The 55,469-nt window shown below is 74.6% G+C and carries 53 protein-coding genes (2 of these 53 only partly in view); 24 read left to right on the top strand and 29 right to left on the bottom strand.

Annotation, left to right across the window (positions count from 1 at the left end; translation table 11 throughout):
• Positions 1-95, top strand: partial view of a suppressor of fused domain protein gene (locus F593_RS0106295; RefSeq protein ID WP_022927910.1) — the end only. The gene continues 478 nt to the left of window position 1, outside the view; 95 of the gene's 573 nt are visible here — the last part of the coding sequence; its start codon lies beyond the left edge, outside the window; it ends in the stop codon at positions 93-95.
• A gap of 6 nt (positions 96-101) precedes the next feature.
• Here F593_RS0106295 and F593_RS0106290 read toward each other — a convergent pair whose 3' ends face one another.
• Both F593_RS0106290 and F593_RS0106285 read right to left on the bottom strand, forming a co-directional pair.
• Complete coding sequence (locus F593_RS0106290; RefSeq protein WP_022927909.1) at positions 102-848, bottom strand: GNAT family N-acetyltransferase; 747 nt, start codon at positions 846-848, stop codon at positions 102-104.
• An 8-nt stretch (positions 849-856) separates the two neighbouring features.
• On the bottom strand, positions 857-1,858 hold the full coding sequence (locus F593_RS0106285) for an SDR family NAD(P)-dependent oxidoreductase (RefSeq protein WP_022927908.1): 1,002 nt from the start codon (positions 1,856-1,858) through the stop codon (positions 857-859).
• A gap of 123 nt (positions 1,859-1,981) precedes the next feature.
• Here F593_RS0106285 and F593_RS0106280 point away from each other — a divergent pair, with 123 nt between their 5' ends.
• Positions 1,982-2,638, top strand: a complete 657-nt coding sequence (locus tag F593_RS0106280; protein ID WP_022927907.1) for an NADPH-dependent F420 reductase — start codon at positions 1,982-1,984, stop codon at positions 2,636-2,638.
• Positions 2,639-2,708: 70 nt separating this feature from the next.
• Here the strand turns inward: F593_RS0106280 and F593_RS0106275 are convergent, their stop codons facing one another.
• Together F593_RS0106275 and F593_RS0106270 are read right to left on the bottom strand one after the other, a co-directional pair.
• Positions 2,709-3,497 carry a cyclase family protein gene (locus tag F593_RS0106275; RefSeq protein ID WP_022927906.1) on the bottom strand — a complete coding sequence of 263 codons (789 nt, stop codon included), beginning with the start codon at positions 3,495-3,497 and terminating at the stop codon, positions 2,709-2,711.
• Positions 3,498-3,602: 105 nt separating this feature from the next.
• Complete coding sequence (locus tag F593_RS0106270; protein ID WP_022927905.1) at positions 3,603-5,309, bottom strand: thiamine pyrophosphate-binding protein; 1,707 nt, start codon at positions 5,307-5,309, stop codon at positions 3,603-3,605.
• A 125-nt stretch (positions 5,310-5,434) separates the two neighbouring features.
• Between F593_RS0106270 and F593_RS0106265 the strand changes: the two genes are divergently transcribed.
• Together F593_RS0106265 and F593_RS0106260 are read left to right on the top strand one after the other, a co-directional pair.
• Positions 5,435-6,061 carry a hypothetical protein gene (locus F593_RS0106265; protein ID WP_022927904.1) on the top strand — a complete coding sequence of 209 codons (627 nt, stop codon included), beginning with the start codon at positions 5,435-5,437 and terminating at the stop codon, positions 6,059-6,061.
• 90 nt (positions 6,062-6,151) lie between these two features.
• Entirely contained in the window at positions 6,152-7,198 is a 1,047-nt protein-coding gene (locus F593_RS0106260; protein ID WP_022927903.1) for an iron-siderophore ABC transporter substrate-binding protein, read from the top strand.
• Positions 7,199-7,311: 113 nt separating this feature from the next.
• Here the strand turns inward: F593_RS0106260 and F593_RS0106255 are convergent, their stop codons facing one another.
• On the bottom strand, positions 7,312-8,154 hold the full coding sequence (locus F593_RS0106255; protein WP_022927902.1) for an alpha/beta fold hydrolase: 843 nt from the start codon (positions 8,152-8,154) through the stop codon (positions 7,312-7,314).
• Positions 8,155-8,382: 228 nt separating this feature from the next.
• Between F593_RS0106255 and F593_RS0106250 the strand changes: the two genes are divergently transcribed.
• From F593_RS0106250 to F593_RS0106240, 3 genes are all read left to right on the top strand, one after another.
• Positions 8,383-9,231: an SDR family oxidoreductase gene (locus F593_RS0106250; RefSeq protein ID WP_028721483.1), complete on the top strand. Its 849-nt coding sequence runs from the start codon at positions 8,383-8,385 to the stop codon at positions 9,229-9,231.
• 52 nt (positions 9,232-9,283) lie between these two features.
• Positions 9,284-10,432, top strand: coding sequence for a TolB-like translocation protein (locus F593_RS0106245; RefSeq protein WP_022927900.1), 1,149 nt, complete (start codon positions 9,284-9,286; stop codon positions 10,430-10,432).
• 84 nt (positions 10,433-10,516) lie between these two features.
• On the top strand, positions 10,517-11,755 hold the full coding sequence (locus tag F593_RS0106240; RefSeq protein ID WP_022927899.1) for a TolB family protein: 1,239 nt from the start codon (positions 10,517-10,519) through the stop codon (positions 11,753-11,755).
• A gap of 105 nt (positions 11,756-11,860) precedes the next feature.
• Here F593_RS0106240 and F593_RS22900 read toward each other — a convergent pair whose 3' ends face one another.
• The 3 genes from F593_RS22900 to F593_RS22890 all read right to left on the bottom strand — a co-directional run bounded on the left by F593_RS22900 (position 11,861) and on the right by F593_RS22890 (position 17,534).
• Complete coding sequence (locus F593_RS22900) at positions 11,861-12,712, bottom strand: phytoene/squalene synthase family protein (protein WP_022927898.1); 852 nt, start codon at positions 12,710-12,712, stop codon at positions 11,861-11,863.
• Between the two features lie 131 nt (positions 12,713-12,843).
• Positions 12,844-16,431, bottom strand: coding sequence for an indolepyruvate ferredoxin oxidoreductase family protein (locus F593_RS22895; protein WP_022927897.1), 3,588 nt, complete (start codon positions 16,429-16,431; stop codon positions 12,844-12,846).
• On the bottom strand, positions 16,428-17,534 hold the full coding sequence (locus F593_RS22890) for a Leu/Phe/Val dehydrogenase (protein ID WP_022927896.1): 1,107 nt from the start codon (positions 17,532-17,534) through the stop codon (positions 16,428-16,430). Before F593_RS22890 ends, F593_RS22895 begins: the two co-directional genes overlap by 4 nt.
• Before the next feature lie 128 nt (positions 17,535-17,662).
• Between F593_RS22890 and F593_RS0106220 the strand changes: the two genes are divergently transcribed.
• On the top strand, positions 17,663-18,106 hold the full coding sequence (locus tag F593_RS0106220) for an Lrp/AsnC family transcriptional regulator (RefSeq protein ID WP_022927895.1): 444 nt from the start codon (positions 17,663-17,665) through the stop codon (positions 18,104-18,106).
• 128 nt (positions 18,107-18,234) lie between these two features.
• Here the strand turns inward: F593_RS0106220 and mgrA are convergent, their stop codons facing one another.
• From mgrA to F593_RS22880, 3 genes are all read right to left on the bottom strand, one after another.
• Positions 18,235-19,260, bottom strand: coding sequence for an L-glyceraldehyde 3-phosphate reductase (gene mgrA / locus F593_RS0106215; protein ID WP_022927894.1), 1,026 nt, complete (start codon positions 19,258-19,260; stop codon positions 18,235-18,237).
• Positions 19,257-19,622, bottom strand: a complete 366-nt coding sequence (locus tag F593_RS22885; protein ID WP_022927893.1) for a cupin domain-containing protein — start codon at positions 19,620-19,622, stop codon at positions 19,257-19,259. The genes mgrA and F593_RS22885 overlap by 4 nt, the downstream gene beginning before the upstream one ends.
• A gap of 143 nt (positions 19,623-19,765) precedes the next feature.
• Positions 19,766-21,166, bottom strand: a complete 1,401-nt coding sequence (locus F593_RS22880; RefSeq protein ID WP_022927892.1) for an NAD(P)/FAD-dependent oxidoreductase — start codon at positions 21,164-21,166, stop codon at positions 19,766-19,768.
• A 279-nt stretch (positions 21,167-21,445) separates the two neighbouring features.
• Between F593_RS22880 and F593_RS0106195 the strand changes: the two genes are divergently transcribed.
• From F593_RS0106195 to F593_RS0106165, 7 genes are all read left to right on the top strand, one after another.
• Positions 21,446-22,129, top strand: coding sequence for a hypothetical protein (locus tag F593_RS0106195; RefSeq protein WP_157251612.1), 684 nt, complete (start codon positions 21,446-21,448; stop codon positions 22,127-22,129).
• 56 nt (positions 22,130-22,185) lie between these two features.
• Positions 22,186-23,214 carry a LacI family DNA-binding transcriptional regulator gene (locus F593_RS22875; protein WP_022927889.1) on the top strand — a complete coding sequence of 343 codons (1,029 nt, stop codon included), beginning with the start codon at positions 22,186-22,188 and terminating at the stop codon, positions 23,212-23,214.
• A 185-nt stretch (positions 23,215-23,399) separates the two neighbouring features.
• Complete coding sequence (locus tag F593_RS22870; protein WP_022927888.1) at positions 23,400-24,488, top strand: ABC transporter ATP-binding protein; 1,089 nt, start codon at positions 23,400-23,402, stop codon at positions 24,486-24,488.
• A gap of 28 nt (positions 24,489-24,516) precedes the next feature.
• Positions 24,517-25,740: a polyamine ABC transporter substrate-binding protein gene (locus F593_RS0106180; protein ID WP_084629530.1), complete on the top strand. Its 1,224-nt coding sequence runs from the start codon at positions 24,517-24,519 to the stop codon at positions 25,738-25,740.
• Between the two features lie 29 nt (positions 25,741-25,769).
• Positions 25,770-26,693, top strand: coding sequence for an ABC transporter permease (locus F593_RS0106175; RefSeq protein WP_157251610.1), 924 nt, complete (start codon positions 25,770-25,772; stop codon positions 26,691-26,693).
• Positions 26,686-27,510 (top strand): ABC transporter permease, encoded by an 825-nt coding sequence (locus F593_RS0106170; protein WP_022927885.1) that lies wholly within the window; start codon positions 26,686-26,688, stop codon positions 27,508-27,510. The genes F593_RS0106175 and F593_RS0106170 overlap by 8 nt, the downstream gene beginning before the upstream one ends.
• A gap of 10 nt (positions 27,511-27,520) precedes the next feature.
• Entirely contained in the window at positions 27,521-28,567 is a 1,047-nt protein-coding gene (locus F593_RS0106165) for a LacI family DNA-binding transcriptional regulator (protein ID WP_169449155.1), read from the top strand.
• Positions 28,568-28,641: 74 nt separating this feature from the next.
• Here the strand turns inward: F593_RS0106165 and F593_RS0106160 are convergent, their stop codons facing one another.
• Entirely contained in the window at positions 28,642-29,751 is a 1,110-nt protein-coding gene (locus F593_RS0106160; RefSeq protein WP_157251608.1) for a hypothetical protein, read from the bottom strand.
• A gap of 265 nt (positions 29,752-30,016) precedes the next feature.
• Positions 30,017-30,931, bottom strand: coding sequence for an NAD-dependent epimerase/dehydratase family protein (locus F593_RS0106155; protein ID WP_022927884.1), 915 nt, complete (start codon positions 30,929-30,931; stop codon positions 30,017-30,019).
• A gap of 143 nt (positions 30,932-31,074) precedes the next feature.
• On the opposite strand from F593_RS0106155, the gene F593_RS0106150 reads away from it, so the two are divergent.
• The gene (locus tag F593_RS0106150) at positions 31,075-31,674 is read left to right on the top strand and encodes a TetR/AcrR family transcriptional regulator (protein ID WP_022927883.1); all 600 of its coding nucleotides are present in this window, start codon (positions 31,075-31,077) and stop codon (positions 31,672-31,674) included.
• Between the two features lie 28 nt (positions 31,675-31,702).
• On the opposite strand, the gene F593_RS0106145 is transcribed toward F593_RS0106150, so the two are convergent.
• Both F593_RS0106145 and F593_RS22865 read right to left on the bottom strand, forming a co-directional pair.
• Positions 31,703-32,539, bottom strand: coding sequence for a sugar phosphate isomerase/epimerase family protein (locus tag F593_RS0106145; protein ID WP_022927882.1), 837 nt, complete (start codon positions 32,537-32,539; stop codon positions 31,703-31,705).
• A 68-nt stretch (positions 32,540-32,607) separates the two neighbouring features.
• The gene (locus tag F593_RS22865; protein WP_022927881.1) at positions 32,608-33,771 is read right to left on the bottom strand and encodes an MFS transporter; all 1,164 of its coding nucleotides are present in this window, start codon (positions 33,769-33,771) and stop codon (positions 32,608-32,610) included.
• 62 nt (positions 33,772-33,833) lie between these two features.
• Here F593_RS22865 and F593_RS0106135 point away from each other — a divergent pair, with 62 nt between their 5' ends.
• Positions 33,834-34,766: a carbohydrate kinase family protein gene (locus F593_RS0106135; protein WP_022927880.1), complete on the top strand. Its 933-nt coding sequence runs from the start codon at positions 33,834-33,836 to the stop codon at positions 34,764-34,766.
• Positions 34,767-34,837: 71 nt separating this feature from the next.
• Here F593_RS0106135 and F593_RS0106130 read toward each other — a convergent pair whose 3' ends face one another.
• Genes F593_RS0106130 through F593_RS22860 form a run of 3 tightly spaced genes read right to left on the bottom strand, consistent with a single transcriptional unit; the run spans position 34,838 to position 37,933 of the window.
• Complete coding sequence (locus F593_RS0106130; protein WP_022927879.1) at positions 34,838-35,806, bottom strand: 1-phosphofructokinase family hexose kinase; 969 nt, start codon at positions 35,804-35,806, stop codon at positions 34,838-34,840.
• Positions 35,803-36,591 (bottom strand): DeoR/GlpR family DNA-binding transcription regulator, encoded by a 789-nt coding sequence (locus F593_RS0106125; RefSeq protein WP_028721478.1) that lies wholly within the window; start codon positions 36,589-36,591, stop codon positions 35,803-35,805. Before F593_RS0106125 ends, F593_RS0106130 begins: the two co-directional genes overlap by 4 nt.
• A complete protein-coding gene (locus F593_RS22860; protein ID WP_022927877.1) occupies positions 36,581-37,933 on the bottom strand; it encodes an FGGY-family carbohydrate kinase in 1,353 nt (450 codons plus the stop codon). Before F593_RS22860 ends, F593_RS0106125 begins: the two co-directional genes overlap by 11 nt.
• Before the next feature lie 89 nt (positions 37,934-38,022).
• On the opposite strand from F593_RS22860, the gene F593_RS0106115 reads away from it, so the two are divergent.
• On the top strand, positions 38,023-38,868 hold the full coding sequence (locus F593_RS0106115; protein WP_022927876.1) for a class II fructose-bisphosphate aldolase: 846 nt from the start codon (positions 38,023-38,025) through the stop codon (positions 38,866-38,868).
• Between the two features lie 135 nt (positions 38,869-39,003).
• On the opposite strand, the gene F593_RS0106110 is transcribed toward F593_RS0106115, so the two are convergent.
• The 5 genes from F593_RS0106110 to uvrB form a co-directional block, all read right to left on the bottom strand.
• On the bottom strand, positions 39,004-39,984 hold the full coding sequence (locus F593_RS0106110) for a DivIVA domain-containing protein (protein ID WP_022927875.1): 981 nt from the start codon (positions 39,982-39,984) through the stop codon (positions 39,004-39,006).
• Between the two features lie 97 nt (positions 39,985-40,081).
• Positions 40,082-40,960 carry an HhH-GPD family protein gene (locus tag F593_RS0106105; protein WP_022927874.1) on the bottom strand — a complete coding sequence of 293 codons (879 nt, stop codon included), beginning with the start codon at positions 40,958-40,960 and terminating at the stop codon, positions 40,082-40,084.
• Between the two features lie 26 nt (positions 40,961-40,986).
• Complete coding sequence (locus F593_RS0106100) at positions 40,987-42,153, bottom strand: aminotransferase class I/II-fold pyridoxal phosphate-dependent enzyme (protein WP_022927873.1); 1,167 nt, start codon at positions 42,151-42,153, stop codon at positions 40,987-40,989.
• Between the two features lie 73 nt (positions 42,154-42,226).
• Positions 42,227-42,412, bottom strand: coding sequence for a hypothetical protein (locus tag F593_RS0106095; RefSeq protein ID WP_022927872.1), 186 nt, complete (start codon positions 42,410-42,412; stop codon positions 42,227-42,229).
• Between the two features lie 261 nt (positions 42,413-42,673).
• Positions 42,674-44,719 carry an excinuclease ABC subunit UvrB gene (gene uvrB, locus F593_RS22855; RefSeq protein ID WP_022927871.1) on the bottom strand — a complete coding sequence of 682 codons (2,046 nt, stop codon included), beginning with the start codon at positions 44,717-44,719 and terminating at the stop codon, positions 42,674-42,676.
• Between the two features lie 97 nt (positions 44,720-44,816).
• On the opposite strand from uvrB, the gene F593_RS22850 reads away from it, so the two are divergent.
• Positions 44,817-45,299, top strand: a complete 483-nt coding sequence (locus F593_RS22850; protein ID WP_022927870.1) for a VOC family protein — start codon at positions 44,817-44,819, stop codon at positions 45,297-45,299.
• Between the two features lie 53 nt (positions 45,300-45,352).
• Entirely contained in the window at positions 45,353-46,102 is a 750-nt protein-coding gene (locus tag F593_RS22845) for a class I SAM-dependent methyltransferase (protein ID WP_022927869.1), read from the top strand.
• 28 nt (positions 46,103-46,130) lie between these two features.
• On the opposite strand, the gene F593_RS22840 is transcribed toward F593_RS22845, so the two are convergent.
• The 4 genes from F593_RS22840 to rpsA all read right to left on the bottom strand — a co-directional run bounded on the left by F593_RS22840 (position 46,131) and on the right by rpsA (position 49,835).
• Positions 46,131-46,781: a GNAT family N-acetyltransferase gene (locus F593_RS22840; protein WP_022927868.1), complete on the bottom strand. Its 651-nt coding sequence runs from the start codon at positions 46,779-46,781 to the stop codon at positions 46,131-46,133.
• A gap of 25 nt (positions 46,782-46,806) precedes the next feature.
• Positions 46,807-47,370: a lytic transglycosylase domain-containing protein gene (locus F593_RS0106070; RefSeq protein ID WP_022927867.1), complete on the bottom strand. Its 564-nt coding sequence runs from the start codon at positions 47,368-47,370 to the stop codon at positions 46,807-46,809.
• Positions 47,371-47,525: 155 nt separating this feature from the next.
• Positions 47,526-48,125, bottom strand: coding sequence for a dephospho-CoA kinase (gene coaE, locus F593_RS22835; protein ID WP_022927866.1), 600 nt, complete (start codon positions 48,123-48,125; stop codon positions 47,526-47,528).
• A 225-nt stretch (positions 48,126-48,350) separates the two neighbouring features.
• Positions 48,351-49,835 (bottom strand): 30S ribosomal protein S1, encoded by a 1,485-nt coding sequence (gene rpsA, locus F593_RS0106060; RefSeq protein ID WP_022927865.1) that lies wholly within the window; start codon positions 49,833-49,835, stop codon positions 48,351-48,353.
• Positions 49,836-49,975: 140 nt separating this feature from the next.
• On the opposite strand from rpsA, the gene F593_RS22830 reads away from it, so the two are divergent.
• The 3 genes from F593_RS22830 to F593_RS22825 all read left to right on the top strand — a co-directional run bounded on the left by F593_RS22830 (position 49,976) and on the right by F593_RS22825 (position 51,950).
• Positions 49,976-51,175, top strand: coding sequence for an NAD(P)/FAD-dependent oxidoreductase (locus F593_RS22830; RefSeq protein WP_022927864.1), 1,200 nt, complete (start codon positions 49,976-49,978; stop codon positions 51,173-51,175).
• Between the two features lie 125 nt (positions 51,176-51,300).
• Positions 51,301-51,603, top strand: a complete 303-nt coding sequence (locus F593_RS0106050; RefSeq protein WP_028721475.1) for a GNAT family N-acetyltransferase — start codon at positions 51,301-51,303, stop codon at positions 51,601-51,603.
• On the top strand, positions 51,600-51,950 hold the full coding sequence (locus tag F593_RS22825; RefSeq protein WP_022927862.1) for a (4Fe-4S)-binding protein: 351 nt from the start codon (positions 51,600-51,602) through the stop codon (positions 51,948-51,950). The genes F593_RS0106050 and F593_RS22825 overlap by 4 nt, the downstream gene beginning before the upstream one ends.
• Before the next feature lie 21 nt (positions 51,951-51,971).
• Here F593_RS22825 and purT read toward each other — a convergent pair whose 3' ends face one another.
• Positions 51,972-53,237, bottom strand: a complete 1,266-nt coding sequence (gene purT / locus F593_RS0106040) for a formate-dependent phosphoribosylglycinamide formyltransferase (protein WP_028721474.1) — start codon at positions 53,235-53,237, stop codon at positions 51,972-51,974.
• A 203-nt stretch (positions 53,238-53,440) separates the two neighbouring features.
• Between purT and F593_RS27880 the strand changes: the two genes are divergently transcribed.
• Complete coding sequence (locus F593_RS27880) at positions 53,441-54,667, top strand: coiled-coil domain-containing protein (RefSeq protein WP_022927860.1); 1,227 nt, start codon at positions 53,441-53,443, stop codon at positions 54,665-54,667.
• A 99-nt stretch (positions 54,668-54,766) separates the two neighbouring features.
• Here the strand turns inward: F593_RS27880 and F593_RS22815 are convergent, their stop codons facing one another.
• Positions 54,767-55,469: the 3' portion of an iron-siderophore ABC transporter substrate-binding protein gene (locus tag F593_RS22815; protein ID WP_084629521.1), read on the bottom strand. 350 nt of this gene lie beyond the right edge of the window; only the last 703 of its 1,053 coding nucleotides appear in the window; its start codon lies off the right edge, out of view; it ends in the stop codon at positions 54,767-54,769.

Genomic DNA, 55,469 nt, shown 5'->3' with positions numbered 1-55,469 from the left:
AGTTCCTCCTCATGCAGCGCGTCGGCACCCTCGTCGTGCTCGAGCGCCTCGCCGCGCGGGACCCGCTGCTGCGCACGGACCCGTCGCGCGCCTGAGGACGCTCAGGCGGCCCGCAGGTGCAGCATCTCGCCGCGGACGGAGAAGCCGCAGCGGGCGTAGATGCGGCCCGTCGCCTCGTCGCCCGGCGTGAGTACGGCGATCTCGGCGCCCGCCGCGAACGCGCGCTGCACGAGACGGGCGGTGACCGCCGCCGCCACGCCGCGCCCGCGGAACGCGGGGAGCGTGCCGATCCCGACGACCTCGGTCGTGCCGCCCCGGATCTCGAGGCACGCGCCACCCCCGGCCGGCTGCCCGTCCACCCGGGCGAGCACCGCGGGGGTCGACATCCGGGCGACGGACGCCCCCACCTCCGACGGCGTCGGCCGCTCGCCGAACGCCTCGTGCTGCACGCGGACGAGATCCTCGGCGGCCGCCGGGTCCGCGGCCGGGTCGACGTCGTGCAGCGTCACGCCCTCCCCCGCCGGCACGGGCCGGGCGTCCGCCGGGCGGCAGGCCATGAGGTCGAGCCGGCCCTCGACGGCGAACCCGTGGTCCGTCACCGCCTCCTCGACGGCGGGCGCCAACGCGGGCAGGTACTCCAGCCGGGGCGTCCGGTGGGCGCGCCGGAACGCCGCGAGCAGCAGCGCGACGTCCGCCGCGGTCGGCTCGGCCCCGGCGTGCGGGATCGCGTAGCTCGCGTGGGGCATCGCCGTGCCCGGGTGCAGCAGCACCGCGAACGGGCCCGCCATCTCGACCGTCCGGCCCGAGCCCGCCGCGGCCCGCAGGTACGCCTGGACCGCGGCCAGCATCGGTCCGCTCAGCGGCGCAGCGCGTCGAGGCCGGTCAGCTCGGCCGACAGCGTCCAGAGCCGGGCGGCCTGCTCGGGGTCGATCGCGTGGGCGTCGACGCCGGACGTCCGCTCGGTCGGCCCGCCGACGTCCGTCGGCTCCGCGATGTCGCAGTCCTCGCAGTAGACGCCGCCCATCCCGTCGAGCTGCGGCGAGGTCGCCGCCCAGGTCGACGTCGACGCGCCCTGCTCCGGGGTCTTGAAGCGCTCGTCCACGTTGCCCTCCTCGTCCATCCAGCCGTTGGCGATCATCTCCTCGCGCGGGAGGTGGCGCTGCAGCGGGGTCATGATGCCGCCCGGGTGCGCGGCGAAGGCGCGCACGCCCTCGTCCTGGCCGCGCGCATCGAGGTGCACGGCGAAGAGGCTGTTTGCGGTCTTGGCCTGCCCGTAGGCCTGCCACTTGTCGTAGCCGTGCTCCCACATGACGTCGTCCCAGCGGATCGGCGAGAGCTTGTGGCCCGTCGACGAGAGCGCGACGACCCGGGCGCCGTCGCCCGTCGCCAGCGCGGGCCAGAGCAGGTTCGTGAGCGCGTAGTGGCCCAGGTGGTTCGTGGCGAACTGCGACTCCCACCCGGGACCGACCCGCGTCTCGGGGTTCGCCATGACGGCGGCGTTGTTGATGAGCAGGTCGATGGACCGGCGCGAGACCGCGAAGCGGTCGGCGAACGCGCGGACGCTCCCCAGGTCGCCCAGGTCCATGCCGTCGACCTCGACCGCACCGAAGCCGTCGACGCCCTCCCCCTCGCGCGCGACCTCGGCGAGGGTCTGCTCCGCGTGCTCCCGCCGGCGGGCGGGGACGACGACGTGCGCCCCGGCGTGCGCCAGCGCGCGGACGGTCTCGAGCCCCAGCCCGGAGTAGCCCCCGGTGACGACGGCGAGCCTGCCGGAGAGGTCGATGCCCTCGAGGACCTCGCGGGCCGTGGTGCGGGCGCCGAAGCCCGAGGGGAGGGGGTGCTGCGGAGTGCTGGCCATCCCCCGACCCTGCCAGACGACCGCGCCGGACCCGGCAGGCACGGCGGATCCCCCTGGTCATCGGGTCTCGGTGCGCGCCCCGTAGGGTCCGTCGGACTCGAACCCTCGACCCCCGGAGCACCCATGAAGATCGGCATCATCGGCGCGGGCCACATCGGCGGCACGCTCACCCGCAGGTTCGCGGAGCTCGGCCACGACGTCGTCGTCGCCAACTCGCGCGGCCCGGAGACGCTGCAGGACCTCGCGCGCACCACCGGCGCGACCGCCGTCGACGTCTCGCAGGCCGCGCAGGACCGCGACCTCGTCGTCGTCACGATCCCGCTGAAGAACGTGCCCGACCTGCCGCAGGGGCTGCTCGGCGGCGCCGCGCCGAACGTCGCCGTCGTCGACACGTGCAACTACTACGTGCAGCGCGACGGTCGGATCGCCGAGATCGACGGCGGCGAGACGTCGAGCGCGTGGGTCGCCCGTCAGATCGGCCACCCCGTCGTCAAGGCGTTCAACAACATCGGCGCGCAGCACCTGGCCGAGCACGGCCGCGAGGCCGAGGATCCGGCGCGCTTCGCCCTGCCCGTCGCGGGCGACGACCTGACGGCGAAGAGCACGGTCGTCCAGCTCATCGAGGACCTGGGGTTCGACGCGGTCGACGCGGGCCCGCTCTCGGAGTCGTGGCGCCAGGAGCCCGACACCGCGGCCTACGGGACCGACCTCAAGCGCGAAGACCTCGAGCGGGCGATCCGCGAGCAGCAGCCGGTCCGCCCGGCCCAGTTCCAGGACTAGCCGGAGCCGCCCGCCGGCCCGGTGTCCGACCGGACGGAGGGCTTGGCGGACGGCGATCCCGGCGCCCCGGTCAGCCCGCCACGAGGGCGAGCACGCGCGCCGGGCTGCCGGTCCCGCCGACCAGGCGCAGCGGCGCCACGACGACGAGCGCCCCGGTCGGCGGCAGCTCGGCGAGGTTCGCGAGCTGCGTGAGGCCGTAGCGACCCGCGCCGAGCACGTAGTGGTGGACGGGGAAGCCGGGGTCGAACCCGCCCGCGGCGCCCGCGTCGATGCCGACGGTCTCGACGCCGAACCCGACGATCCCCCGCTCGCTCGCGAGGAACCGGGCCGCCTCGACGTCCGGCCCCGGCGTGACCGGTCCGTCGGGCCCGGCGTTCAGGAACGCCTCCTCGTCGTCGGCGCGGGCGTCCCACCCCGAGCGGAACAGGACCCACGCGCCGTCCGGGATCCGGCCGTGGTCGGCCTCCCACGCCTCGATGTCCCCCACGGTCAGCAGGTAGCCCGGGTCCGCGGCGCACTCCGCGCTGCGGTCGATCACGACGGCCGGCCCGACGAGGCGCCCGGGCGGAACGGACGCGACGTCCGCGCCGTCGCGGCCCGTGATCCAGTGGATCGGCGCGTCGAGGTGGGTGCCCACGTGCTCGCCGATCTCGAGGACGTCCCACGCCCACGCGGGCCCGGCGTCGTCGTAGCGGCTGAGCCGCCGGCGGGTCAGGCCGGGCGTGTTGACGAACGGCTCCGGCAGCCGCAGCACGGGCGTCGACTCGCTCAGGGGCTGCGTCAGGTCGACGACGCGCACGGCGCCGCTGGCGAGCGCCTGCAGGACGGCGGGGAGGGGATCGGACGGGGTGGCGGACATGCGGCTCCGGGCTGGGTGATCGGGCGGACGGGTCGGGCGGACGGCGATGCGGACGGACGGGAAGGACGACGGAGGCGCGCCGGTGGTCGGGCGCGGTGCGGCGGCTCAGCCACCGCGGAACGCCTCGGCGAGCCAGTCGGCGCAGACGGTGGGGTCGACCTTGGCGTCGAGCAGCAGCGGTCCGGCCGCGCCGTCGGCGAGCCAGTCCGTGAGCGCGTCGAGGTCGGAGGGCCGGCGGACCGTGGCGGCCGCCATCCCGGCGGCGCGCGCGATCGCGGCGAGGTCGGCGTCGGGGAACCGGGCCAGCGCGACGTCGTGCCCGCCCGGGGCGAAGTGGTGCACCTCGGCGCCGTAGGCCGCGTCGTCGTAGACCACGATCAGCAGCCGCAGGCCCAGCCGCGCGGCGGTGTCGAGCTCGGGCAGGGCGAGGAACAGCCCGCCGTCCCCCACCGCCGCGACCGTCAGCCGCTCCGGCGCGCCGACCGCCGCGCCGATGGCGGCACCCAGGCCCAGCCCGACGGCCTGGAACGCGTTGACGAACACGAACGAGCGCGCATCCGGCACGCCGAGGTACATCGACGGCCAGCCCGTGAGGTGCCCGGAGTCGACCACGACGGTCCGCTCCGCGGGCAGCGCGTCGTCGAGCGCGACGGTCAGGGTGCGCGGGTCGATCGACCCCTCCGCGTCGCGGTCCTCCCAGCCCTCGTCCCGCCAGCGCCGCGCCGCGATCTCGCTCGCCCGCTCGGGGGTGCGCCATCCCGTCACCGCCGGGGCGCGCTCCCGCAGCGCGGCCAGGAGCGCGCGGGCCGTCGCGGCGGCGTCCCCGAGGACCGCTACGGCCGGGTCGACGTGGGCGTCCAGCGCTCCCGCCTCGACGTCGACGCGGATCACCCGGACGTCGTCGGCGAGCAGGGCGCCGTGGCGGGTGGTCCAGCCGTTGAGCCCGGCGCCGACGGCCAGGACGACGTCGGCCTGCGGCAGCAGCTCGGCGGCCAGCGGCGTGGCGAACCCGCCCGCGATCCCCAGCGCGCAGGGCCGCCCGGCGAACAGGCCGTGTGCCATGGCGGAGGTCGCCAGGAGCGCGCCGGCGTGCTCGCCCAGCGCCTCGAGCGGGTCCCCGGCGTCGGAGAGCACGGCCCCGCGACCCGCGAGGATCACGGGCCGCTCGGCCCGGGCGAGCAGGTCCGCCGCTGCAGCGACCGCCGCCGGCGCGGGGTGCGGCAGGGGCACGGCCGGCGCAACGAGGCGCGACGCCGCGGGGACCGACGAGGCGGGGGAACCCGGGGCGGGCTGGCCGTGCCGCGCGGGCTGCGCCTGAAGGTCGACGGCCAGGTTCAGCACGACCGGACGCCGTTCCACGAGCGCCCGCCGCAGGGCGCGCTCCGCGTCGGCGGCCGCGGACCCGGCGTCGTACACCCGCTCCGCGATCGCCCCGACGGAGGTCACGAGGTCGTGCTGGTCGATGCGGAAGTTCGAGCGCAGCGCCGCGGCGGGCGTGTCGCCGGCGAGCACGAGCAGCGGGGTGCGGGCCTTCGCGGCCTCGCCGAGGGCGGTGATCGCGTTGGTCAGGCCCGGGCCCTGGTGCACGCTGGCGACGGCGAGGCGGCCCGTCGTGCGGCCGTAGCCGTCGGCCATCGCGACGGCGCCGCCCTCGTGCCGGGCGGTCACGGCGCGGGCCCCGCCCGCCACGAGTGCGTTCGTCGCGACGAGGTTGCCGCTGCCCATCAGCCCGAAGACGACCTCGACCCCGAGGGCCGCCAGCGTGGTGCCGACCACGTCGGCGACGGTGGGCTGGCGGGCGGCGGCGCTCACGGGTGGCGCGATCATAGGCGGCATCGCCCGCCACCCGGGGGATCTCGTCGGCCCGGCCGCGCGGGGTCCGTGGCCGGGGCGGGCAAGATGGGGACGTCCCCCACCCGACCGACGGAGGTCCCCGCATGCCGACCGATTCGACGACCCAGCCCCTCCCCGCCGGGCTGCGCCACTGGACGGCGCGCCACCCCGGCATCGGCATGGCCGTCTCGTCCTACGCCCTCGTCGAGAGCGGCGTGCTGCTCAATCCGCTGCTGCCGCAGGACGACGCCGTGCTCTCAGACGTGGAGCCGACCGCCATCGTGCTGACCAACCGCCACCACCTGCGCAGCGCGGGCGACATCGGCGGCGGCCGGCTGCCCGTGCACGTGCCGCAGGCGGGGATGTGGGACCTCGAGGGCGTCGACCTCGACCTGCGCCCCTACGCCGACGGCGACGAGCTGCCCGGAGGCCTGCGCGCCGTCGAGATCGGAGCCCTCTCCCCCGACGAGTTCGCCGTGCACCACCCCGGCCTGCGCGCCCTCGCGGTCGCCGACGGCGTGATGCGCGACGGCGACGGGCCCCTCGCCACGTTCCCCGATCACCTGCTGGGCGACGACCCGGACGGGGTCCGACGCGGCCTGGGCCAGGCGTTCGCCCGCGCCTGCGACGAGCTCGAGTTCGACCACCTGCTGCTCGCCCACGGCGAGCCGGTGGTCGGCACGGGCCGCGAGGACCTGCGGCGCTTCGCCCTGAGGCTCGCCGGCTCCTGAGGCGCGGCGCGCGGCGACGTCGCGGCGCACCGGTCGGGGAGGACGTTAGGGTGCCCTACCGACCTAGCCCTCCTTCCCCCCGGAGCCCCCGTGTCCCCGCATCGCCGACGTCTCCTCCCCCACCTCCTCCTCGCCCTCGCCGCGTTGCTGAGCGGTCTGATCCTCGCCGCTTGCGGCGGCGGCTCCGACGACGAGGCGACGACGACGAAGGGCACGGCGGCGCCTGGCGCCACCGACGCCTTCCCCGCCAAGGTGACGCACAAGTACGGCACCACGACGGTCCCGAAGGCCCCGGAGCGCGTGGTCGCCGTCGGCTACAACGACCAGGACTTCGCGCTCGCCCTCGGTGTCGTCCCCGTCGGGGCGCGCCAGTTCCAGGCCGGCATCGACATCACGAGGCGCCCGTGGGCCCAGGCGTCGCTGAAGGGCGCCCGGCCCGAGCTGGTCGGGGCCGAGGAGCTCAACCTCGAGCGGATCGCCTCGCTGCGCCCGGACCTCATCCTCGGGATCTACTCCGGGATGACGAAGGACGAGTACGACCGCCTCTCCCAGATCGCCCCGACCGTCGCCCAGACCGCCGACCACGTCGACTTCGGCGTGCCGTGGCCCGAGCAGGCCAGGGCGACGGGCCAGGCGCTCGGCCGCACCGCGCGGGCGAAGGAGGTCGTCGCCGACGTGGAAGCCGACCTCGCCGAGGCGAAGGGTGTCGAGGACTTCTCGGACAGGACGCTCGTCCTGGCGTCGGGCGGCAAGGAGTTCTCCGCCTTCGCGTCGGCCGATCTGCGCACCCGGCTGTTCACGTCGTTGGGCTTCACGACCCCGAAGGCGATCGACGACCTGGCCGGGAAGCAGTTCTACGCGTCGATCAGCCAGGAGCGCCTGGATCTGCTCGACGCCGACGTGCTCGTGATCTACGGGAAGCAGGCCGAGCTCGAGAGGCAGCCGGCGTTCGCCGCCCTCGACGTCGTGAAGGAGGGCCGCGTGGTCTACCTCGACGAGTCGGGCGACCTGGCCAACGCGCTCGGCTTCTCCAGTCCGCTCTCCATCCCCTACGCCGTGGAGCGGTTCCTCCCGCAGCTGCGGGCCGCCGCCGACGGCGACCCGGCCACGAAGGTCCCGGCGGCGGCCGCCCGCTAGAGGCGGCGGGGCGGCCCGGCCGCCGGCGTTCAGGCCCGGCCGCACGCCGCGCGGGGCGCCGGAAAGGCCGCCCCGCCCCGGACGCCCCGCGGTGTCAGTGCCGCGCGGGGCGCTCAGCGCGCGAGGAACCCGAGGAGCGCCCGGTTGAACTCCTCGGGGTGCGTGGTGTTCAGCCCGTGCGGACCGCCCTCGATCACGACGAGCTCCGCGCCATCGATGAGTTCGGCGGCGCGCTTGCCCGAGACCTCGAAGGGCACCGTGCCGTCGGAGTCGCCGTGAATGACGAGCGTCGGCACGGTGACCTTCGCCACGTCGCCGCGGAAGTCGGTCCGCCCGAACGCCGCGATGCAGTCCAGGGTGCCCTTCGGCGAGGCGAAGGCGGCGATCTGCTTCGCGTACTCGCGCTGCGGCTCGGAGACGAGGTCCGTCTTGTCCCCGGCGGCGAAGAACGCGGTGGTGAACCCGTCGAGGAACGCGAGGCGGTCGCCCTTCACGCCCGCCTCGAAGCTCGCGATCGTCGCGTCGTCGAGCCCGCCGTCGGGGTTGTCGTCGGACTTGTAGAGGTACGGCGGCACCGCGGCGGCCAGCACGGCCTTCGCGATCCGGTCGGTGCCGTAGCGCGCGATGTAGCGGACGACCTCGCCGCCGCCCATGGAGAAGCCGACCAGCGTGACGCCCCGCAGGTCGAGGTGCTGCAGCAGCGCGTCGAGGTCGGCCGTGAACCGGTCGTAGTCGTACCCACCCCACGGCTGCGAGGAGTCGCCGAAGCCGCGGCGGTCGTAGGTCACGACGCGGTGGCCGGCCTCGATCAGCGCGGGGACCTGCGCCTCCCAGGAGCGGCCGGAGAGCGGCCAGCCGTGGATCAGCACGACGGGCGCGCCCTCGCGCGGGCCGTGGTCCTCGTAGTACAGCTCGACGGGGGTGCCGTTCTCGGTGTCGACGGTGAGACGCGCCATGGGGCTCTTCCTCGGGTTCGGGTGGCGGCGGCCGGGGACGACCGCGCCTGTCGGGGGAACGCTCGCGACGACCGCGGCGGATGCGCCGGCGCGGCCGGGCGAGCAGCAACAGCCTACGGCCGGGGCGCCCCCGCGAAATTCGGCTGGCTGGCCGACCAGCCGTCACCGGGAGCGCGGGTGCGTCAGTCTCCCCGGCATCCGACACGGAGGAGAGAGCGCATGAGCGACCTGGATCTCAAGGGCAGGACCATCTTCATCTCGGGCGCGAGCCGGGGCATCGGCCTCGCGATCGCCCTGCGGGCCGCGCGGGACGGCGCGAACGTCGCGCTGATCGCGAAGACCGCGGAGCCGCACCCGAAGCTCGAGGGCACGGTCTACACCGCCGCGAAGGCGATCGAGGAGGCCGGCGGCCAGGCGCTGCCGATCGTCGGCGACATCCGCGACGAGGCCCAGGTCGAGGCCGCCGTCGCGCAGACCGTCGAGCGCTTCGGTGGCATCGACATCTGCGTGAACAACGCGAGCGCGATCAACCTCTCGTCGATCGACGAGCTCGACATGAAGCGCTACGACCTGATGCAGGACATCAACGTGCGCGGCACCTTCGCGGTCTCCAAGGCGTGCGCGCCGCACCTGCGCAAGGGCGTCAACCCGCACGTGCTCACCCTGTCGCCGCCGATCTCGCTCGAGAAGAAGTGGCTCGCCCCGCACACGGCCTACACGATCGCCAAGTACGGCATGACGCTCGTGGCGCTCGGCCTGGCGGAGGAGCTGCGCGAGGACGGCGTGGCCTCCAACGCCCTCTGGCCCCGCACGCTCGTGGCCACCGCCGCGGTGCAGAACCTGCTCGGCGGCGACGAGGCCATGCGCCGCGCCCGCACGCCCGACGTCTACGCCGACGCCGCCTACCACGTGCTCACCCAGCCCAGCCGCGAGTACACGGGCCAGGAGCTGCTCTGCGAGGACGTCCTCGTGTCCGCCGGCGTCACCGACCTCAGCGCCTACGCCCACGCGGGCGCGGACGCCGAGCTGGCGGTCGACCTGTTCGTCGACCAGGCGAACCCGCCCGCCCTGGGCTGAGCGGGTCCGCGCGCGGCGGCCCGGCCGCCGCGCGCGGGGCTAGGGTGGCCGCGTGCGTGCTCCCCGTCCCGTCCCCCGGCGTGCCCTCGTGGCCGCCTCCGTCGTCCTGGCCGGCGTCGCCCTGCCCACCGCGGCGCGGGCCGCGCCCGACGCGGTGGCCTCCCCCACCGTGGCCGGCCCGCCCGCGCTCGTGGCCTGGACGGCGGGCCGCAGCGTGTCCGTCGCCGGGCCGGACGGCGTGGGCCGCCGGGTCGTCGCCCGGTTGGCCCGCGGCCACCAGGCGGACCTCACCCTCAGCCGCGACGGGCGCCGGCTCGCGATCATGACGGAGGAATCCGTGAAGGTCGCGGACCTGACCGCCGGCGGCCCGCTTCGGACGCTGGCCCGGGGGAGGAACCTGAGCATCCCCCGGTGGTCGCCGGACGGGAGCCGCCTGCTCCTCGTGGGCGGGACGGTCCGCCTGTGCGACGTCGCCGCCCAGACGCCGTGCCGGAAGGTCGCGAGCCGCGCCGCCGACGAGTACGGCGCGACGTGGTCGCCCGACGGCACCCAGTTCGCCTACCTCCGCTCGAGCCCCCTCGCCGAGAAGACGGGGAGCAACGTCGGGGACGTCGTGCGGCAGGACGCCGCGGGCAAGGAGCACGTCCTGGAGCGGACGGTGCTCCGCGGCGCCCGTCTGACGTCCCCCGTGAGTCCCGTCTGGACCGCGCGCGGGCTGGCGTGGTCCGCGTGGACGTCGCAGTGGATGGACGACCGCATCACGCGCACCGCCACGCGGCTCCTGGCCCCGGACGGCCGGGTGCGCACGATCACCGCGGCCGACCGGGCCGGCGCGGCGCTCGTGCCGTTCACCCTCGTCTCGGACGCCCCCGGCGGCGACCTCATCGGCCTGCAGTACCGGGTGACCGCCGACGACGCCATCCGGTCCTCGACGCGCGTCATGCGTCTGTCCCCGTCGGGCGTGGTCCGGCCGTGGGGAGCGGAGCTCGCGAACGCGGACCAAGCCGGGTCGACCGGCGACGAGTACCTCGGCGCGCTGGCGGACGGCCGCATCGCCGTTGCCCGCGAGCGGACCAAGGATGGGCGCGACACGACGTCCGTGCACGTCGTGTCGCCCGGGGGCCCGCTGGGTCCGCCGCTGGCCGCCGGCAGCGCCGTCGCCGTGGCGACGGCCCACCCGAACGAGGCCATCGACTTCTGAGACCCGACGCCGGTCACCCGGGTCGGGGCGTGCCCCGCAGCGTGCGCTCCCGGCAGGCGGTGTCCGGCGACTAGGGTGGGCCCCGTGCGCGTGTCCCGTCCCGTCCCCCGGCGTGCCCTCGTGGCCGCCTCGGCCTGCCTCGCCTGCGTCGCCCTCCCGGCCACGGCCCGCGCCGCGCCCGACGCGGTCGCCACCCCCACCGTGGCCGGTCCGCCGGCGCTCGTCGCCTGGTCGTCCGGCCGCGACGTCCTCGTCGCCGGCCCCGACGGCGCCGGGCGGCGGGTGGTCGCCCGCCTGCGGAGCGAGCGGGATCTGGACTCCCTGACGCTCAGCGCGGACGGCCGGCGCCTGGCGCTCGTGACGTCGCGCTTCGAGAGCCTCTCGACGGCGTCCGACCTCATTCGCGCCGTCCGTGTGGCGGACCTCACCGCCGGTGGCCCGCTACGCACCCTGGCGCGCAACAGCTCGCACGAGATCGTCAGCTGGTCGCCGGACGGGCAGCGGGCGCTGCTGGTCGGCGACACGATCCGCCTCTGCGACGTCGCGGCCCAGACGCCGTGCCGGGGCGTCGCCCGGAACGTGCGGGGCAGGTACGGCGCGACGTGGGCCCCGGACGGGCTCCGGTTCGCGTACGTCAGGGCACAGGCCGGCCGACGGCCCCAAGGGCCCGCTCCCGAGGCGTCGAACCTCGTCGTGGGCGACGGTACGGGGCGCGAGCGCACCGTCGAACGCGAGCGGCGGTCGGGGCGTCGGGGCACCCTCACCGTGAATCCCGTGTGGACCGCTCGCGGCCTCGCGTGGACGACCCTGTCGGTGGCGTTCGCCGAGGACCTGCAGGACGCGCGGTTCACCCGCAGCTCCACCCGGCTTCTCGGCGCGGACGGACGGCGGCGCACCGTGGCCGCCTTGCCGGTCTCCCGGCGGACCATCCTCCCGTTCGTGCTGGCGTCGGACTCGCCGTCCGGCGAGCCGATCGGGGTCCGCTCGGTCTACCGGGGCACCGCGGAGGACTCGCTGGTGGACGAGCTCGTGCGGGTGACGCCGTCCGGGACGATCTCGCCGTGGGGACTCACCCTGGCCAACGACGTCCTCATCGATGGTGGCGTGCGCGACGAGTACCTCGGGACGCTCGCGGACGGCCGAGCCGCGGTCGCCCGGACGGTCGCGGAGCGCCGCAGCCCGTCGCGTATCGACGAGCCGCGCACGCCGGCGGACTGGAACGTGACGGTGCACCTCGTCGGTCCGAACGGGTCCCTGGGCCCGGTCCTCGCCTCGGCCTTCGGCGCCATCGCCGTCGCAACGCCGTACCCCGCGGCTCCCTAGGCGGTGGGACCAGCGGTCCCCGATCCTCCGCCCGCGAGCCCACACCGTCGGCCGGCGTCGCGGTGACGGCAGGGAGGCCGCCGTCCGGTCGAACCCGCGCCGGCCTCAGCGCAGCGCGACGGCGCCCGCGTGGGCGATGTCCCACGGGCCCAGGCCGGTGCGGCGCGTGAGCACGTCGAACTCGACGCGCTCCACGCGGTCCAGCACCCGGCCGTAGATCGCGCGGGCCACGCGCATGCCGCGGCGCATGGACGCCGGCACGTGGGCCTCGGCCTCGAGCGAGGTGGCGAAGAGCTCGCGGGCGCGGGCGACGTCGCGGGCGATGCGCTCGCGGATCTCCCGCGTCGCCTCGCCGCGGGCGAGGGCGCCCTCGTCGAGGCCGGGGAGGTAGACGCGGTCCATCTCCCAGTCCTCGCGCACGTCGCGGACGAAGTTCGTGAGCTGGAACGCCACACCGAGGCGGGCGAGCGGCTCCTCCCCGCCCGGCCGAGCGCCGAGGAGCGGGGCCATGAGGCGCCCGACCGTCGCGGCGCTGCCGTTCATGTAGCGGTCCAGCGACGCGTCGTCGGGGATCCGCACCCGGTCGTCGCAGTCCACCCGCATGGAGGCCATGTACGTGTCGAGCAGGTGCAGCGGCAGGCCGTGGCGGGCGCCGGCGTCGGCCAGGGCGGCGAGCACGGGGTGCGAGCTACGGCCCTGCTGCACGCCCTGCTCGAGCGCCGCCTGCCAGCCGTCGAGCGCGGCGCGCCGCTGCTCCGGTCCAGACAGCCGGTCGCGGCCGTCGACGATCTCGTCCGCCCCGCGGAGGAAGCCGTAGAGCGCGTGCACGGCGGGCCGGCTCGATCGCGGCAGGCGCGAGGTGGCGAGGAAGAAGGTGGGGTCGTGCCGGCGCTGCATGCGCCGGCAGCGCTCGTAGGCCGCGCGAACGGCGAGGTCGTGGTGGGCCTGGTCGATCACGCTGGCCCCATTCCTACCAGCAGGGGCGGCGCGGCGACACCACCCGGGGTGTCCGGCCCCGACGACCGTCGGCCGCCTACGGCCTACACCGTGACCGGCAGACCGCTGCGGACCCCCGGCCGGCCGCGAGCCTACGCGCCCGGCCCCGTGCCGCTCGGGGCGGCGCCCGCACCGGCCATCCGGATCGCCAGGAGCGGTCCTCCGACCGTCGCCTCCGGCGGCGACTTCAGCGTCTCCAGCGCCGCCGCCGTCCGCTCACGGAACAGCGCCACGTTGCGGAGCTTCACGTCCTCGTAGCCGCGGACGACGTCGGGGAGCTGCGCCAGCGCCACGACCTGCGCGGCGGTCTCCGGGCGCAGGTGGCCCAGCGCCTCGTCGACCGCGGCGCGGTACTCGTCGGGCAGGGCGCGCTCGACGCGGCGGACCTCGGCCCGGCCGAACGGGTCCAGCGGTGTGCCACGCAGGCGGCGGGCGCGGCGCAGGACGGAGAACGCCGGCATCACCCAGGCGCCCAGGGCGAGCTTGCGGTTCAGCCCCACGGAGCGCAGGAGCGGCGGCTGCAGCATGACCTTGACCTGCGCGTCCGGACCGAACTCGCGGGCGACGCGCTCGCGCTCGACGGGGTCGAGGTGCAGGCGGGCGATCTCGTACTCGTCCTTGTAGGCGACCAGCTTGTGCAGCCCCTGGGCGTAGGCCTTGGCGATCGGTCCCGACTCCGCACCGGTGGCCGCGCGCTCGGCGCCGGCCACACGGGCGACGTCGGCGACGTAGCGGCGGGCGCAGCGCAGGTCCTGGAACGCCACGAGCTCCGTGCCGCGCCGCAACACGAGGGCGGCGAGCTCGCCCGTCATGCCGGCGCGGTCGACGAGCGCCCGCACGCGCGGGTCGTCGGCGGGGCGCAGCTCGACGGCCGCAACCTTCGGGGCCTCGGCGGCGGCCCGCACCGCATCCGGGTCCGCGGCGGCGGCGCGGCCCCAGCGGAACGCGGCGAGGTTCTCGTCGACCGCGGCGCCGTTCAGGGCGATCGCCCGCTCGATGGCGTCGGCGGAGAGCGGCAGGCAGCCGTGCTGGAACGCGGCGCCGACGAGCAGCATGTTCGCCGGCATGTGGTCGCCGAACAGCGCCTCGGAGAGCCCGCCGGCGTCGATCCGCAGGCCGTCCTCGGCGCGCGTGGCGGCGTCGATGCGGGCCAGCGGGGTTCGGCTCGAGCCGAACCCCGCGGTCGGGTCGGTGACCATCGTCGCCGTCGGGGTGCGCGTGACGCTGACCACCGCGACGGTCCGGGTCGGATCGGCGGTGGCGAGCGTGTCGGCGGACGCGGCGCCGAGCAGGTCGAATCCGAGGAGGACGTCGGCGGTGCCGGCCGTCGCGCGCAGCTGGCCCTGGACCGGTGCGGCGCCGACGGCGCCGATGCGGACGTCGGAGATCACCGGTCCGCCCTTCTGCGCCAGGCCGATCTGCTCGAGCCCGGCGGCCGGCCGGCCCTCGAGGTGCGCGGCCATCTGCAGGATCTGCGAGATCGTCACGACGCCCGTGCCGCCCACCCCCGGGATACGGATGAGGACGTCCTCGGGCACGCGCCGCAGCGGCGCGCCGGGCACGACGGGAGGCGGGCCCTCGAGACCCGGCCGGGCGGGCTTGCGCGCCTTCCCGGGGATCACGGTGAGGAACGAGGGGCACTCGCCCTTCAGGCAGGTGGTGTCCTGGTTGCAGGACGCCTGATGGATCTGCGTCTTGCGGCCGAATTCCGTGTCGACGGGCTGCACGGAGAGGCAGGTCGACTTGTCGCCGCAGTCGCCGCAGCCCTCGCAGACGCGCTCGTTGATGACGATCCGCTCCGGCGGCGCGGTCAGCTTCCCCCGCTTGCGCAGGCGGCGCTCCTCCGTGGCGCAGCGGTCGTCGTGGATCAGCACCGTCACGCCCTCGACCGTGGCGAGCTCGGCGGCGACCTCCTGCAGGTCGTCGCGGTGGCGGACGACGGTGCCATCGGCCAGCGAGACGCCGTGGTAGCCCTCGGGCTCCGGCGTGGTCACGGCGACCCGGGCGACGCCCTCGAGCGTCAGCCAGCGCGTGAGGTCCGGGATGGAGAGCTGGCCCTCCGGGTGCTGGCCGCCCGTCATCGCGACGGCGTCGTTGTAGAGCAGCTTGAAGGTGATGTGCGCCCCGCCGGCCACCGCCGCGCGGATCGCGAGCGAGCCGGAGTGGTGGAACGTGCCGTCGCCCATGTTCTGGACCATGTGCGCGTCGTCCGTGAACGGCTGCAGGCCGAGCCACTGCGCGCCCTCGCCGCCCATCTGCGGCATGCCCAGCAGGGTGCCGCGGCGGTGGCCGCCCTCGTCCAGGGCGACCATCGTGTGGCAGCCGATGCCGACGCCGACGAGCGTGTCCTCGGGCGCGGCGGTCGAGACGTTGTGCGGGCAGCCCGAGCAGAAATACGGGGTGCGGCGCGGGAGCGGATCGGGGTCGGGCGTGGCCTGGCGCGCCAGGCGCTCGAGGCGCGCGCGGGTGCCGTCGGAGAGCTCGGCGGCGGGCAGGACGCGGCCCAGGGCGATCGCGACGTCGTCCGCGGTCAGGCCGCTGCGGGCGCTGAGCAGCGGGCGGCCCTCGGCGTCCTCCTTGCCCAGTACGAGGGGGGCGTCGGGCGTGCGGTAGAGCGCGTCGCGGACGAGCGGCTCGAGGAAGGGCAGCTTGTCCTCCACCACCAGCACCGTCTCGACGCCGCCGAGGAGCTCGCGGACGGCGCCCTTCTCCAGCGGCCACGGCACCCCGAGCTGCACGAGCCGGATCCCGAGCGCGTCGAAGCCGTCCTCGCCGATCCCCAGCTCGGTCAGGGCGCGGAGGACCGCCTGGTGCGCGAGCCCGGCCCCGACGATCGCGATCCGCGGGCGGGACGGCTCGTGGACGACGCGGTTCAGGCCCGCGGCACGCACGTACGCGTGGGTGCGGTCCAGGCGGGCGGTGGCGAGGTCGAGCTCGGCATCGAGGTTGAACGGCGGGAGCAGGACGGGCGCGTGGTGGCCCGCGCGCACCGGCAGGTCGGGCACGCGGGCGAGCACGTCGCCCACCTCGATGGTGGCGGTCGCGTCGGCGATGTCGGCCACGATCTTCAGGCCGGCCCACAGGCCGGCGTGGCGGGAGAGCGCGGCGGCGTGGACGCCGAAGGAGACGATCTCCCCGACCGTGCCGGGGGCCAGCAGCGGCATCACGAGGCTGCGGCAGAGCGCCTCGGACGCGCTGGGGACGGTCGAGGACTTCGCGGTCGGGTCGTCGCCGATCCACGCCACGACGCCGCCGAGCGGGGCGGTGCCCGAGACGTTGCCGTGGCGGATAGCGTCGGCGGCGCGGTCGAGGCCCGGGGCCTTGCCGAACCAGATCCCGGTGACGCCCTCGTGGCGCCGGCGGTCGAGCTGGCCCAGGAGCTGGGTGCCGGAGACCGCGGTGGCGGCGAGCTCCTCGTTCAGCCCCGCGCGGAAGACGACGCCGGCCGGATCGAGGTGGCGGCGCGCGCGGTGCATCTCGCGGTCGACCCCGCCGAGCGGGGAGCCCTGGTAGCCGGACACGAACACGCGCGTGTCGCGGCCGCGGGCCTCGTCCATCCGCCGCAGGTCCAGCGTGGAGCGCACGAGCGCCTGGATCCCGGTGAGGAGCACGCGCCCCTCGCCCGCCGTGTACTTGTCGTCGAGCGTGACGTCGTCGCGGAGCGGGGCGACCGTGCTCATGCGCCGACCGCCTCCTCGCCGGGGACGCCGGCACGTCGGCGCTCGCGCGCGTCGGCGATCCGCGCCAGCGCGACGGCCTCGGCGGCCAGCAGCGGCGTGCCCTCCGTCGCGTCGGCGTCGGCGAGGATCCCGGAGACGCGGCCGCCGATCGCCTCGACGGCGGCGCGCAGGCGCGGCTCGTCCCAGCCGACCCGCAGCGCGTGGATGTGGATGACGCCGCCGGCGTTGGCCACGAAGTCGGGCACGTAGACGATCCCGCGCGCGGCGAGGCGGTCTGCGTGGGCCCGGTCGCTCAGCGTGTCGTTGGCGGCGCCGGCGACGATCCGGCAGTCGAGGCGGTCGACCGTCTCGTCCGAGATCACGCGCGCGACGGCGCACGGGGCGTAGACGTCGCAGCGCGTGCCGATCACGGCGTCGGCGGGCACGGCCTCGCCGCCCAGCTCGGCGGCCAGCGCACGCGCGCGGGCGTCGTCGACGTCGGCGACGAGCACCGTCGCGCCGTCACCGGCCACGTGGCGGGCCAGCGCGGCGCCCACGTGCCCGGCGCCCTGCACGAGGACGCGCACCCCGTCGAGGTCCTCCCGGCCGTCGACGTGCCGCACCGCGGCGAGGATGGAGGCGCGGACGCCGAGCGCCGTCCACGGGGACGGGTCGTCGCTCGCGCACGAGACGGTGGCGCCGGCCGTGCCCATCGTGGCGAGGTCGCCCGTGGTGGTGCCCATGTCGACGCCGGGCAGGTAGAGGCCGCCGAGCCGCGCGACGAACCGGCCGAACGCCGCCATCAGGGCGTCGCGGTCGGGCTCGGCGCCGTTCTCGAGGATCACGGACTTGCCGCCCCCGTAGGGGAGGCCCGCCGCCGCGTTCTTGAGGGTCATGGCGGCGGCGAGCCTCTGCGCCTCGACGATCCCCGCGCGATCGTCGGCGTAGCGCTTGTACCGGACACCGCCCAGCGCAGGGCCGAGCGTGGTGTCGTCGATGGCGATCGCGGCGCGCAGCCCCGTCTCGTCGTCCCGGCAGAGCACGAGCTGCTCCGAGCGGAAGGGCTGGTCGTCGGTCGCGGTGAGGGCCGCGGCGACGTCGGGGGTGCGGACCGTGGTTGCCATGACCGTACGAGACACCCGTGACGGCGATCACGCAAGGTCTACGCTCGTTCCGAGCGCAAGGCGCTCGAAACCGCGCGTGCGTACGGGGGCTCTTGCGCGAATCGAGCGCGGCCGGGTACGGTCGCGGCATGCCCGTGATCCTCGACGACGTCGACCGCCGGATCCTGGCGCTCCTGCGCGAGGACGCGCGCCGGACGGTGACCGACATCGCGGCGCAGGTCAGCCTCTCCCCCGCGCCCGTCCGCCGGCGGATCGACCGGCTCGAGGAGCAGGGCGTCATCACGGGCTACACCGTCGTCGTCGACCCGGCGGCGCTGGGGCCGTCCGTCGAGGCCTACGTCGAGCTGCGCGTGGTGGGCAACACCGACGTGCAGGAGATCGTGGACTCCGCCCGGCGGATCCCGGAGGTCGAGGAGGTCGCCACCACCGCCGGCGACCCCGACGCGCTCGTCCGGATCCGGGTGGAGAACGTCGACCACCTCCAACGGGTGATCAACCGCCTGCGCCTGACGGGCCACGTCACCGGCACGAAGACCCTGATGGTCCTCGGCCGGTGGCGTCGCGCGCACTGAGCGGCGCGCCGCCCCCGGGGGAAGGCGCGCCGCCCCGGCGTACCGAGGACGACGCGCGGATCCCAGCGAGGGGCGCGTCGTCCTCCCGGGGAGCCACGCCTCCTCGGCGGACTCCCGCAGGTTCGAGGTCACGCCGTGGAGGCGGACTCCCACAGGTCGATGCCGCCGTCGACGGCGTGGGGCTCGATCGCGTCGAGCTCCTCCCGCGTGAACTCCAGGCGCTCGACGGCCGCGAGGCTGTCCTCGAGCTGCCGGACGCTCGAGGCGCCGATGAGCGCCGAGGTCACGCGCGGGTCGCGCAGCGTCCACGCGATCGCCATCTGCGCGAGCGACTGCCCCCGCTCCTGCGCGATGCCGTGCAGCGCGCGGATGTGGCCGAGGTTCTCGTCGCTCAGGAATTCCTGGGCCAGGGAGGAGCCGGCGGCCGCGCGCGAGCCCTCGGGGATCCCGTCGAGGTAGCGGTCCGTCAGCAGGCCCTGGGCCAGCGGAGAGAACGCGATGCAGCCCACGCCGAGCTCGCCCAGCGCGTCGAGGAGGCCGTGCTCGGGACGGCGGTTGAACATGGAGTAGTTCGGCTGGTGGATGAGCAGCGGCGTGCCGAGGTCCCGCAGGATCGCCTCGGCCTGGCGCGTGCGCTCCGGCGAGTAGGAGGAGATGCCGACGTAGAGCGCCTTGCCCTGCCGCACGGCCGCGTCGAGCGCGCCCATGGTCTCCTCGAGCGGCGTCGTCGGGTCGAAGCGGTGGGAGTAGAAGACGTCGACGTGGTCGACGCCCATCCGCTCCAGGCTGCGGTCGAGGCTCGACAGCAGGTACTTGCGCGAGCCGCCGTCGCCGTACGGGCCGGGCCACATGTCCCAGCCGGCCTTCGTCGAGATCACGAGCTCGTCGCGGTGGCCCGCGAAGTCCTCGCGCAGGATCCGGCCGAAGTTCGACTCCGCCGCGCCGGGCGGCGGCCCGTAGTTGTTGGCGAGGTCGAAGTGCGTCACCCCGAGGTCGAACGCGCGACGCAGGATCGCGCGCTGGTCCTCGATCGTCCGCTCGTCGCCGAAGTTGTGCCAGAGCCCGAGCGAGATCGCGGGCAGCAGCAGGCCGCTGTTGCCCGTCCGCCGGTACGGCGCCTGCTCGTAGCGGTCGGGGGCGAAGCCGTCGCTCACGCGTGCTTCCAGATCACGTACATCTTGCGGACGGTCTCGCGGACCTGCCAGCGGCCGCGCCACCCGTCGGGCGTGACGAACGAGACGCCGGGGCGCAGCTCGATCGTCGTGCCGTCCTCGCTCGTGATCGTGGCCTCGCCCTTCAGCACGAGCATGATCTCGCTGGCGCCGAACTTGTCGCCGGCGAACTCGCCCGGGGTGACCTCCCAGACGCCGCTCTCGACGACGTCGTCGGAGTAGAGCTCGGTGAGGAACGCCTTCGGCTCGCCCTCGCGGACGTCGTCGAGCTCGTGCTCCGTGTTGAGCTCGAGCGTGAGCATGTCGGGGTTGGCGACCAGGGCGGGCGTGTTCGGGGTGCTCATGGGGTCCTGTCGGTGTCGGGTGCGTAGGAAGACGAGGGACGTCCGCCCCGAGAGCGCAGCGCGCCGGGCGGACGTCGATCCGGGGCGGGGCCCGGACCGGTCACCCCGGGCGCGGTCGCGCCCGGGGCGGAGCGGGCCGCCGGCTACTTGGCGCCGAGGCCGGTGATGCGGTCGATCGCGCCGATCCAGCGCGGGGTGCGGCCCTTGCGGGCGGCGACGCGGTCGGCCAGGCCGTAGGCCGTGTCGCCCATGCGGGCGCCGATGCGGACGAGCGGGTCGCGCGGCCACTCCGGGGAGGGGTGGTTGATCCACGGGTAGCGGACGAGCTCGGAGTCGCGGCGCAGGATGAGGTCGGTCATCGTGCGCGCCGCGAAGTTCGACGCGCAGACGCCGTCGCCGTAGCCGCCGGCCCACGTCACGCCGCGCTGGGGCTCGTGGCCGACGATCGGCGCCCAGTCGCGCGTGGCGCCCCAGACGCCGCCCCAGAAGTGGGTGATCGTCGCGTCGGCGGCCGCGGGCAGCATCTCGGCGAGGGCGACGCGCAGCATCTCGTGCACGCGCGGATCGAGGATCTCGGCCTCGTCCAGCCCCTTCTGCTTGGGCTGGAACCCGCCGCGGCCGCCCATGGCGATGCGGTCGTCCGTGGTGCGCTGGCAGTAGACGTTGCGGTTGAGCGCGTCGCCCCACACCTCGCCGCCCTCCCAGCCGCCGAGCGCGTCGAAGACCTCGGGCGGGAGCGGCTCCGTGGCGATGATCTGCGAGGTGATCGGCTGGATCCGCCGGCCCTCCGTCGGGATCTGGGGCGTGTAGCCCTCCGTGCCCCGGACGACGTGCTCGCAGCGGACGTCGCCGCGCTTCGTGTGCACGACGCCGCGCTCGATCCCGGTCACCTCGGTGCCCTCGTAGATCGTCACGCCCATGCGCTCGACCACGTCGGCGAGACCGCGAGCCAGCTTCGCCGGCTGCACGCGGGCGCAGTAGGGCTCGAACTTCGCGCCCAGGGCGCCGCGGACGACGACGCGCTGCGCGAGCTCCTCGGCGCTCAGCCACTGCGAGAACTCCTCGTCGAAGCCCTTCGCGCGGTCCTCGGCGACGCCGGCGCGCATCGCCTTCGCCTGCTCGAAGGTGCGCGCCACGTTCAGCGCGCCGCCCTTGACGAACCCGGCGTCGATGCCCTCCTCCACCAGGACGTCGCCGATCACGTCGACCGTCCGGTAGTTCTCCTTCTTCATCTCGAGCGCGGCCTCGCGCGTGCTGCCGTTCTTGGCGTAGCCGTCGACGGACCCGTTGAGGTGGCCGTAGCACCAGCCGCCGTTGCGACCCGAGGCGCCGTACGAGGCGATGTGCTTCTCGAGCACCGCGATCCGCAGCGAGGGATCGGCCTTCTTCAGGTAGTAGGCGCTCCACAGGCCGGTGAACCCGGCGCCCACGATGGCGATGTCGACGTCGGTCGGGCCCGGCAGCGCGGGCCGCGGCGTGAGGTCGCCCGCCTGCTCGAGCCAGAGGCTGATCCCGGCGTACTGGGGCGCGGAGGTTCCGGACATGAGGAGCACGCTACCAGGGTTCTGATAGCGCTACCAGTCTCTTTGTTCCGGGCCCTGGCGGTGCTTCACCCCGCCTCGCGGCGCCACACCGGGACGGCGAGGTCCGCACCGCCCCCACGGCGGGCGGGCTGGCGGTTCTCGCTCGCCGGGCGATACGCCCCGACTCCACGACGAGCGCCGGCGGCCGGCTAGCGACCGTTCCCATGCTGCCCTGCCGTACAGTGCACACGGACGGTCCGACGCCCACAAGGCGCACGCCAAACCCTTGGAGGTCAGGACATGAAGACCACAGCGCGAACGATCGTGGCACTGCTGTTGTGCGGCGCCATCGTCATCGGAGCGGACCCCTCGCCCGCACCGGCCGCGTCGCGGAGTGCCACGTGCACGGCGGATCGCCGCACGATGGCGAACGCGTCGAGCGCGTTCTTCGTGTTCACCAAGCGCGTCGGCGGCGGCGACGTCTACTACGCGTGCCGGTGGGGTGGAAAGCGCCCGCTCCGCATCGGCGCCGTGGACTACCCGGACGAATCATCTGCAGGCGTCGATGCTGCCGGCCCGTACGCCGTGATGGGCCGTAGCACGTGTCCGAAGATCGACGTCGCCGGATGCAGCGGAGAGATCCGGGTCATCGACGTCGCGAAGCGCCGGGTGCGCGGGACATGGCGCCTGCCCGACGACTCGCTGCATCTCGGTGCGATAGAGGTGATGGCTTCGGGCGCTGTCGCATGGACCCACACGGTCTACCCGGACTACCCCACTCGCGAGAGCGCGGTGGTGTCCGTCTACTCCATGGACCCTGGGGGCCGCGTGCGAGTGCTCGCGACAGGCAACCAGATCGAGCAGTACTCCCTCGCGATCGGGAGTGCACCATCCGCGCCGCGTCCGAGCGGCTACGGCGGGGCGTTCGCCCCGGTCGCGTACTGGACCGAGGCTGACTCGCCACGGTCCGCTCTTCTTCCTTGAACCTGACCGCCGGGGTCCACGGCCCCCGCCACCCCCGCCGATAGGCTCCCCCGCGGATGAGCAAGGACGCGGGCCGGCCGGCCGCCACGCCGACCGTCAACGACGTCGCCCGCGAGGCCGGCGTGTCCTTCGCCACCGCCGCCCGCGCGCTGGGCGACTACGGCTACGTCAGCGCGAAGGCGAAGGAGAAGGTCGAGGCCGCCGCGGCCGCGCTCGGGTACCGCCGCAACGACGTCGCCCGCGCCCTGGCGTCGGGTTCCACCCGCACCGTCGGCCTGGTGGTCGGCGACATCGAGAACCCGTACTTCGCGGCCGTCTCGCGCGGCGTGGCCGACGTGCTCGAGCCCGAGGGCTACACGCTGCTGCTGGCCAACTCGGACGAGGACCCGGAGCGCGAGGCGCGGGCGATCGAGGCGTTCAGCACCCGGGTCGACGCGCTCGTCGTCGCCCCCTCCCGCTCGTTCGGCGAGGGCCGCACGCAGGCCGTCGGCAAGCCGCTCGTGCTGCTGGACCGCACCGTCCGCGGGCTCGACGTCGACAGCGTCGGGGTCGACAACGCGGCCGCCGCCGGCCGGGCCGTCCGCCACCTGCTCGAGCTCGGTCACGAGCGGATCGGCGTGGTCTCCGCCCCCGGCGACATCTCGTCGACCTCGCAGCGCCTGAAGGGATTCCGCGCCGCGCTGCGTGACGCGGGGATCGAGCCGGACGAGTCGCTCATCGCCCACGGGCACTCCGGCAACGGCGACCCCGAGGACGCCGCGATGCGCTTGCTCGACCGCCCCGACCGCCCGACCGCGGTCTTCGCCACCGAGAACTTCATGACGAGCGGCACCCTGCGCGCCGTCCGCCGCCTGGGCCTGCGGATCCCGGACGACCTCTCGCTCGTCGCGTTCGACGACACGGACTGGCTCCCCCTCATCGAGCCGCCGATCACCGTCGTCGCGCAGCCCGTGGTCGAGCTGGGGCGCCGCGCCGCCGGCCTGCTGCTCGAACGCCTGCGCGGCGCGACGGGTCCCGGTCGGCGGGTTCGTCTGAGCACGGAGCTCGTGGTGCGCGGCTCCTGCGCAGCACCCCGCGCGCGTTAGCAGCTCCCCCGCCGGCCGGTACCACCCGCCGGCCAGGAGTTCCGGTGTGAGAGCGGTATCAATTCGCGCTTGCAGCCCCGTGACCTCGCTGTTACCTTGCCCGAAACCGGTTGCTGGAACCGGTTACGTGAAGCGGACCACAGACCGTCTTACCGGCGGTCGCGACGAGGGGCAGGGACACGCGGATGAGCGTGGAGACGGAGTTCGACGTGCGGTTTCGCGGGGTCACGAAGCGCTTCGGCGGTGTCGTGGCGGTCGACGATCTGGACCTGGACGTGCGCAAGGGCGAGTTCCTCTCGCTGCTGGGCTCGTCCGGATGCGGCAAGACGACGTCCCTGCGGATGATCGCCGGGTTCGAGCAGCCCACCTCGGGCTCGATCCTGATCGGCGACGACGACGCCGTCGGCGTCCCGCCGTACCGCCGCGACGTCAACACGGTCTTCCAGCACTATGCGCTGTTCCCGCACATGACCGTGCTGGACAACGTGGCCTACGGCCTGAAGCAGCGGGGCGTCGAGAAGGCGGAGCGCCGCAAGCGCGCCCAGGCCGCCCTCGATCTCGTGCACCTCGAGGGCCGCGAGGGCCGCAAGCCCCGCGAGCTCTCCGGCGGCCAGCAGCAGCGCGTCGCCCTGGCCCGCGCGCTCGTCATGGAGCCCCGCGTGCTGCTCCTCGACGAGCCGCTCGGCGCGTTGGACCAGCAGCTCCGCAAGGACATGCAGGTCGAGCTCAAGCGCATCCAGCAGGAGGTCGGCATCACGTTCGTCTACGTGACGCACGACCAGGGCGAGGCGATGTCGATGAGCGACCGCATCGCGGTCATGTGCAACGGGAAGATCGAGCAGCTCGACGCGCCCGAGGTCGTCTACGACCGCCCCTCCTCCGCCTTCGTCGCCGGCTTCATCGGCGAGATGAACACCATGGCGGGCACCGTCCGCGGCGTCTCCGGTGGCGTGGCGACGATCGACGTCGCCTCCGGCACCGTCGCCGCGCCCGTCGACGGGGTCCACCCCTCCGGCGACGTCCTCGTCGGCATCCGGCCGGAGAAGGTCCGCGTCGTCGCCGATCTCGACGGCCCCAACCGGGTCGCCGCCACCGTCGTCACCCGGCTGCAGCTCGGCAGCCAGATCCAGCTCGTCGCCGAGATGGCCGACGGCACCACCCTCACCGCCGTCGTCCCCCGCGCCGGCACGGACGCCGACGTGGACGACCTCGTCCCGGGCGACCACATCCACCTCAGCTGGTCGGCCAGCGCCCCGATCCTGCTCGCCGCGTAGCGCCCGGGCACCCACGAAGGAGACCACCATGAAGCACGGCAACGACGAGATCCGGGTCCTGGCCCCGGAGTCCATGAAGCCTCGTATGGATCGCCTTGCGAGCCTCTCGCGGCGTTCCATGAAGGACCACGGCCTGCAGGTCTCGCGCCGCGAGGCCCTCGGCCTCGGCGCCCTGGCGACGATGGTGCTGGCCGGTTGCGGCGGCGGATCGGGCGGCGGTACGAGCACGAAGGCCGCGGCCTCCGGCCTGGCCGGCAAGCCGCTCGAGAGCGACCTGCTGATCTACAACTTCGCCGACTACGTCGACCCGAAGGACATCAAGGCCTTCATGAAGGCCAACGCCGGCACGACGGTCAAGGAGACGTACTACGCCTCGACCGACGAGATGGAGGCCAAGGTCAAGGCCGGCGGCGGCGACTACGACATCATCGTCCCGGGCCAGAACTCCATCCCCGCCCTCGGCCAGGCCGGGCACCTGCGCGAGCTCGACCACTCCCTGCTGCCGAACCTGAAGAACCTGGACCCGGCGTGGAAGGACCTGGACTACGACAAGGGCAACAAGTTCAGCGTCGTCAAGAACTGGGGCTACACCGGGTTCTACTACCGCAACGACGTCCTGGACACGCAGCCCAAGACGCTCATGGAGTTCTTCGAGGCGCTGCCCGCAGCCGCCGCGAAGGGCCGCACGAACATGCTCGAGGGCACCACGCTGATCATCGGCAACGCCATGATCGCCATGGGCCTGAACCCCGACAGCGAGGACCCGGCCGACTACGACAAGGCGGTCAAGTTCCTCCAGCCGCTCGCGAAGTCGATCAAGACCCTCGACGCGTCGACGTACCAGGCCGACAGCGAGGCCGGCAAGATCGTCCTCGGCCAGGGCTGGAGCACCGACATGGCGAAGATCGCCGTGGCCAACAAGGACGTCACGTGCGTGGCGCCGGACGGCCCGGCCGAGCGCTGGGCCGACAACTGGTGCATCCTCGCCGACGCGAAGGCCCCGGTCGCCGCGCACGCCTGGATCAACTACGTGCTCGACCCGAAGGTCGACCTGCGCGAGATCAAGTTCACCGGTGCGGCCACGCCGAACGCGAAGACGTGGGAGCTCCCCGGGGCCCAGGAGATCCGCGACAACCCGCTGGTGAACGTGCCGTCGGAGAAGATCCAGAAGTACACGTTCATCCTCTCGCCGACCCCGAAGGTCCTGAACCTCCGACAGCAGGCCTACGAGAAGTTCCGGGCGACGCGGTGAGCACACCGGACCTGCAGACCGGCCCGGACGTGAGCACCACGTCCGCGCCGTCCCCCACGCCGCCGCCCCCCGCGGCGGCGGTGGGCGGGGCCAAGCCCCGCCGCCGCGGCGGCAAGGCCACCGGCCCGCGCTACCCCGCGTGGCTGGCCGCCCCGCTGCTGACGTACTACCTCGTCATCTTCGTCGCCCCGCTGCTGCTGCTCGTCGCGTTCGCGCTGGCGACGCAGGCCGACAGCTTCGCGGGCGAGCAGTACGCGTTCGGGTTCAACCTCTCGAACTTCGAGGCGGTCTTCGACGGCCTGTACCTCGACGTCTTCGTCCAGACCTTCCTGCTGGCCGCCGGCGGCACGCTGGCGACGGTGCTCGTCGGGTTCCCGCTCGCCTACTGGATGGCGCGGCACGTCAGCTCGAAGCGCAAGATGCTCGTCGTCCTGCTCGTGATGATCCCGTTCTGGACGTCGTTCCTGATCCGCACGTTCGCGTGGAAGCTGATCCTCGACGGCAACGGCGCCTTCGCCGGGGCACTGGGCATCGACATCCTCTACACGTGGAAGGCCATCCTCATCGGCCTCGTCTACGGCTACCTCCCGCTCTTCGTCCTGCCCGTCTACGCCTCGCTCGAGCGCATGGACTGGACGCTCGTCGACGGCGCGAAGGACCTCGGGGCCACGCCCTGGCGCGCCTTCCGCCAGATCACCCTCCCCCTGACCCGCCCGGGCATCATGGCCGGCACGCTGCTCGTCTTCATCCCGATGGCCGGCGAGTACGTCATCCCGCAGATGCTCGGCGGCGGCCGCTTCCTGTTCATCGGCAGCGTCATCCAGGGGCAGTTCATCGGCGCCTCGAACTGGCCCTTCGGCTCGGCGGTCTCGATCGCCCTGATGCTGATCCTGTCCGCGTTCGTGGTGCTCTACGTCGTGTCGGCCCTGAAAGAGGAGCAGTTCGGTGAATGACTCCGCGACCCGCCGCCGGCTGCTGACCGGCTGGGGCATCCTGGTACTGCTGTTCCTGTACCTGCCGATCGCCGTCGTGATCGCCTACTCGTTCAACGCGAACGAGGCGGTCTCGAACTGGACGGGCTTCACGCTGGACTGGTTCACCCGCGCGTGGGAAACCCCGCGCTACCAGAAGGCGCTGGGCCTCTCGCTCAAGATCGCCGTGCTCAACGCGATCATCGCGACGCTGCTGGGCACCGCCGCGGCGCTGGCCCTGGGTCGGGCGCGCTCGAAGTGGAAGGTCCCCTTCAGCGTCCTGGTGTTCCTGACGCTCGTCGTCCCGGAGATCGTCATCGCGGTCGCCTCGCGCATCTTCTTCGTGAAGGCGCACGAGGGCTTCTCGTTCTTCCCGTCGCTGGGCTGGAAGACGATCCTGATGGCGCACGTCGTCTGGAGCTCGGCGGTCGTCGTGCTCATCGTCCGCTCGCGGTTCACGGGCATGGGCAGCTCGCTCGAGGAGGCCAGCTTCGACCTCGGGGCCGGACCGGTCAAGACGTTCGTGCAGGTCACCCTGCCGCGACTGCTGCCCGCCATCGTGGCCGGCGCGCTGCTGTCCTTCACGATGTCGTTCGACAACTACGTGCTCTCGGTGTTCACCGCCTCGGGCGACAACGAGACCTGGCCGATGGCCGTCTTCAACGACGTGCGCTTCGGCGTCACGCCGGCGGTCAACGCCATCTCGACCGTGATGTTCCTGGTCGTGGCGGCCGGCGTGGCCGGGGCGATGTGGTTCGTGACCCGCAAGAGCGGGGAGCCGGCCGATGGCCGCGGCTGACGGGGTCCCGGTGCGCCGACGCGCACCGGGACGCCGCCCCTCCGGACGGGCGACGATCGCCGACGTCGCCCGCGAGGCGGGCGTGTCGAAGGCGACCGTCTCCCGCGCCCTCAACGCCCCCGAGTCGGTGCACCCGGAGACGCGGGACCACGTGCTGTCGGTCGTCAACGAGCTCGGCTTCGCGCCGAACCTCAACGCCCGCAGCCTGACCACGGGCCGCACGCTCGTGATCGGCGTCGTCGTCTCCGACATCCAGGTGCCCTTCTTCACCTCGGTCGCCCGTTCGATCCAGAACGTGGCCCACGAGGCGGGCTACCTGACCCTGCTGGGCAACTCGGACGAGCGCCCCGAGGTCGAGGACGAGCTCGTCCGGGCGTTCGCCGCCCGGATGGTCGACGGTCTCATCGTGACCCCGGCCGCGGGCGACAACGCGGCGCTGCGCCAGGTCGCCGCGGCGATCCCCGTCGTCACCCTCGACCGCATCGTGCACGGCGTCCCGGGCGCGCGGATCGTGTCGGACAACCACGCGGGAGCGCTGAACGCGACCCGGCACCTGCTGGGCCTCGGCCACCGCTCCATCGCGTACCTGTCCTCGCCGTTGAACAAGAGCTCCGCGGTCGAGCGCTACCGGGGCTACCGGGACGCGCTCGAGGAGGCCGGGGTGCCGTTCGACCCCCGGCTGCTGCGGGCAGGCGACTACCACGTCGACACCGTGACCCGCGAGGCCACCGAGCTGCTGACGGAGGCGAAGCCCACCGCCACGCTGACGTCGGAGGCCAGCGTCACCATGGGCGTCCTCCGGGCCGCCCAGGGCCTCGGCCTGCGCGTCCCCGACGACCTCTCCGTCCTGGGCTTCGACCCGCTCGAGCTGACCTCGCCCGAGCTGACCGTCGTCTGCCAGGACACGGAGCGCCTGGGCGCCGAGGCGATGCGCCGGCTCGTCCGCCGCCTCGTCCCGGCCGACGGCGACGGCGACGACCCCACGGCCGTCGACCTCGTCCGCGTCCCGACGCGCCTCACCGTGCGCGACTCCTGCGCCCCGCCGGCGGGGCATTGAGTACGGGCCCCGCCCCGAGCTTCTCGGGGCGGGGTGGGCGGTAGGAGGCGGGGGCTACTCCGTGCGGTGGTGCGTCAAAGCCCCAGGACCCGACGTTGCGTGCCATTCAGTGCTGCGCGGGCGACGTCCTCATCGCCCTCGTCACCGGTGAGGGAGATCGGAAGAACCGCCACGAGCCCGCCCTGGGGCGCGTCGTCGAGCTCGAGCCCGGCGTTGATCGCGCGACAGGCCTCGACCACGAGCAGCTCTCCCCGCGTCACCCCATCGGGCAGTCCGGCCGGGCCGTCCCACAGCGACGGACCGGTGGCCCTCGCGTCCCACGCGTCCTCCGTCATCCACCGATGCGCGCCCCGCGGCGGATCGATGACCATGGACCAATCGAAGAACTCCAGGCCCTCACCGGCAGCGCGCATGCGGCCCCACGTCTCCAGCGACTCCGCCCGCACGCCGCCGACCCGGCCCGCACCGGCATCGCCGCCGTCCGGCGTCCCCGGTGCCGCGATCGGCACGGCGACGACGTAGGGCTCACGGGCCCCGAACCCCGTGTCGATCTCCGGGAGTCGTTCGCGGATCGCCGCCTCGATCACCGCGCGGATCGCGGCGTCGCCCGGCGGCGTCATGCTCGGCTCGGAACCTCCCGCCGCCGGCCCAGGCGCCGACGGTCGTCCCGCATCCAACCCAAGCCGACTGGCCTGCGTCCCGTCGACGGCCAGGGCCAGCAGCGCGAGGGTCCGCAACCCGTCGTCGCCCACGAAGACGGGAAGGACCGCAACGACTCCCGGCGCGGAAGCTCCGCTCTCAATATGCGCCAGCTCCTGGTTGACCGCACCGCAGGCGGCTACGGCAAGCCACTCACCCCAGGTCGGGCGCCCGGGAAACCGCTCCAGGCCGATCTCGCCCGCCGGGTCCTCCGCGACGGCATCCCACGCACCCTGGGGGAGCAACGTGTCGGCGTTCCAGCTCGTCTGCACTTCGAAGGGGTCCCCCAGGAGGTGCAACTCCAGCCCCTCGCTCTCCACGATCTCGTCGGCGGTCAGCTCGACCCACTCAACCACCGCCCCGGCCCGCGCCTCCTTGAAACCCGCGGGCCCGCGTCCGGCCTCGAACTCGAACACGAGCACCCGCGGTTCCTCCCGATCCACAGCGGCGATCGCATCGTCGATGATCTCCGCAGCGAGCGACACGGCCCGCACCAGCTGTTCTGCGCCAAGCCTCAATGGATGTCCCTCTTTCGGAGCCGAACCCGCCGTCTCGAAGCAGCGTCTTCGCTGTTCTCACGCGGGTGTACAGCGCAGCCCCATCGCGGGGCTCCGCCGAGCCCATCATGCTGCACCGGCTCCGAGGGGGAGCGACGTCCTCACCCGCCGGCGGTTCCGTCCTCGTCCCTGCGACGAAGGTCATGTCCAGGCCAGGGCCCCGCCCCGAGCTTCTCGGGGCGGGATCCGGCACTCAGGGCGCGGTGGCGCCGACCTGGTCGCGGATGACGACGTCGAGGTCCGTCGCCGTCAGGCCGAAGGTGCGCGCGGTCTCCGTGGCGTCCATGACGAACGGCGCGTACCACTGGTAGTCCATCTCCGCGACCTCGCGGGCGATCGGGACGACCACGCCGGCGGCGCGCATGACGAAGCGCGGCATCCCGACGAGCCTCAGCGGGGGCTTGCCGGCGGCGGCCGCGGAGCGCTCGGCGAGCTCGCGGACCGTGATCGCCGGCGGGGAGGGGACGTGCCAGGCACGGCCCCACGCCCGGTCCTCCGCGGCCAGCGCCACCAGCGCCCGGGCCATGTCGCGGTTGTAGGTGAAGGTGTGCGGCATGTCGAGGTGGGCGGGCGCCCACGCGGTCTTGCCCCTCTCCAGGGCCGGCCCGAGGACCATGGAGTAGATGCCGACGGCGTCCCTGCCGACGTAGTCCGAGCCCCGGACCTCGAGCGCCCGGACGTCGGCGGCCTGCGCCTGCTCCCACAGCCGCCGGCGCAGGCGGCCCTTGCGCCCGACGGCGCTCATCGGCGTGTGCTCGTCCATCCGCCCGCCCGGCTGCGGCCCGTACGCGTAGAGGCTGCCGGTGAGGGCGAGGACGGCGTCGTTGGCCTGCGCCGCCGCGATGGCCGCCGTCTGCAGGGGCGGCAGCACGCGCTCCCACTCCGTGTACGACGCGGGGTTCGCCGCGTGGTAGATGACCTTCGCGCCGCGCGTCAGCTCGGTGAGACGCGCGGCGTCAGAGGCGTCCGCCGCCACGCGTTGCACGGACGGGTGCTCGGGCCCGGAGCCGCTGCGCGTGACGATCAGGACGCTCTCCCCGCGCTCGGCGAGCAGGCGCGCGACGTTCGTGCCGATCGTTCCGGCCCCGAGGACGACGTGCTCAGCCATGGGTGGATCCCTCGACGGTGCGGGTGAGGTGCTGCTGCATGGTGCCTTCTAACGTCGGTAGAACATCTAACAGCGTTAGACTAGCACGGCGCCCCTGGGCCGCTCGAGGCAGCCCTGCCGACAGACCGCGAGAATCGAGAACGATGCCGAGCAGCACACGACGCGCCCGTGAGCGGGCGGACCTGCGGGACCGGATCCTCGAGACGGCCGTCGGCGTCCTCGAGACGGAGGGCGTGGCGGCGTTGACAATGCGCCGCGTCGCGACCGACATGGAGTACACGGCGCCGGTCATCTACCAGCACTTCGCCAACAAGGACGCGCTGCTACAGGAGATCGTGGCCCACGGGCACCGCGCGATGGCGACCGAGCTGGAGCACGCCCTCGGGCAGGCGGACGTCGACCGGCGCATGCTCGAGTCCGCGGAGGCATACGTGCACTTCGCCGGGGACCACCCGCACCTCTACGCGGTGATGAACGGCACCGCGGTCGGCGGCGAGGAGCGCCGGGCGCTGGCCGAGCCGGCCCACGACCTCCTGCGCGACATGCTGACGGCCTGGTCGGGCCACCACGCCGTGGACCTGGGCGACCTCTCCGACGCCTGCGAGATCGTCTGGGGCACGCTGCACGGCATGGCGTCGCTCGGCGTCCTCGACACCGTCGGCAACGAGCGCGCCCGGCGCTTGGCCGTGCAGGCGCTGAGCGCGATCCTCCACGGCTGGCGCAGCGCCGCCCCCGGGGCGTAGCCCCCCCGCGCGGGCGCCGGGGGGTCGCTCAGGCCGCCAGCGCGGCCTTGATGCGCTCGATGCTCTGGCGCACCGGGGGCAGCGGGTCCAGCCAGTAGCGCGAGGCGATCAGCTCGAAGGAGAGGTAGCCCGTGAAGTCGCCCTCGGCGAACTCCTGCAGGTAGCGCTCCATCGGCAGCTCGCCGTCGCCCCAGGCCAGGTGGCCGTCGGGCGCGCCGTCGACGAAGTGCGCGTGCGCCAGGTCGGCGCCGAAGGCCCTCGTGTAGTCCGCGACGGTCTCCCCCGCCACCGCCATCGCCGGGACGTCGACCGCCGCCTTCATCCCCGGGTGCCCGACCTCGTCGAGCATCCGGCACAGCTGGGCGGAGCTGTTGATGACGTGCGACTCGACGGGCTGCAGCGCCTCGAGCACCGCCGTCACGCCGTGCTCGGCGGCCCGCTCGACGATGCGGCGCAGGGAGTCGGCCGAGCGCTTCCAGATCTCGTCCTGGTCCTCGCCGACGTAGCCCCAGCCCGGGGTCAGGAAGAGCTTGGGGCACTCGAGGCCGTTGCAGGCCTCGACGCACTTGAAGAAGTACTCCACGCTGCGCTCGCGGATGCGGTCCTCGCGCGCCGCGATGTTGATCGGGTACATCACCTGCTCGGGCGTGAAGCACGTGAGGTTCAGCCCGCGCGCGGCGATCGCCGCGCGCACGCGCTCGACGTCGGCCGGCCGGGCGTCCTCGACGTAGAGGTGCGGCGAGACGCCCCACAGCTCGACGTTCTGCACCTCGAGCTCGGCCATGTCGTCGAGCCAACGCTCGAGGGGGAACCGCAGGTAGCTGAAGTTGCTGGCGCTGATCTGCGACGCGTCGAGTCGGGGCATGAGGATCCTCTTCGGGAGACGGCGGCCGGGCGAGGGCCCGGCCGGCCACAGGTCATGTGGTAGCGCTATCAATATCGGCTGCGACCGGCCACCGCAACCGCAGATCCGGCCGCCGCCGCGGCCACCGCCAGGGCGAACGCCGCCGGCGAGCCACCGAGGTCCACCAGCCACCCGGCGAGGCCCACGCCCCCGGCGCCCCCGGCGGCGATCGCGGCCCCGGAGAGGGTGAACGCCTCGGTGATCCCGCCCTGCGGAGCCATCCGGCTCGTCAGGGAGTAGAGGCAGGAGAGGGTCGGCGCCCACGGGAGACCGGAGAGGAACGCGACGGCGAGACCCAGGCCGAGGCTCGGCACGACCGCGAGGGGTGCCGTGAAGAGGGCCGCCAGCGCGAGGAACACGGCATACCGGACCGCCACGGGCGAGCCCCACACCCGGGAGCCGTAGGTCAGGCCCCCCACGAGGCTGCCGAAGCTGCCCAGGCCGAGCAGCAGCCCGGTCGCGGCCGGGGTGTCGAGCTCCTCCGCCAGGCCCGGCAGCCCGACCTCGAGGCCACCCATGGCGAACCCGGCGAGCAGGGCGGTCACGAGCAGCAGACGCATGGCCGGCACCCGCAGGAGCCCTGAGCTCCCCGTGCTCGTGGGCACCCACCGCCGGGAGAACGGCAGGCTCACGAACCACACCGTGCCCACCAGGGTCACGAACGCCATCAGCAGCACGGCGGCGGACGGCGAGAAGACCGTGATGATGCCGCCGGCCACGAGCGGGCCGGTGGTCCAGATGACCTCCTGCACGGTGGCGTCCAGCGCGAAGGCGGCCTCGCGCTCGTCCGGGTCCGTCACGATCTCGGGCCACAGCGCGCGCAGACAGGCCGAGATCGGCGGCAGGACGGCGCCCGCGGCCGCCCCGAGCAGGACCATGCCGGCGATCGGCGCGTCGGCGCGCGCCGCGACGACGAGGCCCACGAGGATCGCGGACTCGAGCACGGCGCACGGCAGCAGCACACGGATCTGCCCCGCGCGATCGACGAGGCGGCCGAGCAGCGGTGCGGCCGCGGCGGTGGCCAGGCCGAAGGCCCCGACGACGACGCCGGCGGGGCCGAACGAGCCCGTCGACTCCCGCACGAGCAGCAGCAGCGCGAGGGTCATCCCCAGCGGCATGCGGCCGAGGAGCGAGCTCCCGACGAGGGCGCCGACCCCTGGTCGGGCCAGCGTGCGGACGGCACTCACGGACACGGCGCGCGCTCCGGCATGATGGATGGGCGATGACGTCGACTGATAGCGCTACCATACCCGCCATGGACGAGCGGCACGCAGCAGGTCCCGTGGTCGTCGCGGGCGAGGCGCTCGTCGACCTCGTGCTCGGCCCGGACGACGCGCTGGACGCCCACCCCGGTGGGGGCCCGTTCAACGCCGCCCGCGCCGCCGCCCGCCTCGGGGCGCCCGCCGCGTACCTGGGCCGGCTCTCCTCCGACCGCTTCGGCCGCCGGCTGCAGAGCGCCCTCCTGGCCGACGGCGTGGACCTCTCCACCGCGGTGCTCACGGACGATCCGACGACGCTCGCGCTCGCCGACGTCGGAAGCGACGGCGCGGCCCGCTACGGGTTCTACGTCGACAGCACCTCGGCCGCGGGCTTGACGCCGGCCGAGGCCGCGTCCGTCCTGCCCGACCGGGTCGCGGCGCTCTGCGTCGGCACGCTCGGCCTGGTGCTTCAGCCCGTCGCGGACACCCTCGAGGGCCTCGTCGCCGGTGCGGCCGACGACACGCTCGTCCTGCTGGACCCGAACTGCCGGCCCTCCGCGATCCCCGACGAGCCCGCGTACCGCGCGCGGCTGGAGCGGGTGCTGCGCCGCGCCGACGTCGTGAAGGCCAGCGACGACGACCTGGCCTGGCTGCGACCGGGTCTCTCCCCCGCCGACGCGATGCGCGACCTGCTCCGGGACCGCTCCGACGCCGTCGGACTCGTGACCCTGGGCGGTGACGGCGCGCTCGTCGTCGCGGGCGGGCAGACGCTGGCCGTCGAGGCGCCGCGCGTCGAGGTCGTCGACACCATCGGCGCGGGCGACGCGTTCCTCGGGGGCTTCGTCGCCTGGTGGCACGAGCGCGGCCTGGGCCGGGAAGGGCTGGGCCGGACGGACCTCGTCGTCGAGGCCGCGACCTTCGCCTGCCTCGTGGCCGCCCGCACCTGCACGCGGCCGGGCGCCGACCCGCCGCGCCGCAGCGAGCTCTAGCGGGCTCGTCCCGCCCACCTCCGCGCCGGCGCAGCGGGCCCGGGCGCGACGCTGAACGTTCGGGTCCGTCCTCAGCGTCCGGAGGGCACCGCCGGGCACAGCGCGGGATCGCGCAACTCGCGCGCGACGTCCGGGACGCCAATCCGCACCCGCGCCAGGCCCTCCGCCCCCACCCAGGGCACCGCGCTCCCCTCCACGCCCACCGCAGCCGTCGCCCACGCGAGCGCCCAGCGCAGGGGGTCGGCGCCGTCCGGCGCCGCCACGTACCCGGCCAGCAGCGCGTCGCCCGCGCCCACGGTGCTGCGGACGACGGGGGCCTCGGCCTCGGCGTGCCGTGCGCCTTCGGCGTCCACGAGCAGCGCGCCGTCCGGTCCGAGGCTGACGAGCACGGTGCGCGCTCCCCGCGCCAGGAGCGCCCGGGCTCCGGCGACCGCGTCGCCGACGGTCAGGACCGGCGCGTCGACCGCCTCGGCGAGCTCGTCGACGTTCGGCTTGACGACGTCCGGACGGCCCTCGAGCCCGGCCGCGAGGGCCGCGCCGGAGCTGTCCAGGGCGAAGCGGGCGCCCGCGTCGCGGGAGACCTCGGCGGCCGCGGCGTAGAGCGCCGGGTCGGCACCCGGCGGCAGGCTGCCCGCGCCGACGACCCAGGCGGCACCGTCGGCGGCGGCCCGCCCGACGGCGTCGAGCAGGGCTGCGTTCTCGTCCGCCGACAGCGCGGGTCCGGGGCCGTTGATCTTCGTCGTGGTGCCGTCCGCCTCGACGAGCGAGACGTTGGCGCGCACGGCGCCGGCCACGGGCACGCCGACGTGCGCGACGCCGGCCGCACGGAGCCGGGCGGCGATCTCCTCCCCCGCCGCCCCGCCGACGGGCAGCACCGCGACGGAGCGGACCCCGTTGGCGGCCAGCGCGCGGGTCACGTTCACGCCCTTGCCGCTGGGCTCCTCGTTCTCGCGCCGCGCGCGGTGCACGTGCCCGCGCTCGAGCCGGTCGAGGTGCACCGTGCGGTCCAGGCTGGGGTTCGGGGTCAGCGTGACGATCACGCGACCTCGACCTCCACGCCCGCGTCGCGCAGGGCCCGCAGGTCGTCCTCCGGCATGCCGGCGTCCGTCACGAACAGGTCCACGTCGTCCAGGCTGCCGTGGCGGCAGAGCCGCTCGGCGCCCAGCTTCGTGTGGTCCGCGAGCAGGATCCGGTGGCGGGCGGCGGCGAGCATGAGCGCCTTCGCCTCGGCCTCCTCCGGGTCGGGCGTGGTGAGGCCGCGGGCGAGCGAGACGCCGTTCGTCCCCGCGAAGAGCACGTCGACGTGCAGGTCCCGCAGCACCCGGCCGGCCCACGGGCCGACGGCCGCGGACGTCGGGGCGCGCAGGCGCCCGCCGATGAGGTGGACCTCGAGCTGCGGCTTCTCGAGCAGGAGCGCGGCGATCGGGAGCGCGTTCGTGAAGACGACGAGGCCGGCGCGGTCGGGGAACTGCTCCGCCAGGTGCGCCGTGGTCGACCCCGCGTCGACGAGCACCGAGCCCGTCGCCGGCAGGTGTCGCAGCGCCGCGCGGGCGATCCTCCGCTTCTCCGCCTCGTGGCTCACGCGGGCCGAGACGGCCGGCTCGGCCGCCGTGCCGTCGGCGGGCACCGCCCCACCGTGGACGCGCGCCAGACGCCCCTCCCGCTCGAGCGCGACGAGGTCGCGGCGGACGGTCTCGCCCGTGACGCCCAGGCGCTGCGCCAGCTCGGCCGCGCCGACCCGGCCGGAGCCGCGCAGCTCGTCGAGGATGAGCTGCCGGCGTTCCGCCGAGAACGGGGCGCGCACACCCTCCGCCCTAGAGGCCATCGGGATCCTCCGGGAACTCGTGGCGGTCGCCGTAGACGCCGGCGGCCAGGCCGGCCAGCAGCGCGGCGCCGCGGGCGCCGGGCTCGCCGCCGGCGCGCAGCGTCACGGCCCCGAGCGTCTCGCGCTTCGCCCGGCGGACGGTCGCGCTACGGGCCCAGCCGCCCGTGACCACCACGCGCCGCGCCCCGCCCACCTCCTCCGCGATCGCGTCGTGCAGGCGGCGCGCCTCGGCCGCGGCGGCCGCGACCGCCCCCCGCCACAGGTCCGCGGGCTCCGCCTCGAGGGCGCCGGGGCCCGCGTCGATCTCGAGGCCGCCGTCCTCCGCGGCACGCACCCGCGGGACGGGAAGGTCGGCGCGCTCCTCGGCGACCGCGTCGAGCGCCGCGACGCCGTCGGGACCGATCCCGAGGTGCGCGAGGACGCGCCCCATCAGCAGGCCGCCCTGCGTCCCCCCGAGGACGCACCAGGCGTCGGCGGCGGCGTGCCAGCCCACCGTGGTACCTGCGGCGACGAGCCGCGCCACGGCGGCAGCCGGCAGGTGCGGCTCGATCGTGCGGATCAGCGCCTCGGCGGTGCCGCACGAGTCGAGCTCGTCGCCCGGGCCGGCGGCGCCCACGCCGACGGCGGCGGCCTGGTGGTCGTGGCCCGCGACGGTGAGGATCGCCCCGGCCAGAGGCCCGCAGCCGCCCGCGTCGGTGACGACGCCCAGCGGCGACCCGGCCGGGACGACCGAGGGCAGCAGCCCCTCCGCGGCGCCGGACCACGCGAGCGCCTCGGGCCACCAGGCGCGGCCCGGCAGGTCGAGCCAGCCCGTGCGCGACGCCAAGGACTGCTCCGCGCACTCGTCGCCGCCCAGGGCCCGGACGATCCACTCGGCCACCCCGAGCCGCCGGACGGCGCGGCCCGTCGCCTCGTCGTGGTCGACGGCCCAGCGGTGCTTCGTCAGGCTCCACTGCGGCAAGAGGGGCAGGCCCGTGCGGGTGGAGAACCGCGCACCGCCGAGGTCGTCGGCGAGCTGCGCCACCTCGGCCACGTCTCGGCGGTCGTGCCACGCGACCACCGGGGCCACCGGCCGCCCGTCCCGGTCCAGGAGCACCCCGGACTCCCCCATGCTGGCGACGCCGATCGCGGCGGCGTGCGTCGTGCCGGCGGTGCGGACCGCGTCCTCGACGGCGCCGCGCACCGCCGCCAGCAGCTCCAGCGCGTCGAGCTCAGCTCCCGTCGGCACGACGGTCCACGGCGTCGGGCGACGGCCGGCGCCGCGCTGCCGGCCGGTCTCGTCGATCGCGACGGCCTTGACGGACGTCGTCCCGACGTCCAGGCCCAGGAGGACGCCGCTCATCGGGCGTCCGGCTCTCTGCGGGGTTGCTGCGGTGCGATCGTGTGGATACTGTTGCGAATCGTTGGGTTTGTCAAGGTCACGAGGAGCGCATGCCCGCAGTCCACATCCGTGAGGTCCTGAGGTCGGCGCGCGCCGATCGCCGGGGCGTCGCGGCCTTCAACGTCATCACGCTGGAGCACGCCGAGGCGATCGTCGCCGGGGCGGAAGCCGCCGGCCGCCCGGTGATCCTGCAGCTGAGCGAGAACGCCGTGCGGTTCCACGGCGGCGCGCTGGCCCCGATCGCGGCGGCGATGGCCGCCGTCGCCCAGGGCGCCGCGGTGCCCGCCGCGCTGCACCTGGACCACGTCGAGGATCCCGCGCTGCTGCGCGCCGCGGCGACGGCGGGGTTCTCCTCCGTCATGTTCGACGCCTCCTGCGCGGCGGACGAGGACAACGTCGCCGCCACGCACGACGCGGCCACGTGGGCGCACGGCAACGGGCTGTGGCTCGAGGGCGAGCTCGGCGCCGTCGGCGGGAAGGACGGTGTGCACGCGCCCGGTCCCGGCACCGACCCCGCCGCGGCCGCCGTCTACGTCGCGCGCACCGGCGTCGACACCCTCGCGGTCGCCGTCGGCAGCTCGCACAAGATGACGGAGCGCTCCGCCCGCCTCGACCACGGGCGCATCGCGGCGCTGCGGGAGTCCGTCGACGTGCCGCTCGTGCTCCACGGCTCCTCCGGCGTCCCGGAGGACGAGCTGGAGCGCGCCGTCGCGGCGGGGATCTGCAAGGTCAACGTCGGCACGCTGTTGAACGTCGCGATGACCGGCGCCGTCCGCGCGGCGCTCGCCGCGGACCCCGATCTGGTGGACCCGCGGCCGTACCTGGCCGCCGGCCGCGACGCGATGGCCGCAGCGGCCGAGCGGACGGCGCGAGCGCTCGCGGGCCCGGGCGCCTGAGCGGACCCGGCCGCGCCGGGCCGCGCCGGGCCGCGCCGCGAGGGCCCCGACGCCTGAGACCGCGGCCGCGCGGTGCCGCGCAGTGCCGCGCAGTGCAGTGCGGTGCAGCGCCAGGCGCGTTGGGCCGCGCCGTGCTCAGCCCTGGCGGGCGTAGAGGTCGTCGAGCAGCGCCCCGCGGTCGCCGAGCACGTAGCGCTCGTCGAGGTGCCGCTCGATCTCCTCGCGGGGCGCGCCGTCGAGCATCAGGTTCAGGGCGACCATGCGGGCACCGGCCTCGTCCGTGCTGCGTTCGGTGGGCGGCGGAGCGACGGTGTCGTCGTCGGGCGCCGGCGCCGGGGCCGGGGGCTCGGGCGGGAAGACCGCTGCGGCTTGGGCCGCCGTGGGACCAGACGGGTCCGCTCCGACGTCGGGCAGCGGCACCGCCTGGGCGCCGTCCGTGGCCGCGGCGACGACCTCCGGCGGTACGGGCAGGGGCGTCGGGACGGGCTCGGGCGGGCCGGGCGCGTACTCCGGGGCGGCCGGCGGCGCGGAGGCGTCGGACGGCCCGGCGGCGGTCGCGCCGCCGGCGGTCGGGGCGGCGCCGACGGACGCTCCGGCCGATGAGGCCGTGGCCCCGCCGGAGCCCGAGCCGAGCCCGCCGATCTCGGCGACCTGGCCGCGGAGCGCGGCGAGGTCGGTGCCGATGCTCGTGGCCGTGGTGCGCAGGTGGGCGAGCAGCGCGCCGACCTCGGACTCCAGGGCGGTCACGCGGCTGAGCATGGAGGCGGTGGCCTCCTGCACGGCGGCGACGTGCTGCGAGGCCTCGGCCGTCGCGGACTCGCGCGTGTGGCGGGCGTCGCGCTCGGCGGCCTCGCGGGTGGCGTCCGTCTGCTCCCGGGCCTGACGCTCGATCTCAGCCGCGGTCGACTCCGCCGCCTGCACGATGCTGCGCACCTGCTCCGAGGCGTTGCTCGCGAGGGACGCCGCCGACGGGGCGACGGCTGCCTCGGCGCGCGCCTGCAGCTCCTCGACCTCGCGCGCGATCTGGGCCAGGTGCCCGTCCACCGCGACGGTCTCGTAGCCCCGTCGCGAGATGGGGAAGTCGCGCTTCTCGATGGTCTGACGGTCCAGTGACACTCGCTCGGGTCCTCTCTGCGCGGGCGGAGGATGCCGACCCGGCCGAGCCGCAATCTAGCGGAGAACCGGCTGCATACCGCCGATTCGCGGACGTTCCTTAACCGGGCGGCGATCCCGCCAGCGCGGGCCCGTCGTCGGTCCGCAGCAGCAGGCCGTCGCGGACGAGCCCGTCGATGGCCCGCTCGAGCCGCTCCGGGGCGATCCCCTCGGGCAGCGCCTCGTCCCGGGCCAGCGCCGCCACGACGCGGCCGCGGACGAAGCGGTCCGTGTCCTCGAACCGGGTCCGCGTGCCGCGCGCCGCGCGCGGCGGGACGACGACCCGGTGCGCCGAGCGGCACCACGCCGAGGCCGGGCAGGCGGGGCAGTCGGCGACGCGTGCCCGGCAGACGGTGGCACCGAGCTCCATCGCCGCCTGATTCCAGGTCGCGGCGCGCTCGTCGTCGGGCAGCAGCTCCTGCGGCGTCCCGAGGCCGAGCCGCTGCGCGATCCGGACGACGTTCGTGTCGACGGCCGCGACCCGCTCGCCCCACGCGAAGGACGCGACCGCCGCGGCGGTGTAGGGGCCGATGCCCGGGAGCGTCCGCAGCCCGGCCGCGGTGCCCGGCCAGCCGTCGCGGGCCACCACCCGGCAGGCCTCCTGCAGCCGCACGGCGCGGGAGTTGTAGCCCAGCCCCACCCACGCGGCGAGCACCTCGCGCCGGTCCGCGGCGGCGAGCGCCTCGACCGTCGGCCAGGTGTCGATCCACGCCTCGAACCGCGGTTGCACCCGCGACACCTGCGTCTGCTGGAGCATCACCTCGGAGACGAGGATCGCGTAGGGGTCCTCCGTGCGCCGCCAGGGCAGATCCCGCGCGACCTCCCCGTACCAGCGCAGGACGGCGTCGCGCGCGGCGTCGCGGTCGACGGGAGACGGGTCGGCCGGCGGCGGGTCGGCCGGCGGCGGACCGACGGGCAGCGCACCCGCCGGAACCGGCACCCTCGGGACGGCGCCCGTCTCCCCCGTCACCGTGCGAGCCCCGCCAGCCGGCTCGCCGCCTCGTCGATGACGGCCTCGCGCTTCGGGAACGCGAAGCGCACCAGGGTGCGAGCCAGCTCGGGGTCGTCGCAGAACACGGACACCGGCACGCCGACCACCCCGGCGCGCTCCGGCAGGGCCAGGCAGAAGGCGTGGCCGTCGGCCTCGCCGATCGAGGCGACGTCCACGACCGCGAAGTACCCCGCCGCCGGCACGAACGTCGTGAGCCCGGCCGACTCGAGCCCCGCGCAGAGCCGGTCGCGCTTGGCCCGCAGCGTGTCGCGGGTGGCCGCGTACGTCCCGTCGGACAGGCCGAGCGCGAGGGCCACCGCCTGCTGCAGCGGGCCGTGGCCGGAGAAGGTGAGGAACTGCTTCGCGGTCGCGGCGGCCGCGACGAGGTCGGGCGGACCCGTGACCCACCCGACCTTCCAGCCCGTCAGGGCGAACGTCTTGCCGACGGAGGAGACGGTCAGGGTGCGCTCGGCCATCCCCTCCAGCGTGTGCAGCGGCACGTGCTCGCCGTCGTAGACGAGGTGCTCGTAGACGTCGTCGCAGACGGCCACGAGGTCGTGCTCGCGACAGATCCGGGCGAGGGCTTCGAGCGTCTCGCGCCCGAGCACCGTGCCCGTCGGGTTGTGCGGCGAGTTCAGCAGCAGGACTCGCGCGCGCCCGCCCGAGGCGACGACCGCGGCCTCGACCTCGTCAGGATCCAGCGCGAAGTGCGGCGGACGGACCCCGACGGTGCGGCGCGTGGCGCCGGCCATCGCGACGATCGCGGCGTAGGAGTCGTAGTACGGCTCGACGAGGATCACCTCGTCGCCGGGGTCCAGCAACCCGAGCAGCGACGCGGCGATGCCCTCCGTCGCCCCGACGGTGACCTGCACCTGCGTCTCGGGGTCGAGCGTGGTGCCGTGGAAGCGGGCCGCGTGCGCGGCGATCGCCTCGCACAGCACGGGCAGGCCCCGAGCCGGGGCGTACTGGTTGGGGCCGGCCAGGAGGGCGTCGGCCGCGGCGCGCCGGATCTCGACCGGACCGTCCTCGTCCGGGAACCCCTGGCCCAGGTTGATCGCGCCGGTGCGGGCGGCCAGCGCGGTCATCTCGGCGAAGATCGTCGTCCCGAACGGACGCAGGCGCGCGGCGGTGGCGTGCGGCATCGAGCCAGCGTAGGCGCTGGGCCGGCGCACGCGTCGGTTCGGGACCTCGCCCGGACCGTGGGGCGGGCCCGCCTCAGGCGGCGGGGCGCGGCTCGCCGAGGCCCTCGGGTGACAGCACGCCGGCGGGCGCGCCGACCGTGTGGTCACCGAGCTCCGTCCGGACGACGGGCAGGGCGATCAGCTCGGCGCGCACCGTCTCGTCGGCGGCGTGGATGACCTCGAGCTGCGGGGCGGCGGGGAAACGACGGTCGTACGGCACGGGATGATCCTCGGGACGGGGGAACGGGGCGTGGGTTCCATCCTCGCGGCGCCGCGTTGGGCCGGCCTGACGGAAACCGAAGGAGTTCTGAAAGACGGGCTCGTCGGCGGCTGAGGCGGGTGGGGGCCGGGCGCGGCGCGCGGACGACGCGACGCGCATCGTGGCCGGGCGGCGCCCAGTCCATGGACCGTACGCCGACCGGCCCCGCGCGCCAAGAGGCTTCACGGGATGGTCACCGGGTGGCCGCGCGGGCCGAGAGTCCTAGTCGGCCGGCGCGCCGTCCACCGGCGCCGGCGTGCCCGCGGCGACGTCGCGGCGCTCGATCTCCTGGCGCAGCTCGCGCAGCTCGTCGCGCAGGGCGGCGGCGTGCTCGAAGCGCAGGTCCTCGGCCGCGGCGAGCATCTCCTCCTCCAGCGCGATGAACCGCTTGTTCAGCTCCTCCGTGGTGAGCTTGTCGGTCTCCTCCGCCTTCTTGCGGCGGCGCTTGCCCTTCGGCAGCTTGGACTCGCCCTGCAGGAACTCGCCGATGTCGGAGACGCCCTTGGCGATCGTCGTCGGCGTGATGCCGTGCTCCTCGTTGTAGGCGAGCTGGATCTCGCGGCGGCGGTTCGTCTCCGAGATCGCGTGCTTCATCGCATCCGAGTGCTTGTCCGCGTACATCACGACGCGGCCCTCCGTGTTGCGGGCGGCGCGGCCGATCGTCTGGATCAGGGCTGTGGAGCCGCGGAGGAAGCCCTCCTTGTCGGCGTCGAGGATCGCGACGAGCGTGACCTCGGGCAGGTCGAGGCCCTCGCGCAGCAGGTTGACGCCGACGAGCGCGTCGAACTCGCCCAGGCGCAGCTCGCGGATGATCTGGATCCGCTCGAGCGTGTCGACGTCGGAGTGCAGGTAGCGGACCTTGAACCCGTTCTCGAGCAGGTACGTCGTCAGGTCCTCCGCCATCTTCTTCGTCAGCGTGGTGACCAGCGTCCGCTCGTCGCGGTCGACGCGCTTGCGGATCTCGTTCATGAGGTCGTCGGCCTGCCCCATGGACGGGCGCACCTCGATCTCCGGGTCGACGATGCCCGTCGGGCGCACGATCTGCTCGACGATCGTCTTGGACCGCGCCTCCTCGAACTTGCCCGGGGTGGCCGACACGAGCACCATCTGGGGGGTGATCGAGAGGAACTCGTCGAACGTCTGCGGGCGGTTGCCCATGGCGCTCGGCAGCCGGAAGCCGTAGTCGACCAGCGTCTGCTTGCGGGAGCGGTCCCCCTCGTACATGCCGCCGATCTGCGGCACGGTCTGGTGCGACTCGTCCAGGAAGCAGACGAAGTCGTCCGGGAAGTAGTCCAGCAGGCAGTAGGGGCGCTCGCCGGGCTTGCGGCCGTCCGTGATCTGGGAGTAGTTCTCGATGCCGTTGCAGAAGCCCATCTCCCGCAGCATCTCCATGTCGTAGCGGGTGCGCTGCTGCAGGCGGTGGCTCTCGAGCTCCTTGCCCTCGGACTCGAGGACCTTCACGCGGTCCTCGAGCTCGCGGCCGATCTCGTCGACGACCCGCTCCATCTGGCCCTCGGGCGTCGTGTAGTGGGACGCGGGCCAAATCGCGACGTGCTCCAGGTCGTCCTCGAGCAGCTCGCCCGTTAGCGTGTCGAGGTGCTGCAGGCGCTCGACCTCGTCGCCGAACAGCGTCACGCGGAACGCGGTCTCGGCGTAGGCCGGGAAGATCTCGATCGTCTCGCCGCGGGCGCGGAACGTGCCGCGGGCGAGCGCCGTGTCGTTGCGCTGGTACTGGATGTGGACGAGCTTGGCCAGGAGCTCGTCGCGGTCGATCGTGTCGCCGCGCTTGAGCACGATGAGGTTGCGGTCGTACGTGTCCGGCGAGCCGAGACCGTAGATCGCGGAGACGGACGCGACGATGACGACGTCGCGGCGGGCGAAGAGCGCGGCGGTCGCGGCGTGGCGCAGCCGGTCGATCTCCTCGTTGATCGCCGAGTCCTTCTCGATGTAGAGGTCCTTCGACGGGACGTACGCCTCGGGCTGGTAGTAGTCGTAGTACGAGACGAAGTACTCGACGGCGTTCTGCGGGAAGAACGTGCGGAACTCGTTGCAGAGCTGCGCGGCCAGGGTCTTGTTGTGCGCCATGACGAGCGCGGGCCGCTGGAGGCGCTCGATCGTCGAGGCCATCGTCATGGTCTTGCCGGTGCCGGTGGCGCCGAGCAGGGTGGTGAACGGTGAGCCGGACTCGACGCTCTTCACGATCGCGTCGATCGCCTTGGGCTGGTCGGCCTTCGGCGTCCATCCGGGGGCGAGCTTGAACGCAGGCATCGTCGTCCAGCGTACCGCGACCCGAACCCCGCCCGACGAACACGCGTTCGAACGCGGACGACCCGTGTCCGCGGGGTGTTCGGGATACGCTCGGGCCATGGCCACGATCGACCACCTGGACCTCGTCGTCACCGACCTCGAGCGCTCCCTGGGCTTCTACCGGGCCCTCCTGCGCCCGCTGGGCTACACCCGGCAGAGCGAGATCGTCGGGGAGCGCGGCGAGCGGGTCGTGTACCTCGGGACGGAGCGCCGGACGGGGTCCGTGAGCCTGCGCCAGGCGCAGTCCGACGCCCACCCGGTGCCCTACGACCGCTACGCCGTGGGCCTGCACCACCTCGCGTTCCGCGCCCCGAGCCGTGCCGTCGTCGACGAGGTCGCCGCCTGGCTGCTCGAGAGCGACGCGACGGTCGAGAACATGCCCCAGGAATGGCCCTACGGCCCCGGCTACTACGCCTGCTTCTTCCACGACCCCGACGGCATCAAGCTCGAGCTCGTGCACGAGCCGTCCGAGGTCGAGCTCATGGAGCGGGTCGACGCCCTGCAGCGTCGGATCGCAGAGCTCGAGGGCCGCGCCGGCTGAGCACGGGCGCGCGGGCGTCCCGGGCCCCGCCGCCGTACCCTTGGTCGCCCGCGATGGCCGTCGAGATCGATCCGAACTTCCCCTACGGCCTGGACCGGCCGCGGCAGGCCCGCGGCGCGGCCGGGCTCGGCATGGCGCTCGGCGTCGCCACCCTGATCGTCGCGATCCTCCCCGGCGCCCTCTACGGCCCCCGCGGCCTCCTGGTGCTCGTCCTGCTGCTCTCGTGCCTGGTGACGTTCATCGTCGCGGCCGGGCTCTTCCGCACCTCGGCGTCGAAGAAGGTGCAGGCCGCCGATCGCCTGCTGGACGGCCTCGACCTGCGGGGCGACGAGCAGGCGCTCGACCTGGGCTGCGGCAACGGCCTGCTCTGCGCCGGACTCGCCGTGCGCCTGCCCCGCGGGCACGTGACGGGGGTCGACGCGTGGGTCGAGCACCAACTCCTGCCGACGGGCCGCGCGATCGCCAAGCGCACCCTCACCCTCGCCGGCGTGAAGGGCGTGACCGTCCTCACCGGGTCCGTCCGCGAGCTGCCCCTCGGCGACGACGCCGTCGACCTCGCGGTGTCGCGCGACACCCTGTCGCTGCTGCCCTCGGGCGCCGCGCGGGCGGAGGCCGTCGCCGAGCTCGCGCGCGTCGTCCGCCCCGGCGGCCGCGTCGCGCTGCTCGAGCCCTTCGGCACCGCCGCCCTCGCACGCAGCCTGGCCGAGGCCGGGTTCACCGTCGTGGAGCGCTCGGGCCGCTGGTGGTCCGTGATGCCGCCGCACCGCCTGGTGACGGCACAGCGCCCACCCGACGCCGCCTGAGCGACACCGGACCGGGCCCGGCGCCCGGCTAGGACGGGCGGGGGGACCCGCGCTCGGAGAGCCGGCAGACGAGCACGACCTGGTCGCGGTCGTCGCCCGGCGCCACCCGGATCGCCCCGGGGATCCGCGCGACCTCGTGGTAGCCCGCGCGGCCGTAGAAGGACTCGAGCCCCTCTCCCCCGCGGACCGTCAGGTGCAGCATCTCGAGGCCGGCATCCTCGGCCATGTCGCCGATCCCGTCCAGGAGGACGGCGCCGAGCCGCGCGCCCTGGTGGTCGGGGTGGACCTGCACCCGCAGCACCCACCGCCAGTGCTCCGAGAGCAGACGGTCGTTCGTCGCGACGAACGCGAAGCCGGCGACGTCGTCAGGCCACGCCGGGGGCGGTCCGCCGCCGGGCGCCGCCGCGGCGCGGACCACCACGAGCCAGTCGCGCCCCTCGTGGACCCGGCGGAGCGCCGCGTCGAGCGCCGGCGCGACGTCCTCCTGAGCGACGGGCGGCACGAAGCCCACCCAGCCACCGGTGTTGCTCACGTCGGTCCAGATCCGGAGCAGACGGGCCCGCAGCGCCGCGTCGACGGGCGCGATCCGCTCGACCCGCGCGCCGCCGAAGGCCGGCCGGACCGCAGCGTCGCCCCGCGTCGCGTCCCCCGCGGGCCGCTGTCCCGGGCCGCGGCTCACCGGCCGCGCTCCCGCGTCGGGAGGCTCACAGCCCGAGCTCCCGCGGGTAGGCGCGGCGGTAGTCCTCGCGGGCCGCAAGGACCTTCTCGACGTAGTGCCGGGTCTCCGGGAAGGTGATCGTGGAGAGCGTGACCCGCTTGCCCTCGGCCGCGGCCGAGGCGCGCCACCGCTTGGCGTTCTCGGGCCCGGCGTTGTAGCCGGCCACGGCGAGGAAGACGTTGCCGTCGAAGCGCTGCAGCATGTCGCGCAGCCGCCACGTGCCGTAGCGGATGTTCACGTCGGCGGTGTGCAGATCGCCGATCTGGAACGCGTTCGCGCCGGACTCGCGGGCGATGTCGCGCGCGGTGTCGGGCGTGACCTGCATGAGCCCCATCGCCCCGGCGGAGGACTCCTGGTTGTCGCGGAACCGCGACTCGGCGTAGATGACGCCCGCCACGAGCGCCGGGTCGAGCCCCTTCTCCCGGGCCTGCTGCCGGATGATGTCCTCGTGCCGCAGGGGCAGCGCGATCTCGTCGACCGCGTGTTCCACGTGGGGCCGACCCACGGCGTAGGCCAACGCCCCGATCCCTACGACGACGAGGACGAGCACCGCCAGTCGACGCAGGCCGGTCGACCGGTCGGGGCCCCGAGCGGGCCGCCGGGCGCCGCCGCCCCGGGAGCCGCTGGCGGGCCGGCGGGGCCCCGAGGGCGCACGGCCGCCGCCGCGGGCCGACGCCGGCCGCGGCGGACGAGAGGGACCGGAGCTCACGAGGGGCGGCGGGCGAGGTCGTCGAGGACGCCGGCGAGCCGCTCCTCGAGCTGGTCGATCGTGCCGTCGTTGACGACGGTGTAGGTGGCCCGCGCGGACTTCTCCTCCTGGGAGAGGTGCCGCGAGTTGCGCGCGTCGACGCCGTGGTGGCCGCGCTCCTCGGCCCGGCCCTGCCGCAGCGTCTCGGGCGCCACGACGGCGATCGTCGCGTCGTAGCCCGCCTCGAGACCCGCCTCGAACAGCAGCGGGGTCTCGACGACCGCCGCCGGCGGGATCGGGTCGGCCGCGTCGGCCGCCTGGCGGAAGGCGATCACCGCGGCGCCCACGCGAGGCCAGACGGTGCCCTCGAGCCACTTGCGCTCCTCGGGGTCGGCGAAGGCGTGCTTCGCCACGACCGCGCGGTCGACCACACCCCCCGGAGCGACCTCCGCGCCCCACCGGGCCACGACGAGGTCCCGCAGCTCGTCCCCCGTGTACAGCTCGTGGACGACGGCGTCCGTGGAGAGCGTGCGAGCACCGAGCCGCGACAGGGCGGCGAGGGCGGTCGACTTGCCGGCGGCCAGGCCACCGGTCAGCCCTACGAACGGAACAGGCATCGACCCAGACGGTACCCGACCCCGCCGACGGTCGACCCGGCGCCCGGTTCGCAGCAGAGCGCGCGGGTGGTGCATCACGCGCGGGCGGATTCGGACGCCCGCCGCGCGGCAGGCTCCTTCGCGTCGCGATCCGACGCGTGATCCGCCCCGGAACGACCACGGCCCGCCGAATGGCGGGCCGTGGAACGGTGCTCGGACCGGGCGCGCAGGGCGCCCGGAGACGGATCAGGCGTCGGCCTGACCGTCCTCGTCCGTGGCGGCCGGGGCGTCGTCGGCCTCGGCTGCGGGGGCCTCGTCGGCCTCGGCGGCCGGGGCGTCATCAGCCTCGGCAGCCGGGGCGTCATCAGCCTCGGCAGCCGGGGCGTCATCGGCCTCGGCAGCCGGGGCCTCGTCGCCCTCGGCGGCCGGGGCGTCAGCCGACTCGTCCGGGACGGCGGAGTCGTCCGGGGACGCGGTCTCGTCGACCTCGTCCTCGAGCGGCGCCGGGGCCTGGCTGAAGCCCTCGTCGGCCGAGGTGTAGGCCGTCTCGTCGCCACCGGAGGTGTGCGCGAGCTCGTCGCCGGAGTCCGCAGACGCCTCGCGACGCGGCAGGACCTGACCCTCGACGCGCTTCACCGACAGCGAGAGGCGGCGGCGATCGTCGTCGATCTCGAGGATCTTGACCTTGACGTCGTCGCCCGGGTGCACGACCTCGCGCGGGGACTCGACGTGGTGCGAGGCCAGCTCCGAGATGTGGACCAGGCCCTCGACGCCCTCCATGATCTCCACGAAGGCACCGAAGGTGACGACCTTGGTGACCGTGCCCTCGAGCTCGTCGCCCACGTTGTACGTGTCGACGACCCGCTGCCACGGGTCCTCCTGCGTCTGCTTGAGACCCAGGGAGATGCGCTGGCGGTCGCGGTCGATGTCGAGCACCTTGACCTGCACGACGTCACCGATCGAGACGACCTCGCTCGGGTGGTTGACGTGCGTCCACGACAGCTCGCTGATGTGGATGAGGCCGTCGATGCCGTTGAGGTCGACGAACGCGCCGAAGTCGACGATGTTCGAGATCTGACCCTCGACCACGACGCCGGGCTGCAGGACGTCCAGGATGGCCTGGCGCTGCTCCTTGCGCTCCTCTTCCAGCACGGCGCGGCGCGACAGCACCACGTTGTTGCGCTGGCGGTTGAGCTCGATGACCTTGCACTCGATGATCGTGTGCAGGTACTCGTCGAGGTTCGGGACGCGGCGGATGTCGACCAGGGAGGCCGGCAGGAAGCCACGGACGCCCAGGTCGATGATGAGGCCGCCCTTGACGACCTCGATGACCGTGCCCTCGACGGGCTCGCCCGTCTCCTGCGCCGCCTCGATGCGCTTCCACGCGCGCTCGTAGCGGGCCTGCTTGCGGCTGACCTTGAGGCGACCCTCGTCGTCCTCCTTGATCATGACGAGGACTTCGACTTCCTCGCCCAGCTCGACCTCGTCGTACGGGTCGGCGTTCCTGCGGATCGACAGCTCCTGCTGCGGGATCACGCCTTCGGACTTGTAGCCGACGTCGACCCAGACCTCGTCCGGGTCGATGCGGACAACACGTCCGGTGATTACGTCACCTTCGGCAAAGCCGGGGAAGGTGGCGTCGTAGTTGGGGACAATTTTCCCGTCGACTTCGAGGAGGAGGCCGTCAGAGCCTTCAACCACGTTCGCCGCGGGGATCTCGGTGGTGGACATGAACCGGGGAGAATAGCGCGGCGGGTGGGGTGCAGGGGCCGCGGGTCGGGCGAGCACCCGGGGGCGTCCACCGGGACACGTGATGGTACGCCGCGCCCCGTCCCCGCCGCCTCCACCCCCGCCGCTACGATCCGCGGCCGATGCCGACCCGAGCGACGAAGCGCGGCGACGAGCGGACGCCGCTGGACCTCGACTGCGACGTGTTGATCTGCGGCGCGAGCTTCGCCGGGCTGACGGTGGCGCGGGGGCTCGCCGGGTCGCCGTCGCGGCCGCGCGTCGTGGTCGTCGACCGCTACGAGATCGGCGAGCGGCAGACGTCGGCGTGCGCGGTGCCGCTGCCCTGGCTCGAGCTGCTGGACCTGACGGACGCCGTGCGCCAGACGTTCCGCCGGATCGTCGCCCACACCGCCACGCGGACGTTCTCGTGGGCGCTCCCCGAGCCGTTCGCCACGTTCGACTACCGCCACCTGTGCGAGCTGCTCGCCGCGCAGGGCGACTTCACGTTCGAGACGGCCAAGGTCGAGAGCCGCGGCCCCGCGCCGCGGCCCGGAGAGCCGATCGAGGTCACGACGGACCGCGGGCCGATCCGCGCGCCCCTCGTCGTCGACGCGCTCGGCTGGCGCCGGGTGCTCGCGCCCGCGTCCGAGGCGACGATCCAGCCGCCCGAGGCCCACCTCTCGCGGGGCCTCGAGGTCCACCCCGAGGGCACGTCGGGCGAGCTGGCGCTGTACCTGAACCCGCGGTACGTGCCCGACGGGTACGCCTGGTCGTTCCCCGCCGGCGACGAGGTGCGGGTCGGCGTCGGGTCCTTCGACCCCCACGAGCACGTGAAGGAGCCGACGGTCCGCCTGGCCGACGACCTCGGCCGCCCGACGGACGGGTTCCAGGGCAACTGGATCCCGCACCGCTTGCGCCCGGCGACGGGCGACGGCGTCTTCTTCGTCGGCGACAGCGCCGGCCACTGCCTGCCGCTGACGGCGGAGGGGATCCGGCCGGCGTTCCACTTCGGGCTCGTGCTCGGTCGCGAGCTGCGCCACGTCGTCGAGGGCCGGCAGACCCGCGAGCAGGCGCTGGGCCGCTACGCGTCCCTCTCCGCCCAGAAGCACCCCGCGTACCGGTGGCTCCTGCGGCTGCAGCGGCTCGTGGGGCGCTTGATCCCGCACCGCCGCACGCTGGACGCGGCCCTCGGGGCGGCCTCGCCGTTCTCGATCAGCACGCGCGCGTGGGGTGCGTACCTGCGGACGCTCTCGACGTCAGCGTGGGGCGCTGCGCCGTCCGCCGCGACCCCGGGGCGCCGGGTCGCCGCGCGCCCGGCGCCGGCCCCGTCCGCGAGGTCGTGACCCGGTCCGTCGATTCCCCTCCCGACGGCCGGGGGATCGACCCGCCCCGCCCCCACGGACCCCTCCGGGGCGTCTGCCACGATTCGGCCGGAGACGGCGCATCCCGCGCCGCGAGCGAGGAGCGCATGACCGAGGTACGCAACGATCCCGCCCAGCACCGGTACGAGGTGATCGAGGACGGCGAGCTCGCCGGCTTCGCCGCGTACCAGGAGGTCGCGGGCAGCCGGATCGTGTTCACCCACACCGAGGTGGACCCGAAGTTCGAGGGCCGGGGCCTGGGCACCGTCCTGGTGAAGGGCGCGCTGGACGACGCGCGCGACCGCGAGCAGCTGATCGTGCCGATCTGCCCGTTCGTCGCGAAGTACGTGCACCGCCACCCGGAGTACGTGCCGTTCCTCGACGAGCGGATCCGCAAGGCGTTCGAGTGAGCGACCCGGTCGATCCGACGACCGCCCCGGCCGACGAGCGGGCACCGTCGCCCGACGTCGCCCGAGCCACGGAGCCCACGCCCGTCGACGCGCCCGCGGCCCCGCCCGCCGGGGTGCGCCGGTACACGCGCGACGGCGCGGCGGTGACCTACGAGGTCGCCCTCTGCCGCCACGCCGGCGAGTGCGTCCGCGGCCTGCCCGCGGTGTTCGACACCGCGCGGCGTCCGTGGATCCGGCCGCAGAACGCGTCGATCGACGACCTCGAACGCGTGATCGCCCTGTGTCCCACCCGGGCGCTGAAGTTCGAGCGCGATCCCGGGATCCGGGCGCCCGCGGCGACCGCCTGACGCGGCGCCCGGCGCTGGTCCTCAGCCCTCGACCCGCACGGCCTCCGCCGCCGCGACCGCGTGGCGGCGGGCCTCGGCCACGTCGGCCCCGCGCGCCAGCGCCACGCCGAGGCGCCGCCCGGGGCGCGACTCGGGCTTGCCGAACAGGCGCAGCTCCACGCTCGGGTCGACCGCCAGGGCGTCGCCCACGCCGGCGAAGGCGGGCGCGTCGAGGTCGCGGTGGCCCAGCACCACCGCGCTCGCCGACGGGCCGAGCAGCGGCACGTAGCCGGCGCCGTCCGTCGGCACCGGCAGGCCCAGGATCGCCCGGACGTGGAGCGCGAACTCCGACAGCCGCTGGCTGGCCATCGTGACCATGCCCGTGTCGTGCGGGCGGGGCGAGACCTCGGAGAACAGGACCTCGTCGCCGCGCACGAACAGCTCGACGCCGAACAGGCCGTGGCCGCCGAGGCCGTCCGTGACGGCGCGGGCGATCTCCTCGGCGCGCGCGGCCGCGGCCTCGGACATCGGCTGGGGCTGCCACGACTCGCGGTAGTCGCCGTCCTCCTGCGTGTGGCCGATCGGCGCGCAGAACGCCGTGCCGCCGGCGTGGCGGACGGTCAGGAGCGTGATCTCGTAGTCGAAGGCCACGAAGCCCTCGCAGATCACGTCGGAGGCCCCCGTGCGTCCGGACTCCTGCGCGTACGCCCAGGCGCCGTCGGCGTCCTCGGGGCTGCGGACGACGGACTGACCCTTGCCGCTCGACGACATGACGGGCTTGACGACGCAGGGCACGAACCGGTCGGGCGACGCGGCGAACCCGAGCTCACGCACCGCCGCGCGCAGCTCCTCGGCGGAGGAACAGAAGCGGTAGGGCGAGGTCGGCAGGCCGAGCTCCTCCGCGGCCAGGCGGCGGATGCCGGCGCGGTCCATCGTCAACCGCGCGGCGCGGGCGGTGGGGACGACGTGGACGCCCTCCGCCTCGAGCTCCTCCAGCACCGGGGTGGCGATCGCCTCGATCTCGGGGACCACGAGCATCCGCGCGTGGGGCCGAGCGCGCTCGTCGCGCAGCAGCTCGCGCAGCGCGTCCGGGTCCGTCATCGCGATGGTGCGCGAGCGGTGGGCGACCTGCATCGCCGGGGCGCCCTCGTAGCGGTCGACGGCGACGACCTCGCACCCCAGCCGCATCGCCTCGATCGCGACCTCACGCCCCAGCTCGCCCGAGCCGAGCAGCACCAGGCGGACCGCACCCGGGGTGCCCGGCGTGCCGAAGGCGGTGGTCGTGGTCGGGCTGGAGGCGTCGGTCATCGCGACCATTGTCCCAAGGCGTGGCTCGCGGCACCCGGGCACGACGCTGCAAGTCCGCTTGCAGGACCCCTCCGGCGCTTGGCGAACCCGTACGGCTGCCCTAGCGTCGTCCTGTCGCCCGACCCCGGTCGGTCGACTCCGCTCGCCGCCGCATGCCGCCCGGCGCGAGCAGCGCTCCCCCGCGCACGACAACCCGAGGTTCCATGCCGCCGACTTCCCGACGCCGAACTACGCTGCGCGCCCTTGCGCTGACCGCCACCGGTGCGGCCGCCCTCGCGGCGGGCGCCGGAGCCCCGACGCAAGGGGTCGCCGACGTCGCGTCGGACCGCGCCGCCGCGCAGTCGCTGAAGCAGAAGGTCGCCGCCGAGAGCGCGAAGATCGCCGCCACGAACGCCGGCCTCGCGTCCGCGGAGCGCCGCCTCGCCGCACTCGACTCCCGCGTGCAGCTGCGCACGGGCCAGCTCGAGCGCACGCAGGACGAGCTCGTCCGCTCCCGCGCCCGCCTGACGAAGCTCGAGCGCAAGGCCGACCGCGCCACGCGCGTGCTCTCGAAGAACCTCGCGACCGCCTACGAGTCCGGCCGGCCCGACCTCGTCTCCGTCGTCCTCACCTCGGACGGCTTCAGCGACCTGCTCGAGCGCGTCGACTTCCTCGAGCGCATCTCGGAGCACAACGGCCACATCCTCGACGACACGCGCCGCACGAAGAACGCCGTCGCCGACCAGGCGCAGGACCTCGAGAAGATGCGCGGCCGCTACCGCACGCTGGCCAAGGACGCCGTCGCCGACCGCGACCAGGCCGACGTCGTCCGCAACGCCATCCTCCGCCGCAAGCAGGCGCAGCTCGCCGCCCGCGCCGGCACCGCCGCACAGCTGAGCCGCGTGAAGAGCCGCATCGCCCGGCTCGAGCGCCAGCAGGCCGCAGCGGCCCGCGCGGCCGCCTCCGCCGCCACGGCCACCCGGGCCGCGCCGCGCGTGGCCGCCTCGAGCGGCTCGGGTTCGAGCGGCTCCGGGTCCGGCTCGAGCTCGAACTCGGGCGGCGGCTCGGGCTCCGCCCCCGCCGCGTCCGACCAGAGCGGCGTCGTCGGGCGGGTCGTCGCCGCGGCGAACGAGATCGCCTCCACCCCGTACGTGTGGGGCGGCGGCCACGGCGGCAGCGCCAGCGGCGGCTACGACTGCTCCGGCTCGATCTCGTACGCGCTCGCGGCCGGCGGCCTGCTCGACAGCCCGCTCGCCTCGGGCGGCTTCATGAGCTGGGGCGAGGCCGGGCCCGGCAAGCGGATCACGATCTACGCGAACGCCGGGCACGCCTACATGGTGGTCGACGGCCGGCGCTTCGACACGTCGAACCTGCGGGGCGGCGGCACGCGCTGGACGAGCGAGATGCGCTCCTCCGCCGGCTTCGTCGCGCGCCACCCGCCGGGCTTCTAGCCGGCGCCCCGGCCGGGCACGGGTGCCCGGCCGGATCGTCCCGGACGGGCACCCCGCCCGGGCTCCCGTCGGGCGGCGCCAAGGCGCGACCCGGCGCCCCTACTCCTTCGGGCCCTCGCCCTTCAGGCCCTGCTCGATGAGCGGCACGACGTTGTCGATCGCCCACGGGATCGAGAGGACCGTCGGGGCGCCCTGCGCCTGCGCCTGCACGAGGTCGAGCGGGACGAAGCCGCCCTTCTTCACGACCGGCAGGCTCTGGAAGACGGAGCGGCCCGTGAACGTCTCGCGGTCCTTCGGCGTGTTGAACCACGCGACGAGGGCGTCGGCGTCGAGGGTGCCGAGGCGCTCGTAGCTCACGTCGACGAAGAAGTTGTCCGTCACGCCCTTCGTGGCGGCGACCTGGCCCGGCGAGAGCTTCATGCCCAGGTCGGTCAGGAACTTCACGCGCAGGTCGTTCGGCAGGTACAGGCCGACCTGGTCGGCGTCCTGGCGGGCCATGTAGGAGAACGTCTTGCCCTGCAGGTCCGGGTGGTCCGTCTTGGCCTGGGCGAGGGCCTGCTTCGTCGACGCGACGAGCTCCTTCGCCTTCGCCTCCTGGCCCAGCGCCTGGCCGATCCGCACCGCCTGCTCGTCCCACGGCGAGACGTAGGCGCCGCGACCCTTGGCGTAGGTGACCGTCGGGGCGATCTTCGCGAGCTTGTCGTAGTCCGCCTGCGTCACGCCGGACTGCACGGCGACGATGAGGTCCGGCCGCAGCGACGCGACCTTCTCGAACGGGATGCCGTCGGCCATGCTCAGCAGC

This window comes from Patulibacter americanus DSM 16676 (assembly GCF_000420025.1).
Taxonomy (GTDB): Bacteria; Actinomycetota; Thermoleophilia; order Solirubrobacterales; family Solirubrobacteraceae; genus Patulibacter; species Patulibacter americanus.
The sequence above is the reverse complement of the archived record's forward strand: the minus strand, read 5'-3'. Positions and strand labels throughout refer to the sequence as shown.

Bases quoted from the DNA above. Each gene is read 5' to 3' on its own strand.
- F593_RS0106180 (WP_084629530.1), top strand. From the start codon at position 24,517: ATGAAGCACGGCAACGACGAGATCCGGGTCCTGGCCCCGGAGTCCATG.
- F593_RS0106115 (WP_022927876.1), top strand. From the start codon at position 38,023: ATGCCCGCAGTCCACATCCGTGAGGTCCTGAGGTCGGCGCGCGCCGAT.
- F593_RS0106285 (WP_022927908.1), bottom strand. From the start codon at position 1,858: ATGGCCAGCACTCCGCAGCACCCCCTCCCCTCGGGCTTCGGCGCCCGC.
- F593_RS22885 (WP_022927893.1), bottom strand. From the start codon at position 19,622: ATGAGCACCCCGAACACGCCCGCCCTGGTCGCCAACCCCGACATGCTC.
- F593_RS22845 (WP_022927869.1), top strand. From the start codon at position 45,353: ATGGCCGTCGAGATCGATCCGAACTTCCCCTACGGCCTGGACCGGCCG.
- F593_RS22830 (WP_022927864.1), top strand. From the start codon at position 49,976: ATGCCGACCCGAGCGACGAAGCGCGGCGACGAGCGGACGCCGCTGGAC.
- F593_RS0106050 (WP_028721475.1), top strand. From the start codon at position 51,301: ATGACCGAGGTACGCAACGATCCCGCCCAGCACCGGTACGAGGTGATC.
- F593_RS0106255 (WP_022927902.1), bottom strand. From the start codon at position 8,154: ATGGCGCGTCTCACCGTCGACACCGAGAACGGCACCCCCGTCGAGCTG.
- F593_RS0106265 (WP_022927904.1), top strand. From the start codon at position 5,435: ATGCCGACCGATTCGACGACCCAGCCCCTCCCCGCCGGGCTGCGCCAC.
- F593_RS0106280 (WP_022927907.1), top strand. From the start codon at position 1,982: ATGAAGATCGGCATCATCGGCGCGGGCCACATCGGCGGCACGCTCACC.
- purT (WP_028721474.1), bottom strand. From the start codon at position 53,237: ATGACCGACGCCTCCAGCCCGACCACGACCACCGCCTTCGGCACGCCG.
- F593_RS22875 (WP_022927889.1), top strand. From the start codon at position 22,186: ATGAGCAAGGACGCGGGCCGGCCGGCCGCCACGCCGACCGTCAACGAC.
- F593_RS22870 (WP_022927888.1), top strand. From the start codon at position 23,400: ATGAGCGTGGAGACGGAGTTCGACGTGCGGTTTCGCGGGGTCACGAAG.
- F593_RS22850 (WP_022927870.1), top strand. From the start codon at position 44,817: ATGGCCACGATCGACCACCTGGACCTCGTCGTCACCGACCTCGAGCGC.
- F593_RS0106145 (WP_022927882.1), bottom strand. From the start codon at position 32,539: ATGCCCCGACTCGACGCGTCGCAGATCAGCGCCAGCAACTTCAGCTAC.
- F593_RS0106195 (WP_157251612.1), top strand. From the start codon at position 21,446: ATGAAGACCACAGCGCGAACGATCGTGGCACTGCTGTTGTGCGGCGCC.
- F593_RS22890 (WP_022927896.1), bottom strand. From the start codon at position 17,534: ATGGCAACCACGGTCCGCACCCCCGACGTCGCCGCGGCCCTCACCGCG.
- F593_RS0106135 (WP_022927880.1), top strand. From the start codon at position 33,834: ATGGACGAGCGGCACGCAGCAGGTCCCGTGGTCGTCGCGGGCGAGGCG.
- F593_RS0106100 (WP_022927873.1), bottom strand. From the start codon at position 42,153: ATGCCGCACGCCACCGCCGCGCGCCTGCGTCCGTTCGGGACGACGATC.
- rpsA (WP_022927865.1), bottom strand. From the start codon at position 49,835: ATGTCCACCACCGAGATCCCCGCGGCGAACGTGGTTGAAGGCTCTGAC.
- F593_RS0106155 (WP_022927884.1), bottom strand. From the start codon at position 30,931: ATGGCTGAGCACGTCGTCCTCGGGGCCGGAACGATCGGCACGAACGTC.
- F593_RS0106275 (WP_022927906.1), bottom strand. From the start codon at position 3,497: ATGTCCGCCACCCCGTCCGATCCCCTCCCCGCCGTCCTGCAGGCGCTC.
- uvrB (WP_022927871.1), bottom strand. From the start codon at position 44,719: ATGCCTGCGTTCAAGCTCGCCCCCGGATGGACGCCGAAGGCCGACCAG.
- F593_RS0106290 (WP_022927909.1), bottom strand. From the start codon at position 848: ATGCTGGCCGCGGTCCAGGCGTACCTGCGGGCCGCGGCGGGCTCGGGC.
- F593_RS22860 (WP_022927877.1), bottom strand. From the start codon at position 37,933: ATGAGCGGCGTCCTCCTGGGCCTGGACGTCGGGACGACGTCCGTCAAG.
- F593_RS0106150 (WP_022927883.1), top strand. From the start codon at position 31,075: ATGCCGAGCAGCACACGACGCGCCCGTGAGCGGGCGGACCTGCGGGAC.
- F593_RS0106125 (WP_028721478.1), bottom strand. From the start codon at position 36,591: ATGGCCTCTAGGGCGGAGGGTGTGCGCGCCCCGTTCTCGGCGGAACGC.
- F593_RS22880 (WP_022927892.1), bottom strand. From the start codon at position 21,166: ATGTCCGGAACCTCCGCGCCCCAGTACGCCGGGATCAGCCTCTGGCTC.
- F593_RS0106220 (WP_022927895.1), top strand. From the start codon at position 17,663: ATGCCCGTGATCCTCGACGACGTCGACCGCCGGATCCTGGCGCTCCTG.
- F593_RS22895 (WP_022927897.1), bottom strand. From the start codon at position 16,431: ATGAGCACGGTCGCCCCGCTCCGCGACGACGTCACGCTCGACGACAAG.
- F593_RS27880 (WP_022927860.1), top strand. From the start codon at position 53,441: ATGCCGCCGACTTCCCGACGCCGAACTACGCTGCGCGCCCTTGCGCTG.
- coaE (WP_022927866.1), bottom strand. From the start codon at position 48,125: ATGCCTGTTCCGTTCGTAGGGCTGACCGGTGGCCTGGCCGCCGGCAAG.